50 protein-coding genes, 1 tRNA gene and 2 pseudogenes (2 of these 53 cut by a window edge) are annotated in these 57,026 nt (G+C 67.1%); 12 read left to right on the top strand and 41 right to left on the bottom strand.

Annotated features, from left to right (window positions below; translation table 11 throughout):
• The 3 genes from ACWPWT_RS06850 to ACWPWT_RS06840 all read right to left on the bottom strand — a co-directional run.
• Positions 1-548 carry the start of a TonB-dependent receptor gene (locus ACWPWT_RS06850; RefSeq protein ID WP_454279078.1) on the bottom strand. 2,254 nt of this gene lie to the left of the window's left edge, so only the first 548 of its 2,802 coding nucleotides appear in the window; its start codon is at positions 546-548; the stop codon falls past the left edge of the window.
• Positions 549-758: 210 nt separating this feature from the next.
• Entirely contained in the window at positions 759-1,598 is an 840-nt protein-coding gene (locus ACWPWT_RS06845; RefSeq protein WP_454279077.1) for a tyrosine-protein phosphatase, read from the bottom strand.
• Complete coding sequence (locus ACWPWT_RS06840; protein WP_454279076.1) at positions 1,598-2,416, bottom strand: hypothetical protein; 819 nt, start codon at positions 2,414-2,416, stop codon at positions 1,598-1,600. The genes ACWPWT_RS06845 and ACWPWT_RS06840 overlap by 1 nt, the downstream gene beginning before the upstream one ends.
• A gap of 66 nt (positions 2,417-2,482) precedes the next feature.
• Here ACWPWT_RS06840 and ACWPWT_RS06835 point away from each other — a divergent pair.
• Positions 2,483-3,240, top strand: a protein-coding gene (locus ACWPWT_RS06835) for an IS5 family transposase (RefSeq protein WP_454278138.1) whose coding sequence is annotated in 2 segments (ribosomal slippage) — positions 2,483-2,816 and positions 2,816-3,240 — 759 coding nt in all. Because the reading frame shifts where the segments join, the coding sequence is not laid out codon by codon here.
• Positions 3,241-3,256: 16 nt separating this feature from the next.
• On the opposite strand, the gene ACWPWT_RS06830 is transcribed toward ACWPWT_RS06835, so the two are convergent.
• From ACWPWT_RS06830 to ACWPWT_RS06820, 3 genes are all read right to left on the bottom strand, one after another.
• Positions 3,257-4,792 carry a TonB-dependent receptor gene (locus ACWPWT_RS06830; protein ID WP_454279075.1) on the bottom strand — a complete coding sequence of 512 codons (1,536 nt, stop codon included), beginning with the start codon at positions 4,790-4,792 and terminating at the stop codon, positions 3,257-3,259.
• Positions 4,793-4,943: 151 nt separating this feature from the next.
• Positions 4,944-12,113, bottom strand: a complete 7,170-nt coding sequence (locus ACWPWT_RS06825) for an autotransporter outer membrane beta-barrel domain-containing protein (protein WP_454279074.1) — start codon at positions 12,111-12,113, stop codon at positions 4,944-4,946.
• A 417-nt stretch (positions 12,114-12,530) separates the two neighbouring features.
• Complete coding sequence (locus tag ACWPWT_RS06820) at positions 12,531-13,871, bottom strand: ABC1 kinase family protein (protein WP_454279073.1); 1,341 nt, start codon at positions 13,869-13,871, stop codon at positions 12,531-12,533.
• A gap of 148 nt (positions 13,872-14,019) precedes the next feature.
• Between ACWPWT_RS06820 and ACWPWT_RS06815 the strand changes: the two genes are divergently transcribed.
• From ACWPWT_RS06815 to ACWPWT_RS06805, 3 genes are all read left to right on the top strand, one after another.
• Complete coding sequence (locus tag ACWPWT_RS06815; RefSeq protein WP_454279072.1) at positions 14,020-14,286, top strand: hypothetical protein; 267 nt, start codon at positions 14,020-14,022, stop codon at positions 14,284-14,286.
• A gap of 825 nt (positions 14,287-15,111) precedes the next feature.
• A protein-coding gene (locus tag ACWPWT_RS06810) for an IS5 family transposase (RefSeq protein WP_454278138.1) occupies positions 15,112-15,869 on the top strand; the annotation gives its coding sequence in 2 pieces (ribosomal slippage) (positions 15,112-15,445 and positions 15,445-15,869; 759 coding nt in all).
• 196 nt (positions 15,870-16,065) lie between these two features.
• Positions 16,066-16,599, top strand: coding sequence for a GGDEF domain-containing protein (locus ACWPWT_RS06805; RefSeq protein WP_454279071.1), 534 nt, complete (start codon positions 16,066-16,068; stop codon positions 16,597-16,599).
• Positions 16,600-16,636: 37 nt separating this feature from the next.
• On the opposite strand, the pseudogene ACWPWT_RS06800 reads toward ACWPWT_RS06805, so the two are convergent.
• A pseudogene (locus ACWPWT_RS06800) lies at positions 16,637-16,849 on the bottom strand (IS5/IS1182 family transposase); the annotation flags it as partial.
• Positions 16,850-16,859: 10 nt separating this feature from the next.
• On the opposite strand from ACWPWT_RS06800, the gene ACWPWT_RS06795 reads away from it, so the two are divergent.
• Positions 16,860-17,312 carry a MarR family winged helix-turn-helix transcriptional regulator gene (locus ACWPWT_RS06795; protein ID WP_261268742.1) on the top strand — a complete coding sequence of 151 codons (453 nt, stop codon included), beginning with the start codon at positions 16,860-16,862 and terminating at the stop codon, positions 17,310-17,312.
• On the opposite strand, the gene ACWPWT_RS06790 is transcribed toward ACWPWT_RS06795, so the two are convergent.
• The 7 genes from ACWPWT_RS06790 to ACWPWT_RS06760 form a co-directional block, all read right to left on the bottom strand.
• Entirely contained in the window at positions 17,309-19,408 is a 2,100-nt protein-coding gene (locus ACWPWT_RS06790; protein ID WP_261268741.1) for an acetate--CoA ligase family protein, read from the bottom strand. The two genes, ACWPWT_RS06795 and ACWPWT_RS06790, sit on opposite strands and share 4 nt — an antisense overlap.
• Before the next feature lie 119 nt (positions 19,409-19,527).
• Positions 19,528-20,364, bottom strand: coding sequence for a p-hydroxycinnamoyl CoA hydratase/lyase (locus ACWPWT_RS06785; RefSeq protein WP_261268740.1), 837 nt, complete (start codon positions 20,362-20,364; stop codon positions 19,528-19,530).
• Between the two features lie 31 nt (positions 20,365-20,395).
• Positions 20,396-20,917 (bottom strand): DUF3237 domain-containing protein, encoded by a 522-nt coding sequence (locus ACWPWT_RS06780; RefSeq protein ID WP_261268739.1) that lies wholly within the window; start codon positions 20,915-20,917, stop codon positions 20,396-20,398.
• Between the two features lie 12 nt (positions 20,918-20,929).
• Positions 20,930-22,354: an aldehyde dehydrogenase gene (locus ACWPWT_RS06775; RefSeq protein ID WP_454279070.1), complete on the bottom strand. Its 1,425-nt coding sequence runs from the start codon at positions 22,352-22,354 to the stop codon at positions 20,930-20,932.
• Positions 22,355-22,406: 52 nt separating this feature from the next.
• Complete coding sequence (locus ACWPWT_RS06770) at positions 22,407-23,729, bottom strand: MFS transporter (RefSeq protein WP_454279069.1); 1,323 nt, start codon at positions 23,727-23,729, stop codon at positions 22,407-22,409.
• A gap of 19 nt (positions 23,730-23,748) precedes the next feature.
• Positions 23,749-24,825, bottom strand: coding sequence for a Rieske 2Fe-2S domain-containing protein (locus ACWPWT_RS06765; protein ID WP_454279068.1), 1,077 nt, complete (start codon positions 24,823-24,825; stop codon positions 23,749-23,751).
• Between the two features lie 16 nt (positions 24,826-24,841).
• Positions 24,842-27,229, bottom strand: a complete 2,388-nt coding sequence (locus tag ACWPWT_RS06760) for a TonB-dependent receptor (RefSeq protein WP_454279067.1) — start codon at positions 27,227-27,229, stop codon at positions 24,842-24,844.
• 337 nt (positions 27,230-27,566) lie between these two features.
• Between ACWPWT_RS06760 and ACWPWT_RS06755 the strand changes: the two genes are divergently transcribed.
• The 4 genes from ACWPWT_RS06755 to ACWPWT_RS06740 all read left to right on the top strand — a co-directional run bounded on the left by ACWPWT_RS06755 (position 27,567) and on the right by ACWPWT_RS06740 (position 32,047).
• Positions 27,567-28,628, top strand: a complete 1,062-nt coding sequence (locus tag ACWPWT_RS06755) for an alpha/beta hydrolase (protein ID WP_454279066.1) — start codon at positions 27,567-27,569, stop codon at positions 28,626-28,628.
• Positions 28,629-28,649: 21 nt separating this feature from the next.
• Positions 28,650-29,648, top strand: a complete 999-nt coding sequence (locus ACWPWT_RS06750) for an alpha/beta hydrolase (RefSeq protein ID WP_454279065.1) — start codon at positions 28,650-28,652, stop codon at positions 29,646-29,648.
• Between the two features lie 87 nt (positions 29,649-29,735).
• Positions 29,736-30,275: a DUF3237 family protein gene (locus ACWPWT_RS06745; protein WP_454279064.1), complete on the top strand. Its 540-nt coding sequence runs from the start codon at positions 29,736-29,738 to the stop codon at positions 30,273-30,275.
• A gap of 35 nt (positions 30,276-30,310) precedes the next feature.
• A complete protein-coding gene (locus ACWPWT_RS06740) occupies positions 30,311-32,047 on the top strand; it encodes a tannase/feruloyl esterase family alpha/beta hydrolase (RefSeq protein ID WP_454279063.1) in 1,737 nt (578 codons plus the stop codon).
• A gap of 103 nt (positions 32,048-32,150) precedes the next feature.
• Here ACWPWT_RS06740 and pcaF read toward each other — a convergent pair whose 3' ends face one another.
• Genes pcaF through pobA form a run of 8 tightly spaced genes read right to left on the bottom strand, consistent with a single transcriptional unit; the run spans position 32,151 to position 39,596 of the window.
• Positions 32,151-33,353, bottom strand: a complete 1,203-nt coding sequence (gene pcaF / locus ACWPWT_RS06735) for a 3-oxoadipyl-CoA thiolase (RefSeq protein WP_454279062.1) — start codon at positions 33,351-33,353, stop codon at positions 32,151-32,153.
• Positions 33,353-34,534, bottom strand: coding sequence for a bifunctional 3-oxoadipate enol-lactonase/4-carboxymuconolactone decarboxylase PcaDC (pcaDC, locus tag ACWPWT_RS06730; RefSeq protein WP_454279061.1), 1,182 nt, complete (start codon positions 34,532-34,534; stop codon positions 33,353-33,355). Before pcaDC ends, pcaF begins: the two co-directional genes overlap by 1 nt.
• Before the next feature lies 1 nt (position 34,535).
• Positions 34,536-35,678, bottom strand: coding sequence for a lyase family protein (locus ACWPWT_RS06725; protein WP_454279060.1), 1,143 nt, complete (start codon positions 35,676-35,678; stop codon positions 34,536-34,538).
• The gene (gene pcaG, locus ACWPWT_RS06720; protein ID WP_454279059.1) at positions 35,675-36,370 is read right to left on the bottom strand and encodes a protocatechuate 3,4-dioxygenase subunit alpha; all 696 of its coding nucleotides are present in this window, start codon (positions 36,368-36,370) and stop codon (positions 35,675-35,677) included. The genes ACWPWT_RS06725 and pcaG overlap by 4 nt, the downstream gene beginning before the upstream one ends.
• Complete coding sequence (pcaH, locus tag ACWPWT_RS06715) at positions 36,360-37,067, bottom strand: protocatechuate 3,4-dioxygenase subunit beta (RefSeq protein WP_454279058.1); 708 nt, start codon at positions 37,065-37,067, stop codon at positions 36,360-36,362. The genes pcaG and pcaH overlap by 11 nt, the downstream gene beginning before the upstream one ends.
• Positions 37,064-37,702 (bottom strand): 3-oxoacid CoA-transferase subunit B, encoded by a 639-nt coding sequence (locus ACWPWT_RS06710; protein ID WP_454279057.1) that lies wholly within the window; start codon positions 37,700-37,702, stop codon positions 37,064-37,066. Before ACWPWT_RS06710 ends, pcaH begins: the two co-directional genes overlap by 4 nt.
• Positions 37,699-38,412, bottom strand: coding sequence for a CoA transferase subunit A (locus ACWPWT_RS06705; RefSeq protein ID WP_454279056.1), 714 nt, complete (start codon positions 38,410-38,412; stop codon positions 37,699-37,701). Before ACWPWT_RS06705 ends, ACWPWT_RS06710 begins: the two co-directional genes overlap by 4 nt.
• The gene (gene pobA, locus ACWPWT_RS06700) at positions 38,409-39,596 is read right to left on the bottom strand and encodes a 4-hydroxybenzoate 3-monooxygenase (protein WP_454279055.1); all 1,188 of its coding nucleotides are present in this window, start codon (positions 39,594-39,596) and stop codon (positions 38,409-38,411) included. Before pobA ends, ACWPWT_RS06705 begins: the two co-directional genes overlap by 4 nt.
• 131 nt (positions 39,597-39,727) lie before the next feature.
• On the opposite strand from pobA, the gene ACWPWT_RS06695 reads away from it, so the two are divergent.
• Positions 39,728-40,645 (top strand): helix-turn-helix domain-containing protein, encoded by a 918-nt coding sequence (locus ACWPWT_RS06695; protein ID WP_454279894.1) that lies wholly within the window; start codon positions 39,728-39,730, stop codon positions 40,643-40,645.
• Between the two features lie 64 nt (positions 40,646-40,709).
• On the opposite strand, the gene ACWPWT_RS06690 is transcribed toward ACWPWT_RS06695, so the two are convergent.
• The 3 genes from ACWPWT_RS06690 to ACWPWT_RS06680 all read right to left on the bottom strand — a co-directional run bounded on the left by ACWPWT_RS06690 (position 40,710) and on the right by ACWPWT_RS06680 (position 41,929).
• Positions 40,710-41,285 (bottom strand): shikimate dehydrogenase, encoded by a 576-nt coding sequence (locus tag ACWPWT_RS06690; protein WP_454279054.1) that lies wholly within the window; start codon positions 41,283-41,285, stop codon positions 40,710-40,712.
• On the bottom strand, positions 41,243-41,617 hold the full coding sequence (locus ACWPWT_RS06685) for a hypothetical protein (RefSeq protein ID WP_454279052.1): 375 nt from the start codon (positions 41,615-41,617) through the stop codon (positions 41,243-41,245). The genes ACWPWT_RS06690 and ACWPWT_RS06685 overlap by 43 nt, the downstream gene beginning before the upstream one ends.
• 222 nt (positions 41,618-41,839) lie before the next feature.
• Positions 41,840-41,929: transfer RNA gene (locus ACWPWT_RS06680), tRNA-Ser, on the bottom strand.
• Between the two features lie 164 nt (positions 41,930-42,093).
• On the opposite strand from ACWPWT_RS06680, the gene ACWPWT_RS06675 reads away from it, so the two are divergent.
• A complete protein-coding gene (locus ACWPWT_RS06675) occupies positions 42,094-42,846 on the top strand; it encodes a DUF1134 domain-containing protein (RefSeq protein WP_454279050.1) in 753 nt (250 codons plus the stop codon).
• 87 nt (positions 42,847-42,933) lie between these two features.
• On the opposite strand, the gene ACWPWT_RS06670 is transcribed toward ACWPWT_RS06675, so the two are convergent.
• Together ACWPWT_RS06670 and ACWPWT_RS06665 are read right to left on the bottom strand one after the other, a co-directional pair.
• Positions 42,934-43,335, bottom strand: coding sequence for a hypothetical protein (locus ACWPWT_RS06670; protein WP_454279048.1), 402 nt, complete (start codon positions 43,333-43,335; stop codon positions 42,934-42,936).
• On the bottom strand, positions 43,332-44,657 hold the full coding sequence (locus ACWPWT_RS06665; protein ID WP_454279046.1) for a dihydroorotase: 1,326 nt from the start codon (positions 44,655-44,657) through the stop codon (positions 43,332-43,334). Before ACWPWT_RS06665 ends, ACWPWT_RS06670 begins: the two co-directional genes overlap by 4 nt.
• Before the next feature lie 48 nt (positions 44,658-44,705).
• Here ACWPWT_RS06665 and ygfZ point away from each other — a divergent pair, with 48 nt between their 5' ends.
• A complete protein-coding gene (ygfZ, locus tag ACWPWT_RS06660; RefSeq protein WP_454279044.1) occupies positions 44,706-45,458 on the top strand; it encodes a CAF17-like 4Fe-4S cluster assembly/insertion protein YgfZ in 753 nt (250 codons plus the stop codon).
• A gap of 13 nt (positions 45,459-45,471) precedes the next feature.
• Here ygfZ and ACWPWT_RS06655 read toward each other — a convergent pair whose 3' ends face one another.
• From ACWPWT_RS06655 to ACWPWT_RS06590, 14 genes and pseudogenes are all read right to left on the bottom strand, one after another.
• On the bottom strand, positions 45,472-46,011 hold the full coding sequence (locus tag ACWPWT_RS06655) for a PilZ domain-containing protein (RefSeq protein ID WP_261268716.1): 540 nt from the start codon (positions 46,009-46,011) through the stop codon (positions 45,472-45,474).
• Positions 46,012-46,369: 358 nt separating this feature from the next.
• Positions 46,370-47,500: an OmpA family protein gene (locus tag ACWPWT_RS06650; protein WP_261268715.1), complete on the bottom strand. Its 1,131-nt coding sequence runs from the start codon at positions 47,498-47,500 to the stop codon at positions 46,370-46,372.
• A gap of 116 nt (positions 47,501-47,616) precedes the next feature.
• A complete protein-coding gene (locus ACWPWT_RS06645) occupies positions 47,617-48,120 on the bottom strand; it encodes a DUF2793 domain-containing protein (protein ID WP_454279043.1) in 504 nt (167 codons plus the stop codon).
• Between the two features lies 1 nt (position 48,121).
• Positions 48,122-50,251, bottom strand: a complete 2,130-nt coding sequence (locus tag ACWPWT_RS06640; protein ID WP_454279041.1) for a phage tail protein — start codon at positions 50,249-50,251, stop codon at positions 48,122-48,124.
• Positions 50,251-50,619 (bottom strand): peptidoglycan endopeptidase, encoded by a 369-nt coding sequence (locus ACWPWT_RS06635; RefSeq protein WP_454279040.1) that lies wholly within the window; start codon positions 50,617-50,619, stop codon positions 50,251-50,253. Before ACWPWT_RS06635 ends, ACWPWT_RS06640 begins: the two co-directional genes overlap by 1 nt.
• Complete coding sequence (locus ACWPWT_RS06630) at positions 50,616-51,422, bottom strand: DUF2163 domain-containing protein (protein WP_454279039.1); 807 nt, start codon at positions 51,420-51,422, stop codon at positions 50,616-50,618. Before ACWPWT_RS06630 ends, ACWPWT_RS06635 begins: the two co-directional genes overlap by 4 nt.
• A complete protein-coding gene (locus ACWPWT_RS06625) occupies positions 51,419-53,689 on the bottom strand; it encodes a DUF2460 domain-containing protein (RefSeq protein WP_454279037.1) in 2,271 nt (756 codons plus the stop codon). Before ACWPWT_RS06625 ends, ACWPWT_RS06630 begins: the two co-directional genes overlap by 4 nt.
• Positions 53,690-53,774: 85 nt before the next feature.
• Positions 53,775-54,314 carry a tail tape measure protein gene (locus ACWPWT_RS06620; protein WP_261268709.1) on the bottom strand — a complete coding sequence of 180 codons (540 nt, stop codon included), beginning with the start codon at positions 54,312-54,314 and terminating at the stop codon, positions 53,775-53,777.
• Entirely contained in the window at positions 54,307-54,471 is a 165-nt protein-coding gene (locus ACWPWT_RS06615; protein WP_454279893.1) for a phage tail assembly chaperone, read from the bottom strand. The genes ACWPWT_RS06620 and ACWPWT_RS06615 overlap by 8 nt, the downstream gene beginning before the upstream one ends.
• Before the next feature lie 36 nt (positions 54,472-54,507).
• Positions 54,508-54,816 (bottom strand): annotated as a pseudogene (locus ACWPWT_RS06610) (gene transfer agent family protein); the annotation flags it as partial.
• On the bottom strand, positions 54,813-55,220 hold the full coding sequence (locus ACWPWT_RS06605) for a phage major tail protein, TP901-1 family (protein ID WP_261268706.1): 408 nt from the start codon (positions 55,218-55,220) through the stop codon (positions 54,813-54,815). The gene ACWPWT_RS06605 and the pseudogene ACWPWT_RS06610, both read right to left, overlap by 4 nt.
• A gap of 12 nt (positions 55,221-55,232) precedes the next feature.
• Complete coding sequence (gene gp17, locus ACWPWT_RS06600; RefSeq protein ID WP_454279036.1) at positions 55,233-55,622, bottom strand: tail completion protein gp17; 390 nt, start codon at positions 55,620-55,622, stop codon at positions 55,233-55,235.
• A complete protein-coding gene (locus ACWPWT_RS06595) occupies positions 55,619-56,065 on the bottom strand; it encodes a hypothetical protein (RefSeq protein ID WP_454279035.1) in 447 nt (148 codons plus the stop codon). Before ACWPWT_RS06595 ends, gp17 begins: the two co-directional genes overlap by 4 nt.
• Positions 56,066-56,326: 261 nt before the next feature.
• On the bottom strand, positions 56,327-57,026 hold the 3' portion of the coding sequence (locus ACWPWT_RS06590) for a phage major capsid protein (protein WP_454279034.1). The gene runs 296 nt beyond the window's last position; the window shows 700 of its 996 coding nt (coding positions 297-996); its start codon lies beyond the right edge, outside the window; the stop codon is at positions 56,327-56,329.

Raw genomic sequence — 57,026 nt, 5'->3', positions numbered from 1 at the left:
CCGACGCCGGGTGCGCGTTGCAGCGCTTCGGCGATATTGGGATCGGGGAAGCGGCCGATCGCGTCCGACGAGATGATGGTGACGGTGTTGTCGGCGGTCCGCTGCTGATTCAGCGCGCGCGCGGTATTGTCGAGCAGCGAGGCCCCGATGACGACGATATCGCCAGGCTCACCGCTGGCCGCGGGCAGGGTCAGCGAGACGTCGCGACCGCGCTCGGCCGCGGCCACGACGCGGGTGACGGGCGGACGGCCGAGATAGTCGATCAGCAGCGTGACGTCGCCGGGCGCCTCGGGGGTGATGACGCTGAATTCACCCTGGAGATTGGTGGTCGCCTGCGCGCCCGTTCCCTCAACCACGACCCGCGCACCCGGCAGCGCGACACCGGTCGCGTCATAGATACGCCCGGACAGGATCGGCCCCGAAACGGGCACGCCCGCCGGTGCCGCGTCCACATCGGGGCTCATGGCGAGCGCCGGCATGGCGGCAAAGCCCAATGCGATGAGAGAGGCCCCCGCGAGACCGCGGATTCCGCAACGGACGACGTGCATGATGTTCCCCTTGGGCGCTTGGTCGTGCCGACACCCCCCGGCGCCGGTCGTTCCCGCCCCCGTGGCCGGGGTTTGTTACGCTACGATGTGATTGTGATGACGGGTCGATGACGCGGACGTCACAATCGATTTATGTAGAGGCTCTGGTTTTGGAGGATAGTCGTTCAGGCAAGAACGCTAATTCCTCCCCTGTGAGGGGAGGAATGACGGTCACCCCTTGGTCAGGTATAGCGCACGCAGCTTGGCGATCTGGCTTGGCCCCAGGCCCATTTCGTCCTTGAGAAACCCCATCGTCCCGCCCGGATGGCGGTCGGTCACCGCGAACACCGCGTCGATATAGCGGCGGTCGACCCCGGCGAAGGCGCGTGCGGCTTCGGGCGAGAGCCGGGCCCAGAAGCCGGTCGGGTGCGCAGGGCTAGGCGCCATATGCTGGTTGGACAGCAGATAGTCGTCTATGATCGTCGCCCTCGGCACGCCCAGCGCGGTCAGCAACAGCGCGGCCGCGACGCCGGTGCGGTCCTTGCCCGCCGTGCAGTGAAAGGCCAGCGGCACGTCGCCCGCCAGCAGTTCGGCGAACATACGGCGGTACTGGCCGTTGAACTGGTCGAGCAGCTTCGGATAGGTCGCGGTCATTGCCGTCACGACCTGCTCATGCGTCCAGGTGGCAGGATCGCCGGGCAGCTTCATGGCGCTGACGTCGAGCGTGTAATCGTCGCTCAGCACCTTCGGCTTCCGACCGGCGGGCCAGAGCGTCGGCTCGCCCGCCCGCTCGCGCGTGTCGCGAAAGTCGCAGACGGTGCGGATGCCCAGCTTTTGCAGATAGGCGTAATCCGCTCGCGTCAGATCATGCATCTGGCCCGAGCGATAGAGCAGCCCCCATTTCACCGTCCGGCCATCGGCGGTGCGATAGCCGCCCAGATCGCGGAAGTTGCGCCCGCCCTGTAGCGGCAGGACGCGGCTGTGCGCGGGGACCGGCACGGGGGTGGAGGCCAAAGCCCCCATCCCTGCCGGTACCGCCAGCAGCACGGCGATCGCGATGGCTGCACGCATTAGAACTTCACCGTGGCTTCAAGGCCATAGGTGCGCGGTTCGTTGAAGAAGCCCGACACGCCGGTCAGGGTGCTCAGCCCCTTGTAGAACATATGCTGCTCGTTCAGCAGGTTGCGTGCCCAGGCCGAGACGCTGAGCCGTGCACCCGTATCGTTCAGCGCGATGTCGGTCACGCCGACACGGCCGTTGACGACAAAGCCCGGGTCGCCCTTGGGCTGGCTCACCCCCGGCGCGGGGTCGTTGTAGCTGGCATAGAAGCCGCTGTCGTAATTGCCGTCGAGATGCGCGACCAGGCTATAGTCGCCCACCGGCCGCTCATAATCGATCGACCCGCTCGCGGCGTGCGCGGGCGTGTAGACCGGATAGATCTTGATCGGCGTGGTCACGATCACGCCGCTCGCCCCTTGCGGAAACGGATTCACCGTCGCCGGGATCGTCACGTCGTTATAGGAATAGCTGGCGCTGAGCGTCAGGCCCGCCATCGGCGCGACGGTCAGCTCCGCCTCGACACCCTTGGCACGGCCGGTGCCGGGTGCATTGGTCGTCTCGATGGTGGTGCGGTTGGTCTGGAGCAGATTGCCCTGCGCATCGACCTGGAGATAGTTCGCCTGGAAGTCGATCTGGATCGCCTTGTACGCGCCCGTATAGGCGGCGAGGTTCAGGCGTACGCGGCGGTCAAGAAACTCGCTCTTGGCGCCCATTTCGAACATCGACAGCGTTTCCGGGTTGAACGGGGCGTAACGCAGCGAGCGCGAATTGGCGCCGCCCGACTTATACCCCTCCGACCATTTGCCATAGACATGCACGGCGTCGGTCACGTCATAGGGTCAGGACCCATTGATGTGAGCGTCGCGATCTGATTCAGGCTCCGCAAGGAGACCGAGATGAGTGACCTGTTTTGGCTGACGGACGAGCAGATGGAGCGGCTGCGGCCCTTCTTTCCCAAGAGCCATGGCAAGCCGAGGGTGGACGACCGGCGGGTGCTGAGCGGCATCGTATTCGTCAATCGCAACGGGCTTCGCTGGCGAGATGCGCCTAGCGAGTATGGCCCCCACAAGACGCTGTACAATCGGTGGAAGCGTTGGGGCGAGGCCGGCGTGTTCACGCGAATGATGGAAGGTCTGGCTGCAGCTGGCGCCGAGCCGCAGACGGTCATGATCGACGCAACCTATCTGAAGGCGCACCGCACGGCATCAAGCCTGCGGGTAAAAAAGGGGATCTTGGCCGCCTGATCGGCCGCACCAAAGGCGGTATGAATACCAAGCTACATGCCGTCGCCGATGCAAACGGGCGCCCCTTAAGCTTTTTCATGACCGCGGGCCAGGTCAGCGACTACACCGGCGCGGCAGCGCTGCTGGATGACATGCCGAAGGCGCAGTGGCTGCTCGGCGACCGCGGCTACGACGCCGACTGGTTCAGGGACGCCCTCCAGGCCAAAGGCATCCAGCCCTGCATCCCGGGCCGGCGATCACGCAACGAGCCGGTCAAATACGACAAGCGCCGCTACCGGCGCCGCAGCCGCATCGAGATCATGTTCGGCCGCCTCAAAGACTGGCGTCGGGTCGCTACCCGCTACGATCGCTGCCCCACTGCCTTCTTTGCCGCCGTCACCCTCGCTGCCACCGTCATCTTCTGGCTGTGATCAACGAGTCCTGACCCTAGGCGAGCGTCACCAGCGGATCGACGCGCGACCAGGCCGCATCCAGCTTGCGCGGGGCGACCACGCCGTCGACATTGGGCGTCTTTCCGTTCACGATGAACAGCGCGCCATGCTTCATGTCGCGGGTGTAGCGCGCGCCGCCCGTGACGTGCAGGCGATCGTCCAGGATCGCCGGGGTCCAGGTCGCCTGGCCGAACACACCGATGCTGCGCGTCGTGATCCGGCTGGCGCGGTCGAAGGGGACGGTGGCGATGTTGTAGGTGGCGACAGTCGCGGCAGTGCCGTCGCCATTCCAGACCATGGTGTTGAACGCCTGGGCATTGTCGGTGGTATGCTCGCGATAGGCCATCGCACCTGCGACATATTTCAGGCGAGGGCTGTCGCCGATCAGCTGGATTTCCTGGCTGAACTGGTTCTGCGCGAAGCCCGCCAGGCTGTAGCGGCTGAATGCGCCGTTCGGCTTGTAGGTGGTGCTGTTCTGGCCGCCATTGTCATACTGGCTCTGGTCGAGTTCGCGATAGGCGGTGATCGACTTGAGCTGAAGGCCCGGCGCCAGGTCGAGGCCGAGCGTCAGGCGATGGCCATGCGTCTTGCCGATGCTCTCCTGCTGCGGCACGCCGATGCTGGCGGTGCGCACCCGGTCGGGCTGGAGCGGAAGGGCGGGCGCGCGGGCCAGCGTGCCGGCGGTGATCGACTGGAGATAGAGCGGGGTCGAGGCGTCATAGGAGGTATCGAAGGCATAGTCAGCGCTGACGCCACCTTCCGGCTTCCACAGCAGCTCGACATGCGCGCCGTGCCGGTCGAAGCCGTTGAAGTCCGCCTGGCCGGGCAGCGGATTGTCGACCAACCCGTTGCGCTTGGTGACGATGCCGTCCAGCTTCACACTGAAATTGTGCCATTCGGGCAGGTTGAGATGCGCCTCGGCCTTGCGGCTGCCGAAATTGCCGATGCCCGCCGTGGCGGTCAGGCCGAACTCGCCGGTCGGCTTTTTCGTCACGATGCTGACCGCCCCGCCCTCGGTATTGCGGCCGAACAAAGTGCCCTGCGGACCTTTGAGCACTTCGATGCTCTCGATGTCGTAGAGCGCGGTGCCCAGGCCCTGGGCGCGGCCCAGATACACGCCGTCGATATAGACGCCGACGCCCTGGTCGCGCGCGGGCTGGTTGCTGTCGGCCAGCACGCCGATGCCGCGGATGTTCATGATGAGCGCGGAATTGCGCGAATAGAAGGGCGCGACACGGAGCGAGGGGATCGCGCCGTCCTGCAGGTCGACCAGCGACTGGACATGGCGGTTCTGGAGATCCTCCGCCGACAGGACCGAGATGGCGATCGGGGTCTTTTGCAGGCTTTGCGGGCGCTTTTCGGCGGTGACGATGACCTCGTTCAACGCGCCATCGGCATTGGTCTTCTGGTCGTCGGGCGCAGCCGTCTTCGCCGGTTCGGGCTCGGCTGCAAGAGCAGGCGTGGCGATCAGAAGAGCAAGCGCACTGGACGCAAAGAACCGCCCCGCAAAACGCGGGTTGAACGAAGTCATGATCTGGATTCCCCCCAAAGGATTATGCGGCGAGCCCTTGGGGCCGGTTCATTGCGCTTTGATGACGTTTGGGCGGGATCGGGAATATAGGATGATGAATTCTTGTTCATCATAGGGGCCGAGGCGGATCACCGTCCCGGCCCTCTGATCCTCAGAAACTGAGGCGCAGGCCCGCCATGGCCGTGCCCTGTCGATCCCCGCTGCCGATCAGCGCGCTGCCCGAGGCATAGAGGTCCAGCCCGTTGGCGAAGCGATAGGAGACGCCCGCCGTCGCGGTCCCGACCAGCGGGGCGCGCGCGACACCCAGGGCGAGCAGGTCGGGCGCGACGCCGCCATAGCCGCCCGTCGCGCGCGTTCCCGTGCCCTGAAGCTGATAGCGAAGCCCCAGCGTGCCGAAGGGGCGCAGCGGCGCGTTCGACCGGCCGCTTCGCTCCAGCGATACGCCCGCATCGACGAAGCTGGCGGTCAGCGACTGGCGCGTCAGGGTCAGGGCAAAGGGGCTGCCCGTTTCGGTGAAGCCCAGACGCGTGGTGCGCACATAGGTCAGCCCGACACGCGGGGTCAGCGTCCAGCCGCCCTTCATCTCTTTGGCATAATGGGCCGAGACGTCGGCGGTCGTGCTGTGCAAGTCATAGCTGCCCAGTGCCGATGCCGTCCCCGGAACGACACGGGTGGCGCGGCCTTGCGCGCCGTCATAGATGAGCGAGCCGTCCACCCCGAACCCGTTGGGCCGCAGGAAACGGCCGTGCAGGCCCGCCACGACGCCGTCGGCATCGGTCGAGGCGCCCAGCGTCTCGATCGTCTGGCGCGTGTCGAGATAACCGCCGAACAACCCGACCATCCAGTCGCGATTGCCCAGCCCGATTCCGCCGAGCATCCCATAGCTGCGGGTCCGCGCCGCGTTGATCCCCTGCCCCGCATCGGCCGACAACTGGTGCGTCTGGCCGATCATCTGGCCGAAGGTGAAGGCCCCGGCCTCTTCCTGCGTCGTCGCGAAGCCCGGTCCGCGTGCCGCCTGGACCAGCCCCAGCGCATTGTCGACGCCGATCTGCATCGCCGAGGCATAGGCTTCGGGCGTCACCTGCGCGAAGGCCTGGCTGTTGGCGGTTCCCGTATCGGTCAGCAGCGCGGGGAAGGCGGCGAAGACCGGGCTGTTGGTCGACGCCCCCGCGATCACGCTGTTGGCATAGGCGATGCTGCGCGACACCTGCGGATTGAAGCGCGTATCGGCGACGAACTGGCCGAACAACTGGATACGGTTCGCGCGCTGGACGATGAAGCCCAGCAGGTCGGCGGGCTTCTGCACGGTCGTATAGCTGCCGCTGATCCCGCCGGTGGCGATGATCAGGTCATAGGTGCTGCCCGGTGCGATCGTGGCGGTCGAGGTGATCTGCAACGTCGAGGCGCTGCCGATCGTCATCATGCCGTTCACGATCAGCTGGTCCGAGATGGTCGGAGTCAGCTCGAAGACCGAGGTCGATCCGCTGGCCAGCGTCAAATTGCCGTTGACCGTCATCGTGCCCGGCGACGCGCCGGGGCTGAGCGTTCCCGCGACCACGACATTGCCGTTGACCGTCCCCGCCGAACCGAAGGTCGCGCCCTGGCGGACCAGGAACTGCGCGGCGCTCATCGTCGATCCGGCCAAACCGACCAGGCGGCCGCCCGCCATGTCGACATTGCCGAATGCGGCCTTGCCCGACACCGTGGCATAACCGCCGGTCGTCGTCAGCGCCTCGACATTGGCGACGTCGCTAAAGGCGACCGGGGCGCTGGCATTGCCGCCCGACAGCGCGATGGTGTCGGTGCCGGCGCCGCCATCCACGGCCCCGGCAAAGCCGCCGGCGATGGTGAAGCGCTGGTCCGCGCCGCTGAAGACGACCTGGCCCGTCACCAAATTGCCGCCCGCCACGACGGCCAGATCGGTCGCGGCCAACACCTGTCCATAAGCCTGGGTGCCGGTCAGTGACAGGGTGCCCATGCCCTCGGTCGTCAGCGTCTCGAACCCGGTGAGGGTGCCGCCGATCAGCGTCCGGTTGCCCGCGATTTCGAGCGTGGCGGTGTCGACGCCCGCCCAGCCCGCAACCACGCCCTGCCATTGCGAACCGAGCGAGAGGCGCAGGGCGTCATTGCCCGCCCCCAGATCGATCGCCCCGAGCAGCGCACCGCCATTGGCGATGGTCAGCGACAGATCGCCATCACCGAAGGACAAGGGCGCCCCCTCCGAACCGAGCGTGCCGGTAACGGTCAGCGCAGGGCGTGCCAGCGCGACACTCTCGAACCCGGTCGCCGTCCCGCCCAGCGTGACCGGAGCCGTGCTGCCGAAGCGAAGCGCGTCGTTGCCCGCCCCGCCATCATAGCGGCCCAGCGCCTGCGCCCTGTCGAGCACCAGAACGTCGTCGCCCCCGCCCAGCGCGATGCTGGCGATATCCTCGGCAATGTGCAGCTGCTCGGCCGCGTCGGAGCCGGTGACCGCGCCGACCCGATAGCCCGCCTGCGTCAGGTTAAGCCCCGCGCCCGCCAGAGCGATGCCATTGAACCCCTGGTCGAGCGTCAGCGACAGCGTGCCGCTGCCCGTCACGGCCAAGTGCTGGAAATTGCTGCGCTGGCCGATGCCGCTGCGGTCGCCCGACAGCAGCACGGTATAGGTGTTGGTGCCGGTGCCGCCATCGACCCCGCCCGTCACCTGAGACCCGGCCCCCTCGACGAAGCCGTCATTGCCCCCGCCCAGCTGTACCGAACCCTGGACCAGACCGGCATTGACGAACCGGTCGTTCCCGCCGCCCAGCCGCGCCGACCCGGTGATGGTGCCGTTGTTGGTGATCGTGTCGCTGCCGTCGCCACCGACGATGGCGACCATGCCGGTGGTGCTGCCCGTGATCGTCTGTCCCGCCGCGACGGTCAGCGCTCCGCCCGACACCCGGATGGCATCGACCCGCAAATTGCCCGTATAGGTGACATTGCCGTCGCCGGTCTGGGTGAGGCTTTCGAAATTGACGAACTGGTTGCCATTGACGGTGCCGCCCCCGGTCGCATCGACGATCAGGCTGTCGGTGCCGTCACCGGCATCGACCGTGCCGATCAGCGTGGCGCTGGCACGTTGCAGGAAGCTGTCGTCGCCCACCCCCAGCAGGACATTGCCCTCGATCCGTCCGTAATTCTCGATCCGATCTGCCCCGCCGCTCAGCGCGATCGAGCCGGTGATGGTGCCGGTGTTGACGATCCGGTCGTCATTGGTGCCGGTCGCCTGTATGGCTCCGGCCAGATAGGATGTGGCGTAATATTGACCGAACCCGTCCCTGGCGTCGAGCGTCGTGCCCGCGCTCCCGCTAATGGTACCGGCATTGTCCAGGTCGATCGCGACGTTTTCGGCGAAGATCGCGGAGGATTTCTCGCCGGTCGCTGCGATCGTGCCGCTTGCCGCGTTGGTGATCGTGGCGGTTTCGATCCCGCTGCCGAACACGCTCAGGCCCGTCGCCCAGAAGGTGTAGGGCACCAAGACCGGTTCCATGAGTGGGCCGTTGAGATAGGATTCATAGGTCACGCCACCGCCATTGGCGCTGATCGTGCCCGAATTGGCGATGCTGATCGTCCGGACGGGCGACGGGGACGGCAGGGAAGTTCCGGCGGATTGGAAGCCGATCTGCACGCCGGTGCCCGCCCCACCGCTGGCGACGACGGAGCCGCTGTTGGTCACGCTGAGGCTGCCGCCCGCCGCCTGGGGATCATATACGGTGAGCGATAGGGTCGTCGCCCCGCCGATCGAGGTGATCGTGCCGCTGTTCGTCAGCGCGATCTGGACCGGCTCCAGCGTCGTGGGTGCGGCGCCATTGGAGCCGAGGCTATTGCCGACCGAGGCGCTCAGTCCGCCGGCGATCGTGCCGCTGTTGATCGCGGTGATGGCGGTGCCGTCGGACATCAGCTCGACGGCGGGATCCAGGCCATTGTTCTGGATGCTGCCGGTGTTTTCGAAAGACGCCGCGTACAGATACACCGCCGTCCGCGACAGATCGGCCGTGCCGATGCTGGCATTGTTGACGAAGCGGGTCGCGGTGCCCTCGACCCGGCCGGTGACGCTGGCCTGGTTGGTGAAGGCGGCGAGCGGCAGGGACGGCTCGTTATAATAGGGGTATCGTGGGCGTTCGCCGAACGTCACCCCGCCATCGACCGTGACCATGTTGACGATCTGGCCGTCGCCGACCGCGTTCAGCGTCGAACGCGTGCCTGCGGCCGTCAGCGTCAGCACGGTATTCGCACCGATCGCCTGCACGTCCTCCTGCTCGAAGGTCGCCAGCGGCGCCTCGCCCAGCGTCACGGTCGCGGAACTGGTGAAGGCGCGACGATAGGTGTCGTTGCCGTCCCCGGCGTCGATCGTGCCGGTCACGCCGGTCTGCCCATCGGTGACGACCAGGACGTCGTTGCCGTTGCCGAAGCGCAGATTGCCGACCAGCGTCCCGCCCGCCACGATATAGGAGGAGGGACCGGAGGACCGGCCGTTATACGGATCATAGCCCAGGTCGACATTGCCGATGATCGTCCCGGCATTGCTGAGCTTGGTACTGCCGACACGGATGGCGGTGCCATTGCCACCCGTAATGGTGCCGCCGTTCAGATTGTTGATGGTCGCGACATAGCCATAGCCTTGCGTGATCGCCGGGCCGTTCGTGCTGGCGATCAGCCCGCTATTGTCGACCGTCGGCACCCGGCCGTCATAGCCATAGCCGAGCAGAACCGCGCTGCCCGCAACCTGGATCGTGCCGGTGTTCACCAGCGAGGCGAAATCGGCGACACCGTTCACCGCCACGCTGCCGCTCGCCTGGCCGATGCGTCCGCTATTGGTGATCAGGCCGCCGGATACACCCGCCAGCCTGCCATAAACGGTGCTCCGCTGATCCAGCACCGTGATCGTACCGGCGTTGGTGAAGGCGTCGCCGCCTGCCAGCAGCACCGCCGCGCCGGGGAAGCTGTTCGAATTGGTGGCGCTCAGGGTCAGATTGCCCCGGCTGATGATGGTCAGCGCATTGGCGGAGTTGTTGGGATAATCCTCTCCCGGCTGGGCGATACGCGTGGTCGCGGTGATCGCCGCCACGTTCGCGGTCGCGAGATCCGCCGTCAGGTCGACAATGCCCTGCCCCGCCAGCAGCAGTGTGCGACCCGAGCCCGTCCCCGTAAGGGTCAGCGTCGCATTGTCGATCAGGTCATAGCCGAAAGCGTTGAAATTGGCGTCCGACAACATCGTCGAGCTGGCATCGGTGCGCACCCGGTAGCGCAAATTGGCGCCATTGGACGACACCGTGCCGGTCACCCCCGCATAGCGACCGACGCTGCTGCCGGTCAGTTCGGTGACGAACATATCGGCTTGGCCAAGCGTCAGATTGCCGTTCAGCACACCGCCGGGCAGCGCCTGATAGACGTTCGAGTTGGAGGAGCCGATATAGGGCGCGTTGCCGAAGCTGACATCGCCGTTGATCGTACCCGCGTTCGAGATGCGGGCGTTGAAGATGGTGCTGTTCGTGGCGGACGGCGCGATGGCGCCGCGCAGCCCGCCGGTGATGACGCCGCCTGCCTGGTTGGTCAGGTCGCCATAGGAGCTGATCTCGACGCCGACGCCGGAGCCGATGATCGTCCCGCTGTTGCTGAGGCTGCTTGACAAGGAAAGGCCGGCCGTCGCCCCCTCGATGCGGCCGCTATTGGTCCAGTTGGTGCCCGACGATCCGCTCAGGATCGCGCCGATGCCGCTGGTCGAACGGATGGTGCCGGAGTTGGCAAAACCACCTCCCCATAGCTGGACGCCGGCCCCCCCGGCGGTGATCGTGCCCGAATTGACGAAGCTGCCCACCGACGGATTGAACAGTACGGCATTGCCCGCCGCGTCGATGGTCCCGCTATTCTCGAACCGCTTGGCGATGTTCAACTGCACCGCATAGGTCGGGAAGGTGCCGGTCGGCCCCGCGGTCGCCGTGATCGCGCCCGTATTGACGATGGTCGGCGTCGTGCGCGATCCGCTATTGTCGGTCAGGACGGTGCCCGCGCCGCTCAGCGTGGTGGCGTTGATGACGGTGCCGTTGCCGACGATCTGAACGGGCGCGGTGGCGGAGAAACCGTTGGCCAGCGTCGCGGTCCGATTGGCGTCGGGAGCCAGGATCATCTGCTGGAACCCGGCGAGCATCGTTGGGGTCGAGGCGACTATGGCATCGGTCGAAAAGCGGATGCGCATGGTATTGGTGCCAGAGCCCGCATTGATCGTGCCGCTGATTCCGGTGCGGATGTCGCCATCGGCATAGCCGACGACCAGCGTGTCGTTGCCCGAACCCAGCGTCAGATTGCCGGTGATCGTGCCCACGCTGTTGTCGATCACATTGCCGGAACCCATGGCCACGACATCGCCCGTGATCGTGCCGCGATTGCCCAGGGTCAGACCGGACATGGTCTGGATGGCCGTCGCTCCCCCGCTCGCGATCAGCCCGCCGGTCGCGTTGTTCAGGGTCATCGCGCTGCCTGTGATCGCCGCGCCCGACCCCGTATTGCGGATGGTGCCGGAGTTGGTCAGCGTCGACGTCAGATTGGCGAGCGTCGCATTGGTGCCGTTCGAGGTAATCGTGCCGCTATTGGACGTGCTCTGCGCGACCACCGCCGAGCGGTATCCCGTACCCCAATCGACGGCGCTGCGGGCACCGCCATCGATGGTGCCGGCATTGGTCAAGGTTCCGACCGGGCCGCTGACCGCCCCGATCGTCCCGCCTGCGCGGTTGGTGATCGAGGAGAAACCCGCATAGGCGGGCATGGTCGACAGCAGCGCATAGCCCGCCGATCCGGTCCCGGTGGCAGCGATGGTACCGCTATTGTCGATCGAGACGGTGCCTTGGCCATAGCTGGCGTCGGTCTGTCCGACGACGACGCCATTGGCGCCCGTGACGACGCCTTCGGCGCGGACCGTCATGGTCAGCTGGACGCTGGAATAGCCGGAATTCGTCGACTGGCGGGTCAGTTGCACACCGGCCTGGTCGCCGCCATCCACCCGGCCGCCCACGGTCAGCGTGGCATTGGCGTAGCTCGTCACCGATGCGGGGATTTCGAACGCGATGGCTGGAGCGCCGCTGTTCGACACCACCGCACCCGAAGCGACGTCGATCGCGCTGTTGGAGGTTATGACCCGAAGCCCGTCACTGTCGGTCCCGGTGCAACTGGTGGGCGTATCATTCTGCGTCGGATCGGGCACGCACTGGGCAAAGGCGGGCCCTGCCACCATCAACGCCACCAGAATGGCGCTCGACTCCAACGCGCGCGCCTTCACCTGCCGCACGCGCGGCAATGCCTTCATCATGTCTGAAACCCCCGTTTGACAGGTGTTATTAGGATTAAGATCATGTCATGTCCATGACGATCAGCATGAAAGCCGGCACGATCAAATAACGGTAAGGGTTATCCTTTCCCTGTAACTTGCATGTCATGATACCGGTGCCGTTCCGATGCGGGACGAGGAGCTCGAACATGATCCTTGACGATGGGCGTCAAGAAGAATCGCGCGTCAAAAACGGCTCGGTTCCTTTTTCGAAAGCACAGCGCCCCGTGCGGCAAAGTCAGCGCGTCGGCCGGATCGTCAGCATCCACCAGAGTGAATGGCTTAAGGGAGGCGCTGAATATGGCGAGCCAGACAGGCCCGTACCGGCCCGGTGGCCCATTGCCCTTGAGGCACGGGGATTAGGGATAACACCTTGAGCCGCAGGGCCCAGCCCGCTCCCTACCCGGCCCCGATCGCCGCCGCCGCCAATCCGCGCACATCGACCCGCGCCTTCAATCGCGCGCAGAGCAATGCGGTGCCGCTGATCTTGCGCTGGACGAACAGCGTCTCGACATGCGGCACGTGCCACGTATCGCGGTCGGCGATCATCGCGCGGGTTTCCTCACGCACCACCGGCACGAAGGCGCGGTCGCCGAAGTCGAACGGGCCAGGCCTTGCCATCGTATCGTCGATCGCCGCAATGATCCGGTCGACCGCCGGGCGATGTGCCGCGACCGCCGCCTCGCCCAGAAAGCCCGTCTCCACCGCAATCTCGCGAATCTGGTCGCGGTCATGCGCGAGGCCTGCCTCGATCAACCGGCGATAGGAGGCGACGGTCTCAGGCGGCACGTCACGCGCCGCGCCGAAGTCGAGCAGCACGAGGCGGCCGGTTTCCGCCTGCCAACGATAATTGGCGAAGTTCGGATCGGTCTGCATCATGCCGAAGTCGAACAGTTCGCGCAGGACCAATTGGATCAGCGCGGTCATCGCGGTGTCGCGGGTTTCCTGCGGGGCCTCGACCAGCGTATCGATCGATTGGCCGGGGATATAATCCATCGCCAGCACCAGCGGCGTGGTCAGCGACGGCTCCGGCTTTGGCACGACATAGCGCGGATCGCCCGCCAGCTGCTCGCCATAGACACGCATCCGCTCGGCCTCGCGCAGATAATCGGCCTCCTCGGCCAATTGCCGCTTGGCCTCTTCGAGCAGTGGCTTGAGGTCGATCGAGGGCGGAATGAGGTTCGACACACGCAGCAGCGTCGCGACATTGTCGACATCCGATCCGATGCTGTCGCGCACCCCCGGATACTGGACCTTGATAGCCAGCACCCGGCCATCGGGCAGGGTCGCGCGGTGGACCTGCCCGATCGAGGCGGCGGCCATGGGGGCCGCCTCGAAATGGCGGAAGCGGCGTCGCCAGTCGGCACCCCACTGTGCCTTCAGCACCTTGTCGAGCTGTGCGGGCGGCATCCGGTACGCCTGGTCGCGAAGCCGCGCGAGGATGGTCTGAAGTTCGGGCGGCAACAGGTCGCCCGCGTCCATCGAGATCATCTGCCCCAGCTTCATCGCCGCGCCGCGCAGGTGCGAGAGCCGGTCGGCGACCCGCGCAGCATTGCCGGGGGTGAGGATCAGGTCGCCGAGCTTTGGCCGCTCGCCGCTCGCCAGCCTGCGTGCACCCTCGGCCAGCATCCCGCCCGCCACCCCGCTTGCCAGGCGGCCAAAGGCCCCTGCCCGCGCGATGCGTCCGCTGGGGACGGCGCGGTGGGTGGCTTTGGTGCGATTGCTGTCGTCATCGGTCATGCGCGGGATAGCGGCGGGCGCCCGTCTTGGTTCCGTTGGTCCGACGCCGACCGTCGGACATGTCGTCCCGTCGTCGGGATCGCATATCCATATTGTCGGCCCTCATGGAAACCGACATCTGGCTCCTCTGCTATCGGTCGGGGATCCCATGCGCGTCATGCTGCCGATCGCCGCCACGGTGCCCCAGGGGGCGTTCCAGAGCTTGCTGTTTTGTCGCAAGGCCCCGATCGACTTCGTCTCGGACGGCGTGGCGGTCCATGTCGAGGCCCGGCCATGCGCTGCTCCGCTTGCTCGGGGGTTAGATATCCGAGGATCGAGTGCATCCGAACAGCGCCTGTCGCGCTTCCGGCCCGCACCCCGACTTCCTCAGTACAATCCCCCAAATGCGATCATTCGCTGCGACCGCGTCAAATGACCAAGTGCCCAAGACCGCCAATGACCCAATCCGGCGTGCCACGAATGGCAATTCATCAGATCGGCGCGCAGCCCAATCATGGGCACCAAAACTCGCACGGTGACAGCAAATGCTTCTGGCCTCCGATAGCACCAGAATGCCGCACGCAGCTTTGATTGTTGCATTTTTCTAGTGGGATGAACGCACTTCATCGCCATGCTCAGGTACATAATTAAGGAACAACACTTTTTTAATGCTTATTAGTTAGCGTAGCGGAGATTTTTTGATTTAGATGTCAAAGACTATTGGATAATTATTTTGTCTAGCCTTTCCGATACGTTGGCGATCGACAAAGAGATTCAAAAACTGAATCGCCTGAGGTTTTCGCCGGCCCTCGAGGCACAGTTTGATGCGGAGGGCGTTGACCATCGCAAACGAGTCGGACCCGTCTCATTGGCTGCCGGCATGGTCATGTTTAATGCATTTTTGTTGGCGGATTTTACGATACTACCTGATGTGTTCCATTGGCTTGTGATAGTAAGGCTTCTAATATTTACGCCTGCTTGCCTTCTTATCCTTTGGGCCGTTTCCCGTGCATCCAGTACATTTCAAATCGATGCGATGGCCGTGGCTGGCACATGTCTCGCAGTCGCACTACCAACCATAACGATTTTATTTAGCGCTTCTAAATATACTTTGCTTTCCCAGTTTGGAAGCATGGTAACCATTACCTACTACACACTCGTTCAAAGAGTGCGATTTCGCATGGCCTTAGCGGGCCTATTAGGGTCAGGACCCATTGATGTGAGCGTCGCGATCTGATTCAGGCTCCGCAAGGAGACCGAGATGAGTGACCTGTTTTGGCTGACGGACGAGCAGATGGAGCGGCTGCGGCCCTTCTTTCCCAAGAGCCATGGCAAGCCGAGGGTGGACGACCGGCGGGTGCTGAGCGGCATCGTATTCGTCAATCGCAACGGGCTTCGCTGGCGAGATGCGCCTAGCGAGTATGGCCCCCACAAGACGCTGTACAATCGGTGGAAGCGTTGGGGCGAGGCCGGCGTGTTCACGCGAATGATGGAAGGTCTGGCTGCAGCTGGCGCCGAGCCGCAGACGGTCATGATCGACGCAACCTATCTGAAGGCGCACCGCACGGCATCAAGCCTGCGGGTAAAAAAGGGGATCTTGGCCGCCTGATCGGCCGCACCAAAGGCGGTATGAATACCAAGCTACATGCCGTCGCCGATGCAAACGGGCGCCCCTTAAGCTTTTTCATGACCGCGGGCCAGGTCAGCGACTACACCGGCGCGGCAGCGCTGCTGGATGACATGCCGAAGGCGCAGTGGCTGCTCGGCGACCGCGGCTACGACGCCGACTGGTTCAGGGACGCCCTCCAGGCCAAAGGCATCCAGCCCTGCATCCCGGGCCGGCGATCACGCAACGAGCCGGTCAAATACGACAAGCGCCGCTACCGGCGCCGCAGCCGCATCGAGATCATGTTCGGCCGCCTCAAAGACTGGCGTCGGGTCGCTACCCGCTACGATCGCTGCCCCACTGCCTTCTTTGCCGCCGTCACCCTCGCTGCCACCGTCATCTTCTGGCTGTGATCAACGAGTCCTGACCCTAATTATAGTCGCGCTTCACTTATACTGTGTTAAATATCTTACGGCAATGGACTCGATCTCATACAGCTTTGTATGTCAGTTTTACCTAGCAGGATCGTCCTTACTTCTGATGGGATCTTACATCCAAGAGCGATTGGAACGACAAGGATTCCTTGAAAGGCTGAAGAGCACCATACTTTTGAAGCATATTGAATGGACCGCTCGAACTGACTTGTTAACTGGCCTTTCAAATCGCCATCACCTCGCTCAAGTACGAGACCAATTCGAATCAAAGCAATTTGAGAGACAAATTGCTGCATTGATGGTCGACATAGACCATTTCAAATTGTTCAATGACACGCAGGGTCATTTGGCTGGAGACCGTTGCATCAAGGCAGTCGGACGGGCAATAGTTTCGGCCCTGGACGCGATCAGAGCATGCGAGGGGCAACTTGACTTCGCCTTTCGCTTTGGCGGCGAAGAATTTTTGATTCTGTTGATGGGTTGGGACCATGAGCAGGCCATGACCCTGGGTGACGCAATACGTCGACACATTCGCGAAGCCTGTATTGGGCACCCTGCAGCCGGGGGGAGCGGGCGAGTGACAGCATCGATTGGCATAGCGGTCTCTGAAACAGGTAGGCACAGTGTGGACGAGTTGATCGGCTTGGCAGATGCGGCACTCTACAAATCCAAGCAGGACGGCCGGGACAGACTGAGCGTAGCAGCTTGAATCCGCATACCTCCGCCTTAGGGTCAGGCCTCGTTGATCACAGCCAGAAGATGACAGTGGCCGCGAGGGCGATGGCGGAGAAGAAGGCCGTGGAACAGCGGTCGTATCGGGTGACGACCCAGCGCCAATCTTGGAGGCGGCCGAACATGATCTCGATGCGGCTGCGACGCCGATAGCGGCGTTTGTCGTACCGAATCGGCTCGTTGCGGGACCTGACCCTGGATTTGACGCGGCGCGGGGAACATGGCTTTGCATCGGACATGATCGAACCCGTTTCCCAGACCCGAACACTCGGCCGGCTGGTCGGATATCGCCTGCGCCGCGCTTCCGCCGTCTTTGCCACCGATTTCGCCAACGCGCTGGACGGCACAGGCATCCGCCAGATCCCACTTGGCATTATGGCGGTCGTCTCGGACAATCCGGGGATCAACCAGGGGACGGTCGGCCGCCTGCTCGGCATCAAGCGCGCCAATATGGTGCCGCTGATCAACGAGCTGATCGAAAGCGGCCTGATCCTGCGCGAAACCGATCCCGCCGACCGCCGCGCCTTCACGCTGGCACTGTCGCCGGCGGGATCGGCCATGCTTGCCGACTGTATCCGTCGGATCGACGCCCATGAGGACCGGCTGCTCGCCGGTTTCACCAAGGTGGAAAGGGCGCTGCTGCTCGACCTGCTGGAGCGGATCGAGCAGTTGGGGGCGACGACCGACTAATCGTATAGCGTATCGGTCAGGATCAGCGCGTCGAGCGCGACCACCCCCTGCCCCCGCGAATGGACGATGACGGGGTTGAGGTCGATCTCACGGATCGCGGGCGTCCCGGTCATTACGCGCCCCAACGTCGCGACCAGATCGGCCAGCGCCTCGACGTCCAGCGCGGGACTGCCGCGATAGCCATCGAACAGCGCCCCCTGCTGCAGTGCCCGCCATTCGGCGACGATCGCCTCGCGGGTCAGGTCGACGGGAAGCAGGCGGACGTCGTGGAACAGTTCCGCGGTCACGCCCCCGAAGCCGATCAGGATCACCGGCCCCCAGTCGGGATCGTTACGCGCGCCGACGATCACTTCGATGCCGCGGCGGCCCATTGCCTCGACCTGTGCGCCGTCCAGCCGGATGCCCTGGTCATAGGCGGCGACATTGGCGTGGAGCCGCTGCCATGCCTCAGCCAGCGCCTCGGAATCGCCGATGTTGAGCAAGACGCCGCCGGCATCGCTCTTGTGGCTGAGCGCTGCGGCCTGCGCCTTGAGTGCGACGGGATAGCCGATACGATCAGCGATCGCCTGTGCCTCGGCGACGGTTGCGGCGAAGCCGCCCGCCGGGAACGGGATGCCGATCGGCGCCAGCGCCTGCTTGGCGCGATATTCGGGAATGACACCGCCTGGCAGGTCGAGCGCGATCGGCGCCACCTCGGCCCGCGTGCCGTCGCGCGCCGCCGCCCGCGTCAGATGCCGTAGCGCACGGAACGCCCGGTCCGCGGTCGGGAAATAGGGCACGCCGAGCGCACGCAGCCCCGCGATATACTCGGCGGGCACGTCCGCCCCATCGTCGATGCCCGCGAAGATCACCGGCTTCTGCGGCTTCAACGCCACGACCGCATCGATGATCGCCGGGAATTTGCGCGCGGCGGTCGCCCGATCGGTCTGGATGATCCCCAGGACCAGCGCGGCGTAGCGTTCGTCCTCCAGCAACGGAACCATCGTGCGGCGATACAGATCGGGGTCGACCAGCGCCTGCGCCGTCAGGTCCATCGGGTTGGACACCGGGATGAAATCAGGGATCGCCGCGCGCATGGCAGCCGCCGCCGCGCCGTCGATCGCGGGCAGGTCGAGCCCGATGCGTTCGGCGAGATCGAGCACCAGCGCCTTGAACGCGCCGCTTTCGGTCAGCACGGCGGTGCCACCCGCCCGCACCGGCTGCGCCCGCACCGCCATCTCGACGACGTCGCCTAGCGCCTCCAGACTGTCGACCAGCACCACGCCGGCGCGCTCGACCTTGGTGCGCATCACCTGCCAGTCGCCGGCCATCGCGCCGGTGTGGGTCGCAGCGCTCTCCCGCGCGGCGTTGGACGTGCCGGGGTGGAGCAGCACGATCCGCTTGCCCATGGCCGCCGCTCGCTCGGCCAGCACCAGGAAACGGGCGGGCTGGCGGAACTGCTCGACGATCATCGCGATGACGGGCGTTGCGGGATCGTCGATCAGATGCTCGACATAGTCCTCGACGCCCGACGCCGCCTCGTTGCCGGTCGAGACCGACAAGGTGATGCCCAGCCCCTTGGCGTCCAGCGTCGTCGCCAGCACCACCGCCATCGCCCCAGACTGGCTGACGATGCCGACCGCGGGCTTGCCGGTCAGGTCGATCACCGGCGTCTCGACGAAGGTCAACGGCACGCAGGCGGCGTGGTTCACCATCCCGAGGCAGTTCGGCCCCTCGACGATCATGCCATGCTCAGCGGCGATGCGCGCAACCTCCGCCTGCGCGGCCAGCCCCTCCTCGCCCCCTTCCGCGAACCCGGCGGAAAAGATGATCGCCGCACCCACGCCACGCGCTGCGAGCGCCTGCACCGCTTCCAGCACCGCGGGTCCGGGGATGGCGAGTACCGCCGCATCGACGCCCTCGGGCAAGTCGGCAATGGTCTTCAGGCACGGCCGCCCGTCGATCGTGTCGCGCTTGGGATTGATGAGGTGGATGGCCCCGGCATAGCCGTGGCGGTCCAGGTTGCGCACCACGGCATTGCCAAGCGCGCCGGGCGTCGGCGAAGCGCCGACGATCGCAACCGAACGGGGGGTGAGCAGGCGGGAAAGATCGGGCATCGAGTTCCTCCTACGCCCCTCCCCGCCAGGGGAGGGGTTGGGGTGCGGACGCGGGCGACAGTCTCCATGAGACTTCCCCACCCCCTTCCCCTCCCCCGAAGAGGAGGGGGTTTGTGGCGTCAGGCCTTCGCGCGGTCCTTGTCATAGGCGCCGAGCCCCGGCTTGTAGCTCTTCTCGTCGATGAACTGGCGGATGCCCTCCTTGCGACCGTCATTGTCGTAGGAATTGGCGGCTTCCTGCGCACGGACCAGATAGTCCTCGGCATCGTCGTAGCTCATCACGCCGACGCGCTTCATCGCGTCCTTCGTCGCCTTCAGCGCCACCGGGTTCTTGGCGAGCAGGACCTTGGCCACCTCGGTCACCCGATCCTTCAACCGATCGAGCGGCAGCGCTTCGTTGACCAGACCCCATTCAGCGGCGGTGCGACCGTCGATATTCTCGCCCATCATCGCGTGATACATCGCCTTGCGGAACGGCATCAGTTCCTGCGCCACCTTGGTCGCGCCACCGCCGGGCAGGATGCCCCAATTGATCTCGCTGAGGCCGAACTTCGCCTCTTCCGCCGCAAAGGCTAGGTCGCAGGCGAACAGCGGGCCATAGCCGCCGCCGAAGCACCAGCCGTTGACCATCGCGATCGTCGGCTTCTGATACCAGCGCAGCCGCCGCCACCAGCCATAGCTCTCGCGCTGCGCCTTGCGCGTGCCGGCAAGGCCCTGCGCCTCGGTCTCGCGAAAATACTCCTTCAGGTCCATGCCTGCGGTCCAGGCAACGCCCTCGCCCGACAGCACCAGCACGCCGACGTCGTCGCGGAACTCGAGCGCGTCGAGCACCTCCATCATGTCGCGATTGAGCGTGGGGCTCATCGCATTGCGCTTGTCCGGGCGATTGAACCGCACCCAGGCGATGCGATCCTCGACGTCATAGGCGACGACGCCATTGCTGCTTGTTTCGGTCATTGCTGCTGAACCTTTCTGTGCGTCGCCAATGTCATTCGACGGCGAAGATTTCGATGAGGACATGGTCGGGCATGCGGATGCCGCGGCCGACGAAGGTCTTTTCCCGCAACCATTGGTATTTGCCCGGCGGCGGATCGAAAACCGGAGCGGTACGGAAGTAATAAGCCTCGGGATCGACGCGCTCGCCCCGCGCGATGCGATCGGTCACCGCCTGGCTGGCGACCCGGATGCCGGGATTGTGGATACCGATGACGGTGCCGTCCGCAGCCTTCAGGAAATAGCGTGCCTCCACCCGCGTAAAACCGCCGGGATAGATGGTCTGCCAGTCTCCGCCGCCGGGCAGTACGGTGCCGCTGATCCGCGCACCGCTGACGGTGCCGCCCGTGATAGGGATAAACCGGCGCCGCCCGCCATCGATCTCGCCCTGCTCGACCGGAGCGGCGATCTCGACGCGCAGGGTAAAGACCGGCGTCAGCTGCGGGGCGACGGGCGCATCGGCGTCACCGGCTGCGACAGACGCGATGGCGGCAAGCATCAGGGGCAGGCTCGACATCGTGCCGCCCCCTCAGATCGGATAGTGACCGGGCTCGGTCTCGATCGTGATCCAGCGCAATTCGGTAAAGGCATCGATCCCCGCGCGTCCGCCGAACCGGCCATAGCCCGATGCCTTCACTCCGCCGAACGGCATTTGAGCCTCGTCATGCACCGTCGGACCGTTGACGTGGCAGATGCCCGATTTGATCTGCCTGGCGACGCGCAGGCCGCGCGCGGTATCGCGGGTGAAGACCGACGCCGACAGGCCATATTCGGTGTCGTTGGCGAGTTCGATCGCGTGCGTTTCGTCACGGGCGCGGATGACGCCGACGACCGGCCCGAAGCTTTCGTCGCGGAACAGCTTCATGTCGGGGGTCACCCGGTCGACGACATGCGCGGGCATCAGCACGCCGTTCGCCTCGCCGCCGATGGCCTGCACCGCTCCTGCGGCGACGGCGTCATCGATCAGCGACATCACATGATCGACCGTCTTGCGATCGACCACCGCACCGAGCGGCGTCTTGCCCTCGCGCGGGTCGCCGACGGGCATCGTGTCTACCTTGGCGACGAACTTCTCGACGAAGGCGTCGGCGACGCTGTCGACGACGATGATCCGCTCGGTCGACATGCAAATCTGGCCCTGGTTCATGAACGCCCCGAACGCAGCCGCCTTCACCGCCTCATCGAGATCGGCATCGTCCAGCACGATCAACGGCGCCTTGCCGCCCAGTTCCAGCAGAACCGGCTTCAGATGCTCGGCGGCGCGCCGGGCGATGATGCGGCCGACATGCGTCGATCCGGTGAAATTGATGCGGCGAACCGCAGGATGATCGATCAGCGCGCCGACGACTTCGCCGGCATCCTCGGGAGCATTGGTGACGATCGACACGGCGCCTTTGGGCAGCGCTTCGGCGAAGGCCTCGGCGATCAGGCTGTGGGTGCGCGGGCATTGCTCGCTCGCCTTCAGCACCATCGTGTTGCCGCACGCGAGCGGCACCGCGATCGCGCGGACGCCCAGGATGATCGGCGCATTCCATGGCGCGATGCCGAGCATCACGCCCACCGGCTCGCGCATGGCCATGGCGATACAGCCGGGCTTGTCGGAAGGGATGACCTCACCCGCGATCTGCGTCGTCAGCGCGGCGGCTTCGCGAACCATCGACACGGCGAGCATCAGGTTGAAGCGCGCCCAACCCTCGGTCGCGCCGATCTCGCCCATTATCGCATCGACGAACTGGTCGGCCTTGCCCGCCAGCGCATCGGCGGCCTGGGTCAGCGCGGCGCGGCGGGCGTTGGGGCCAAGGGAAGACCATGCAGGAAACGCGGCGGCAGCGGCTTCCACCGCGGCGGAGGCATCCGCCGGGCCGAAGGCCGGGGCGGTCGTCGCCACCGCGCCGGTGACGGGGTTGTTACGGGTGAACGTCCTGCCGGACAGTGGCGAACCTGTCATAGCCATGCTGCCTCTCCATTTGTTATGGTACATAGCTTAATCGGCAATGGCAGCGCGGTCAATCGCGCTTTCGATCCCCCAGCGCGATCAATGCCACGGCCGCGATCAGCGAGCCGAAGCTCATCAGCACCGCGACGAACTGCAACCCGTGCCCCGCGGCGAACAGTACCCCCGCCAACGCCGGGGCGAGCGCCGATCCGCCGCGCCCCACCCCGATGACGAAGCCCGTGGCCGAGGCGCGCACCCCCGTCGGGAAGCTGCGCGCGATCAGGGCGTAAAGGCCGACGACACCCGCATTGGTCGCAAAACCGGCCGCTGCTGCAACGAGGGACAAGGTCGCAAGATCGCTCTGGGTGCGGCCGAACACGATCACCAGCGCCGTCGACAACAGCATCGCCGAGATCGTCAGCCCGAGCAGCCGGACCTTGCCGGTCAGCAACCCCAGGATCAGCGATCCGGTCGCGCCGCCGATACTCGCCCACACCAGCACGCCCGCCGCCTGCGGGGCGGGGAAGCCCATCTCCGCAACGATCTTGGGGATCCATTTCAGGATGAAGTAGAAGGTCATGATATGCGTGAGATAGGCGAGCGTCAGCAACAGCGTGGTCCGCCTGAGGTCGGGCGCGAACAGGGCCATGACCGGCACCTTTGCCGTCCGGGGTTCGGCCGGGGGTAGCGCATCGACCGGGGGGTGGCCCATCCGCGCCAGCGTCGCATTGACCCGCGCCAGCGCATCGGGCGGGCGGCGATGCAGCAGGAACGCGACCGATTCCGGCGCACGCCACAGCACCAGCGGCACGAATAGCACGCTGCATACCGCCCCGAACAGGAAGACCGCGCGCCAGTCATACCAGCCGAGCAACAGCGCCGAGGCCGATCCGCCGACGATCGTGCCGATGGGATAGCCCGCCGCCATCAGAACCACGGCGAGCGAGCGATGCCGGGCATTGGCCGCCTCCGCCACCGCCGCATTGGTCGCGGCCAGCATACCGCCGATGCCGAGCCCGGTCAGAACCCGCCACAGCGACAGCACCATGACCCCGCCAGCACTCGCCGCACCCAGCATGCCCGCAGCCATGACGCCCAGACAGCCGAGGATCGTCGCGCGCCGCCCGATCCGGTCGGCGACCCCGCCGAGCAGCAGCGAGCCGATCGCCATGCCGACCAGTTCCATCGACAACACGATGCCGAGCGCCGCGCGATCGATGCCCCAGTCCGCGGCGATGCCGGGCGAGGCGAAGCTGATCGACAGGACGTCGAACCCGTCGAGCGCATTCAGCCCGACCATCGTCGCGACGATTCCCCATTGAAACCGCGACATGTCGGCACGGTCGATAATCGCTCGCGGGTCCTGCATCGGCGCTTCTGCCTTTCTGGTCATGTCATGCTGGTAACGAGGCTTATTCCGCCGCAGCCTGCTCCTGCGCGATCGCGCGATCGATCATCAGCCGCGACCGCACGCCGCCGGCATCGATGTTGAGCTTCAGCAATTTGCGATCGGGATATTGCGACAGATTGCGCTGCTGTCGTTCGAGCATCTCGAGATCCTCGGAGAAGATCTTGCGCTGCCCTTCGCGGATCGTGTCGGTCAGCGCGGCGTCGTCGACCGCGAACTGACGGGCCATGCCCCAGAAATACCAGTGCGAGGTCTCGGTTTCCGGCGTGATGAAGTCGACGACGATGCTCGACGCCTTCTTCGCCGGATCGGCGTGATAGCCGCCTTCCCCCGCCAGCGCGACGCCGACCTCGATCATGACGTGGCTCGGCAGTGTGAAGCGACAGACCTGCCAGCGGTCGACCAGTGCATCCTCGGGCAGGCCCGCGCCGCGCAGCCCCATGCGCCAGAAGGGCGGCGCGGCCACATTCTCCATATGACGACTCGTGACGACCTCGTCGCCGGTCGCCTCGGTTCTGACCGGCGCCTCGTCGATCTCCTTCTGCCCGATGCTGCTGGCATGGACATAGGTTTCGTGTGTCAGGTCCATCAGATTGTCGATCATCAACCGATAATCGCACGCGATATGGAACAGTCCGCCGCCATAGGCCCAGTCGGGACTCTCCGCCCACGGCAAAGGGTGCAGCTTGTCCGCGTTCGCCTGCGCCGGATCGCCCGGCCACACCCAGACGAAGCCGTAGCGCTCGATCACCGGAAAGTGGCGTGCCGAGGGGAATTTGCCGACCTGCTGCCCGGGCATCGAGTCGGAGCGCCCCCGACAGTCGAGCGCCAGCCCATGATAACCGCACACCAACGTCTCGCCGCGCACGAAGCCGAGCGACAACGGCGCGCCGCGATGTGGACAGAAATCCTCCAGCGCGGTGACGACGCCGCCGCCGGTACGGAAGAACACCATATGCAGCCCGGTGATCTGCCGGGCGAGCGGCTTGCTTCCCACCTCTTCGGCGCTGGCGGCGACATACCAGGCGTCGAGCGGCCAGGTGGCCCGCGGCGCGGCGGTCACGCTATCGATGGCGTTCATCCTTCTCTCCTGATGGTCAGCGTAGGGACATGCCGAGCCGGACGCCATAGGTGCGCGGCGGATCGTAATTGGCGGTGGTCGAGCTCCACACCGTCACCAGCGTGTTGGGGACGCGACTGTCCTCGACATTGTTGACGAAGGCGGTGATCGAATAGCGCGACTCGGCATCCTCGAACCGCAGGTTGAGGTCGGTCTTGGTATAGGCATCGCGCCGGCTCTGCGCGTAATTCTGGATGTCGCTATAGGTGTGCGACTGGGCGTAGAAATCGACGCTGGGGATCACCCGCCCCTTGCGGCCGAGGTCGAAGGTATGGGCGTAGCTGAAGCGACCGCTCCATTCGGGGGCGTTCGCCAGGCGATTGCCCGAAGCGTCCAGCGTCAGGTTGGACGGCAGCGGCTGGAAGCCGAAGAGTGGCGCAAAGCTATTATAATTGCCGCTGGCCGAATTGAGATTGTCCGGCGCCGACGGGAAGGACCTGATCCGCGCGTCGAGATACGAGACATAGCCGCTGATCCGGTCATTCGGCGTCGGACGCAGGCTCGCCTCCAGCTCGATGCCGCGCAGGCGCGCCGTTGCTGCGTTCGTCGTCACCGCCGACACCTGATTGGTCAGCGGGTTGAGCACGACGCTCGACACCTGCAGGTCCTTATAGTCCATGTGGAAGCCGGTGGCGCTGAGATACAGCTTGCCGTCCATCAGCGTGGTGCGGATGCCCGCTTCGTAATTGGTGACGGTTTCCGGTCGATATTGGCGGTATTGGGGTGCATTGCCGCTCGCCTCCAGCCCGCCGCCGCGGAAGCCGGTGCTCACCGTCGCATAGACCAGCGTGGTCGGGCTCACTTCATAGTTCGCCCCGACCTTCCAGCTGATGTTGTCGAATTTCGACTCGGGCCGTGCGGTGTCGTTCGAAAGGGCGTAGACGAAGGGGATGCCGGGACAGGTGGTCGACGTGATGTTCTGGCGGTTGATGGTATCGCCGGGGCAGACCAGTTCGACGTTGAGCGCGTTGACCTGTTCCCAGGTCGAACGGATGCCGCCGATCAGCTTCAGGCCGGGCAGCACTTCCAAGGTGCCCTGCCCGAATACCGCCTGCGACTTCGTCCCCTGCCCGCGATAGCTGGTGACGACGTCCACGCCGCTGATCGTCGAGATGCCGGTGCCGGTACCGGCGACCTTGGCACCGACCAGATTATAGGCGGTATTGAAGGGTGCGGGCGCGGTGTCGCCGGCGTGGAGCAGGCGCATCCCCGAGGGCTGGCGATCCTGATACAGGAAGCCGCCCAATACGAGGTTCAGGATGCCGCGATCGTAGTTGAGGTCGACTTCGTGCGACCAGCTTTCCATGCGGCGGTTGATCGATTCCTGGGTGAACACGCCGGTCGCCGCGTCGACCCCGTTGTTCTTCAGCAGGGTGTAACCGGCGAGGTAGGTCAGCGACAGGCCATCTGCCGCCTGCCATACCAGTCGCGAGCGCGCCGCATAATAATTGAGGTCGATGCGGTTGTCCTGGACCTGCGCCTGCCCGACGTTGAGCGCATCCGTCGCGATCACCTGACGCGGGCCGAAGGTACCGGCGACGAGATTGCCCTGCGGGTAATAGTTGATGCTGGTCAGGTAGCTGGCCGGAATCGTCCCCTGGTTCTGACCGTAGTTCAGCGACAGGCGCCATGTGATCGGCCCGACATCGAGCAGCGACGTGACGCGCAGGCCCGCCTGATCGGTCTTCCCATAGCCGTTTTGCGCGCCGTAGCGGGGGTCGACGCCATCATCGACCTGGCGATAGGCAGCGAAGCGCAGCTTCCATGCGTCGCTGACCGGCAGGTCGACGGCGGCGCGGGCGCGGACTTCGTTGAAGCGCCCGACCTGCAGGTCGGCGGTGACGCCGCGGGTGGAGCGCGGATCGGCGGTATTGATGTTGACGACGCCGGCGGTCGCATTGCGACCATAGACGGTGCCCTGCGGCCCGCGCAGCACCTCAACCGCGCCGATATCGAAGAGGCCCAGCGACAGGACCTGCGCCGAGGGTTCGTAGATGCCGTCGATCTGCGTCGCGACGGTCGAATAGCCGCTGAAGCTGTTGTTGCTGCCGATGCCGCGCACCGCGAAGCCGTTGGCGCTGAGTTGCAGGTTGGGCACGGTCGTAGCGAGCGACGACGCGGAATCGACGCCTTGGCGGGTCAGCGAATCCTGCGACACGACGCTGATCGCGATCGGCGCGCGCGACAGGCGTTCGGATGTCTTCTGGCCGGTGACGATGATGTCGCCCGTCGTACTGGCGTCGGTGGCGGCGGTCGCCGTCGCGGGTGACTGGGGGGCGGGGGCGGGTGTCGTGTCCTGGGCGGAGGCAGCACCGGTGAAGGCGATGAGCGCGGTTCCCGTCAGCAGCAACGTCAGTGTTCGCATGATAGTCCTCCCCGAGTCGGTTGTCGTTCCGATGCGAGTGAGAGGCACGCGTTCGACGCGGCATTGCGGCACTGCGGCCCCGCGCAGCACGCGGCCACCGCAGGCCGGCGACGATTCCGTCACGGCACCTCTCCTCTGTTGGTATGCTCCAACTGCAATGAGGCATAACTAAATTTACAAACGGTTGCAACGGGTGATGCGTGCGATCGCCCGCCGCGGCATTGATCGATTGGGCATGTCTCCGCAACTAATGCCATAGCTATTGAACATAGCCAGTTTCCGCTATTATGACAGGCACAGGTGCCGGTCACGAACCGCGTACCGATCGGAGAGGGTGATGATGACGCTGTTACGGCGAGAGGTGCTGCGGGGGGCGGCGATGGCGGGACTTGGTGCGATGCTGCCCCCCGCCGCACGCGCCGCGGCGGCGGCGACGATGCCCGGTGCGCTCGACGCGGTCGCGCCCGAACTCCGCCCGGCGGCAGAGAAGATTCAAGCGATGATCGCGGCGATGCCGCCGATCACCCAAGCCTATCGCACGATGCGCAGCGGCCCGATCCCGCCGCCCGCGACCGACATTCCCTATACCGAGGAACATATTCTCGGGGCGGCGGGACAGCCGCCCGTCACCGTCTACGTCATTAACGCCCGCGCCGGCACGCGCCGGCCGGCCATCCTGCACACGCACGGCGGCGGCTATATCGTCGGGTCCGCGCGCGGATCGATCGCGCCGTGCCAGGACATTGCGCGGCAGCTCGACTGCGTGGTGGTGACCGTCGACTATCGACTGGCGCCAGAGACGACCTTCACCGGGTCGGTGGCGGACAATCATGCCGCACTCCTGTGGCTGCACGCCCATGCCGCGGACCTCGGCGTCGACCCGGCCCGGATTGCGGTGTTGGGGGAGAGTGCGGGCGGCGGCCATGCCGCCCTGCTCGCGCTGATGGCGCGCGACCGGCGCAGCGTGCCGCTCTGCGCGCAGGTGCTGATCTATCCGATGCTTGACGACCGGACGGGCAGCACGCGGACGGTGCCCCCGTTCATTGGCCGGATCGGCTGGGACGCGCCCGCCAATGTCTTCGGCTGGACGTCGTTCCTCGGCCGCCCCGCCGGTGGTCGCGACGTCCCTGCCGCCGGGGTGCCGGCCAGGATCACCGATCTGTCCGGTCTGCCGCCGACCTTCATCGGGGTCGGCTCGGTCGATCTCTTCGTCGACGAGGATGTCGACTATGCCCGCCGCCTGATCGCCGCGGCGGTACCGACAGAACTGGTCGTGACGCCGGGCGCATTTCACGGGTTCGACGCGGTCGCCCCCGAAACGGGGCTGGCGAAGCGCTTCACCGCGGCCAAGATCGCCGCCTTGCGCCGCGCCTTTGGCGGCGATGGCGTCGTAGCATGACCTTTCGACAGGATTCCCGTAATGACCCTCCGTTCGTTTCGGCATGCCGCCGTGCCGCTATTGGCCCTCGCAATGCTGCCGTCCCTTGCGAACGCGCAGGCGTCTGCGGTGGTGGTGACTGAGCGCACTGCCCCGCCCCCGGCATGGACGGAGGCGCCGTTTCTGCCATTGTGGGACGGTGCACCGCCGGGTGGCGGGTTCCACCCCGCGCCGGTCCCGCCGAAGGATCCGGCCACGTTCCTGCGCAACATCGACAAACCGGGTCTGCGTCGCTTTACGCCCACCCACCCCAACGGGGCGTCGGTGCTGGTCATTCCCGGCGGGGCCTATACCTTTCTTTCAATCGGCAATGAGGGACTGGACATAGCGGGGCGGCTGACCGCGCTCGGCTATACCGTCTATGTGCTGGTCTACCGTCTTCCTGGGGAAGGCTGGACAAATCGCGCCGACGTACCGCTGCAGGATGCGCAGCGCGGGCTGCGTCTGGTTCGTGCCGCCGCGATCAGGGACGGGCTGGCCCCGCACAAGATCGCGGTGCTCGGCTTTTCGGCGGGCGGCCATCTGGCGGCGACGCTGGAAACCGATTTCGGTCAGACGGTCTATCCGCCGCGCGATTCGACGGACCGGATCGACGCGCGACCGGATGCCGCGGCGCTGATCTACCCGGTGATCGCTGCGGCGCCGCCCTTCACCCACGCTTTGTCTGCGGAAAAGCTGCTGGGCAAGAGCGCGGACGCGGCAGCGGTGGCCAGGCGATCCCCGGCGGAGCATGTGACGGCAACCACACCGCCGACCTTTCTGCTCCACGCGATGGACGATGATGCGGTCGTACCGGACAACAGCCTGATGATGATGGCGGCGCTTCGCCGCGCCGGTCGCCCCGTCGAGGCGCATTTCGTGGCCGAAGGCGGGCATGGTTTCGGCGTCGGCCCGGCGGCGCTTCCGGTCGGGGCATGGGTGCCCATGCTCGATCGCTGGCTGCAGCGCATCTTTGCGCAAAAGGATCGTCCGGCGGGTTGATGTTTCCTGCCTTGCCATCCCAAGCGGCTTAGCTATGTTTCATAGCAGACTCGCGACGATCGATTGCGGGATGGGAAGGGATGCGGGATGGCGGATGCGACGACCGGTTCTGGTGACGAGGGTTGGACGCGGCGCACGCTGCTGGGCGTATCGTCCGCGCTGGCGGGGGCGGCTGTGCTCCCTGGGGCGGCGGCGGCCGCACCGGCGCGGCTGACCAGCATCGGCCTGCAATTCGCCTATGAAGCGATCGTGACGCTGGGCAAGGCCGAGGAGGTCGGCGCAACGCCACTCGGCAAGCGTATCCGCATTCCGATCACCGGCGGCCGGTTCGACGGCCCCCGCCTGTCTGGCACCATCCTGCCGGAAGGCATGGACTGGCAATTGGTGCGTGCCAATGGCGTTACCATGTTGGAGGCGAGCTACCTGATGCGCGAACGCGACGGGACGCTGATCCATATCCGCAACACCGGTATTGTGCATGGCGGCTATATCCGGACGACCCCGGTATTCGAAGTGCCGCTGGGCAAGCATCAATGGCTGAACGAGGCGATCTTTCTCGGTACGGTCGGGGCGGCCGATCTGGCAGACGGCCCGGCGGTGCGTATCACCGTTTATCGAGTGGCATGACGATGGGAGCGAACAGGATGCGAGGGGCGATCACCATGGCCGCGATGCTCGCGGGCACCGCACTGACCGGCATGGCGCTGGCCGGACGGGTACAGCCCGAGACGCCGGCCGCCGCGGCCATGCCCGCGCCAAGAGCATGCGCCGCGCTGCTCGGCGCCACTGGGTGGAGCGATCCGACGCTGCACATCCAGACCGCAGAAGACCATGCGGCAGGCCTCGTCGTCGACGCGGGGTTTGGGGTGAAGACCGCACCGCTGCCAGCGCATTGCGAGATCTCCGGCGTCATGCACGAACGCACCGGGCAGGACGGGCAGCATTATGCCATCCATTTCCGCATGCGCCTTCCCGACGCCTGGAACCGGCGCTTCGTGTTCCAGGGTGGCGGCGGGACCAATGGCGAGGTCGGCAACGCGGTCGGCCCGGCAACCGGCGGCACGACCGCCCTGGCGGAAGGCTATGCCGTCATCAGCCAGGATTCAGGGCATTCGAACGCGACCAACGCCGACCCGGCGCGCGGCGGCGTCGTGTCGTTCGGCTTCGATGCGCAGGCACGGGCCGATTATGGTCATGCCTCGCTGAAGGCCAGCTACGACGCTGCGCGCACGATCCTGCGCCGCCACTATGGCGGCGATCCCGCGCGCAGCTATTTCGCGGGCTGTTCGAAGGGCGGGCAGGAAGGCATGGCCTTCGCCCAGCGCTATCCCGACGCGTTCGACGGAATCCTCGCTGCAGCGCCCGGCTTCGCGCTGCCAAAGGCGGCAATCGCCGAAGCCTGGGACACGCAGACCTATGCCGCCCTGGTCCGGACATCGGGCGAGAGCAGCATTCCCATTTCGCGGCTGGCGCAGGCCTTTTCGGACGGCGACCTGTCGCTGGCGCGCGCGGCGGTGCTGGCGGCGTGCGATGCCAAGGACGGCCTCGCCGACGGGCTGGTCGGCAACTTCGCGCAATGCCGCACGCCCGATGTGTTGCGCGCCCTGCGCGCCCGGCAGTGCAGCGGCGCCAAACAGGCGAGTTGCCTCGCCCCCGCCCAGATCGACGCATTGGCAAAGGCATTCGGCGGTCCGCATGACAGCCGCGGCAAGCCGCTCTACGCCAGTTACCCCTGGGATGCCGGCCTCGCCGACACCGGCTGGCGCATCTGGAAGCTGGGCCTAACGACATCGCCCGTCCCGGCAATCAACGCGAGCATGGGCGCGCCCGCGCTGGCGACGATCTTTTCGACCCCGCCCCGCGCCCTGGCACCAACGCCGCAGGCCGGCATGGACTATCAGCTCCGCTACGACTTCGATCGCGATCCGGCGGCGATCTTCGCCACGGCACCCGGCTTTCCGCGTTCGGCATGGGAGGACATCTCCGCGCGCTCGAGCGACCTCAGCCGCTTCCGTGCGCATGGCGGTCGGATGATCGTGCCCCATGGCGCGTCGGACCCGGTGTTCTCGATCAACGACACGATCGCCTGGTGGAGCGACGTCGACCGCCGCAATGGGGGTCGCGCCGCATCCTTCGTCCGCGTCTTCCCAGTGCCCGGCATGGCGCATTGCCAAGGCGGCCCCGCAACCGACCAGTTCGACGCCTTCGCCGCGCTGGTCCGCTGGGTCGAACAGGGTGCCGCCCCCGACCGGATCGAGGCGGCCGCCGGGCCGATGACGCCCTGGCCCGGCCGCACCCGACCGCTCTGCCCCTATCCGCTGGTCGCCCGCCCGATCCCGGGAGTTACCGACACGGAGAAAGCTGCGGCGTTCCGTTGCGTCACGGCGACGGCGGGATGACCAGGGTGGATCAGCCTGCCGTCATCCTGCCCCGGTCTGATCCGTCCTCGTGGCCAATTCGCCCCGGCGAAGGCCGGGGCCTCTAGCGGGCGGCGGATGCCGGTCAGATCCGTTCCAGCATCAGGGCTATCCCCTGCCCCACGCCGATGCACATGAACGCCATCGCATAGCGACCGCCGGTGCGGTGCAGTTCCTCGACGGCGGTCATCGCGACGCGCGCGCCCGACATGCCGAGCGGATGCCCCAGCGCGATCGCCCCGCCATTGCGGTTCACGCGCGGATCGTCCGCAGCGATGTCGAGGTCGCGCAGCGTGGCGATCGCCTGCGCGGCAAAGGCTTCGTTGAGCTCGATGACGTCCAACTGGTCGAGTCCGATGCCGGTGATGCGGGTCAGTTTGCGCGCCGCCTCGATCGGGCCGACGCCCATGATCCGAGGCGCGATGCCCGCCGATGCCAGCCCGAGCACCCGCGCGCGCGGGGTCAGTCCATGCCGTGCCGCCGCTCCTTCAGACGCGACCAGCATCGCCGCCGCGCCGTCGTTGAGGCCAGAGGCATTGCCCGCCGTCACCGTGCCGTCGGCGCGCACCACGGGTTTCAGCTTCGCCAGCGCCTCCAGGCTGGTGCCGCGCGGATGCTCGTCCTGCGCGAAGACGATCGGATCGCCCTTCCGCTGCGGGATCGTGACCGGCACGATCTCGACCGCCATGCGCCCACTGGCAATCGCCGCCGCCGCCTTTTCCTGGCTGGCGAGCGCGAAACGGTCCTGATCCTCGCGGGCGACATGCCATTGATCGGCGACGTTCTCCGCGGTCTGCGGCATCGTATCGACGCCGTAAGCCGCGCGCATCGCCGGGTTGACGAAGCGCCAGCCTAGCGTCGTGTCTTCGATCTGCTGGCTCCGGTCGAACGCGCTTCGCGCCTTGCCCATGACATAGGGTGCGCGGGTCATGCTCTCGACGCCGCCCGCGATCATCAGCTCGGCATCGCCGCTTCGGATCGCCTGCGCCGCACTACCGACCGCGTGCAGCCCCGATCCGCAGAGGCGGTTGACCGTGGCCCCCGGCACCGCCTCGGGCAGGCCCGCCAACAGCACCGCCATGCGCGCGACGTTTCGATTGTCCTCGCCCGCCTGGTTCGCGCAGCCGAGCAGGACGTCGTCCACCGCCTGCCAGTCGACGGACGGATTGCGCTCGACCAGCGCGCGCAGCGGGATCGCGGCAAGGTCGTCGGCACGAACGCCCGCCAGCGCGCCGTTCAGCTTGCCGATGGGCGTGCGAATCGCATCGCAGATAAAGGCGTCGGTCATCAGGCACTTTCTTCCAGCATATCGATGATCTTTTGGGCTTCGGCGAAACCGGTATTAGCGGCGGGCACCCCGGCATAGATGGCGGCCTGCATCAGCACCTCCTTCAACTCGTCATGCGTGAAGCCACCTTGCGAAAGCCCCGCACGGACGTGCAGCGCGAATTCCTCCCAACGGCCCAGGGCACAGGTGATCGCCAGCACGATCAGCCGCCGCGTGCGGTCGTCCAGCCCCGGTCGGCCCCATATCTCGCCCCAGGCGATGCGGGTGATCATCGCCTGGAAATCGGCCGTGAGCGGCGTGCGATTTGCCAGGCTGCGCTCGACCCAAGCGTCGCCCAGCACCCGACGGCGGTTCACCAGCCCAGCCTGGAACAGCGTCTCCGCCGCCGCGTCCACTGCCGGATCGCCCGACAGGAACCGGCGCAGCGCCGTCGCCAGTGCGGCAGGCGCCTCGATCGGGGGCAGATGCGCGCCATCGACGCCGACATGGTGCACGTCCGGGATGGCGGCAAGCAGATGCTCGCCATGCCCCGCATAAGGCGTGGACACGTCCAGCATAGCGGTCACCACCAGCGTCGGCACAGCGATCTCGCCGATCCGCTCGGCCAGCGCCATATCGCGGATCGCCGCGCCCGCCCCGGCATAGCCCGCATCCGACTGCCGAGCGATGCCGTCCCGCAGCGAGTCGGCGATCTCGGGATGCTGTGTCGCGAACCCCGGTGACAGGAAGCGCCCCACCGCCATGTCGGCGATCGCCGCCGTGCCCTGCTGCCGTACGGTATCGATCCGCGCCGTCCAGGCGGCCGGGTCCATCGTCGCCGAGGTGCAGATCAACGCCAGCGCCGCGACGCGCGACGGATGGTCGAGCGCGAGTTGCATCGCGACCATGCCGCCGAGCGACACGCCCGCCACCGCGGCGCGGTCGATGCCTGCGTCTGCCATGATTGCAGCAACATCGGCGGCCAGCATGCCGAGGCTATAGTCCCCCTCCGGCGCATCCGATCCCCCCGCCCCGCGCGTGTCGATCCGCAATAGCCGGAAGCCGGGCAGCAGCAGCGGCACGGTGCGGTCCCACAGGCCGATATCGGTCCCGATCGAGTTGAGCAGCACCAGCACCGGCCGGTCCGCCGCGCCCTGCAACCGCCAGTGCAGGCGGACGCCATCGCATAGGGTGAACGCCATCTCAGTCCTCTTCGATGCCGAGCAGCTCGGCGATGATCGCCGCGCTCTCGCCCATATCCTCACCCATTCCGGCGGCGTCGCGATTGCGCACGATAGCGCCGGTGTCGATCTCCAGCCCCTCGGCCACCTGCGCCATCGCGGCGGCACTGCCCGAGGCGAGCAGGAACAGCTCGGTCAGGACCGGCCCTTCCGCCTGCCAGCCGCCCAAACCCCGTTCCTGTTCCTGCGGAAGCCCCGCCAGGAGCGAAGCCACCAGCCCCGGCGCGCGCGTGGCGGCGGACAGAGCAACCTGGCATCCGGTGGGGTTGCGCTTGTGCGCCATCGCCGACGATCCACCGCGACCGGCGATGACCGGCTCCCGCGCTTCGCCAACCGCGTTCTGGGCGAGCAGCGACACGTCGCGCGCCAGCTTGCCGAGCGCGCCAATGAGGACGGCGACGCTTGTCCCGATCGCGGCGACGCCGGTTCGCCGGGCATGCCAGGGCGGTGCGGTCATCAGTCCCAGGTCGTCCGCGACGCGCCGGGCGATAGCTGCGCCACATCCGCCCAGCCCCGCCCGCGTACCCGCCGCGCCGCCCAACTGGATCACGCCATGTTGCGCCACCGCCTCGTCCAGCATTTCCAGCACATCGGCGATGCCGACCGCAGCCTGGGCCAGCCGCAGGCCGAAGGCGACCGGCATCGCATCCTGCAACAGGGTACGTCCTACCGCCGGGGTCGCACGGTGCGCCGTGGCATGGCCCGCCAGCGCGGCCCATGTTCGGCGACCATCGCCTGCGACCAGCCGGTGCGCCGCGCGAACCTGCATCATCAGCACACTGTCCGCCACGTCCTGACTCGTTGCCCCGCGATGCAGCGCCTGCGCCGCCTCGCCGGTCAGGGTGGCGCGCAAACGAGCGACGAGCGGGATGGCCAGCGTTCCCGCCAGCGCCGCCTCGTCCGCCAGCATTGCGGGATCGATCCGCGTCGCCGCAACCCCCTCGGCGATCGCTTGGGCGACCGCCTCTGGGATCAGGCCATGGGCCGCCTGTGCTCGGGCCAGCGCGACCTCGAAAGCACAGGCATGGGCGATGGTCGCACCGTCGTCGAACACCGCGATCATCTCGGGTGTGGCGACGGGGCGCAGGCGCAGCAGATCGCTCACAGGTCGAACATCGCCGTTTCGTGAGTACCCTGCAGCACGATGTCGCGCGACCAGACGCCCGCTGCATCGCGTCGCGCGATCAGGGTCGCGCGACGGTCGGCGGGCACGCACCCGAGCACCGGGTCGGTGTCGTTGCCCTCAGCTCCGTCGAAATAGATACGGGTCGCCAGCCGCTTGAGCAGCCCACGCGCAAAGATCGACACCGCCAGATGCGGTGCCTGAAGACTATTGCCCGGCCCCGGCACCCGCCCCGGCATGATCGTACGAAAGCGGTAGCGACCATCCTCATCGGTCGCGGCACGCCCGAACCCCACGAAATGCGGGTCGAGCGGCACATCGTCGCGCGCATCATCCATGCTGCGATAGCGGCCCGCCGCATTGGCCTGCCAGATTTCGATCATCGCGTCGGGCACCGCGGCGCCCTGGCCGTCGAGCACCCGGCCGGTCAATTCGATGACCTCCCCATCGGGGGTACCGCTGGGCGAGGACAGGTTCAGCACATAATGCGCCTCCGGCATCAGTTCGGGCCGCGCCCCCATATCGGACCGGCCGACCAGGTCCGCGCCGCCCTTCCACGGCAGGCCATAGTGGAAAAAGGGACCGATCGTCTGGCTGGGCGTCTGACCGAACAGTGCGGGGTCCTGATTGTCGGCGCGCGCCTCGGGGCGGCGGTCGGCGGGATCAATGGTCATGATCATCCTCCTCGAACGGGGTCTGGTCGCGCCCCTTCAGCACCACGTCGAAGCGATAGCCGAGCGCCCAGTTGGGCTCGGTCACATCCATATCCAGCCGCGCGACCAGCCGCTGGCGGTACGGCATGGGCACCGCATTGGCGATCGGATCGATCTCGATCAGCGGGTCGTCGGGAAAATAGAGTTGCGTCACCAGCCGCGTCGCGAAGGCGGGGCCGAGCAGCGACAGATGGATATGCGCGGGGCGCCAGGCATTGCGGTGATTGCCCCAGGGATAGGCCCCCGGCCGCACGGTGACGAAGCGATAACGTCCCTCCGCGTCGGTCACCACCCGGCCCGCGCCGGTGAAATTGGGGTCGTGCGGCGCGTCCCACTGGTCCTTGGCATGGATATAGCGTCCGGCGGCATTGGCCTGCCAGATTTCCATGACGGTGTCGGGCACGGCGCGGCCCTGTTCATCCAGCACGCGCCCGGCAACGATGATCCGCTGCCCCAGCGGCTCGGCCTCGTGCTGCTTCGTCAAGTCGGCCAGCGCCGATCCCATCAGCCGGTCCCAGCAGCCGCCCGGCCCGGTCGTCTCGGTCAATGTCGGCGGTATCGCGATCGGCGGATGCTGCGGCGCCCGGATCACCGTGGAGCGATAGTCGGGCACCAGCAGCGGCGGCGCGCCGGCATCGTCCTTTGCATAACCGATCACGCGACTTGCTCCGTAAAGGGCGCACCCGTCTTGGCGCGTACCTCGTCCAGCGTGACGCCGGACGCCAATTCGATCAGCCGCAATCCCGGCTTGTCGCAGGCCATCACGCACAGATCAGTGACGATCAGGTCGACACAGGCCTTGCCGGTCAGCGGCAGGGTGCAGTCGGGCAGGATCTTCGGACTGCCGCTCTTGCTGGCATGATCCATCACGACGACGATGCGCTTGACGCCCGCGACCAGGTCCATCGCGCCGCCCATGCCCTTCACCATCTTGCCCGGAATCGTCCAGTTGGCGATGTCGCCGCCCTCGGACACCTCCATCGCCCCCAGCACCGCCATGTCGATATGGCCGCCGCGGATCATCGCGAAGCTGTCCGCGCTGGAAAAGAAGCTGGAGGTGGGCAGTGTCGTGACCGTCTGCTTGCCCGCATTGATGAGGTCCGGGTCCGCCTCACCCTCATAGGGAAAGGGCCCGATGCCCAGCAGGCCATTCTCCGACTGAAGCGTCACGTCGATCCCGGCGGGCACATGGTTCGCGACCAGGGTTGGGATGCCGATGCCGAGATTGACGTAGAAGCCGTCCTGCAGTTCGCGGGCGGCGCGCGCCGCCATCTCGTCGCGGGTCCAGCTCATGCCGCATCCTCCCGTGCGCGGGTCGTCAGCTTCTCGATCCGCTTTTCATTGATGGTCGAACGGACGATCCGGTCGACGAAGATGCCGGGCGTGTGGATGCAATCGGGGTCGAGCGCGCCCGCTTCCACGATCTCCTCCACCTCGACCACAGTCACCTTGCCAGCGGTCGCCATGTTCGGGTTGAAGTTGCGCGCGGTCTTGCGGAACATGAGGTTGCCCGCCGGGTCCGCCTTCCACGCCTTGATGATCGACAGGTCGGCGCGCAGCCAGGTCTCGCGGACATACTCCTGCCCCTCGAACGTCTCGACCGGCTTGCCCTCGGCGACGACGGTGCCGACGCCGGTCTTGGTGTAGAAGGCCGGGATGCCAGCGCCGCCAGCGCGGATGCGTTCGGCAAGCGTACCTTGCGGGTTCAGCTCCAGCTCCAGTTCGCCCGACAGATATTGCTGCTCGAACAGCTTGTTCTCGCCGACATAGCTGGAGATCATCTTGGCGACCTGGCGGCTTTCCAGCAGCATCCACAGGCCAAATCCGTCCGCCCCCGCATTGTTGGAGATCACGGTCAGCCCCGTCACCCCGCTTTTGCGCACTTCCGGAATCAGGCTTTCGGGATTGCCCGACAGGCCGAAGCCGCCCGACATGATCGTCATGCCGTCGAACAGCAGCCCGTCGAGCGCCGCCGCCGGGCTGTCATAGATCTTGCTTTTCATGCCATCTCCAAAGGCAGGCCCACATAATTTTCGGCGAGCGTGCGCTGCGCGGCGGGCGAGCCGCGCAGATAGTCGAGCTCGGCCATCTGGATGCGCCGGTCGAAGCCATCCATGGTCGGGAACCGGTGGGTTACCGAGGTGAACCACCAGGAAAACCGCTCCGCCTTCCACACCCGCGACAGGGCGCGTGCGGAATAATGGTCGATCCCGGCATCGGAGCGCTCGCGATAATGCTCGGTCAGCGCCGCGCCCAGCATTGTCACGTCGGACACCGCCAGGTTCATGCCCTTGGCGCCCGTCGGCGGCACGATATGCGCCGCGTCTCCGGCCAGGAACAGCCGCCCCCAACGCATCGGCTCGGCGACGAAGGAGCGGAGCGGCGCGATCGCCTTTTCGAACGAAGGACCCCGCGTCACCTTCGCCGCCGTCTCCGGCCCCAGGCGCACACACAGTTCGTCCCAGAAGCGGTCGTCGGACCAGTCCGCCACATCCTCGTCCAGCGCGCACTGGATGTAATAGCGGCTGCGCGTCGGCGACCGCATGGAGGCAAGCGCGAAGCCGCGTTCGTGATTGGCGTAGATCAACTCGTGATCGGCGGGCGGCACATCGGCCAGCACGCCGAGCCAGCCGAAAGGATAGACACGTTCGAAGACCCGTAGGACCTTTGCCGGGATGGCCGCGCGACTGATGCCGTGATAGCCGTCGCAGCCGACCACGAAGTCGCAATCGAGCTGGTGGTCCGCGCCATCCTGCCGCCAGGTCACGCTTGGTCGATCACCGTCCAATCCGGATAGGGTGACGTGTTCCGCGTTCCACATGATCGTCACGCCCCGGTCCTCGGCGGCATCGAACAGGTCGCGCATGACCTCCTGCTGTCCATAGACGGTGACCGTCGACCCACCGGTCAGCGCGGCCATGTCGATCCGGAAGACCTCGCCATCAAGCGCGACATTGGTGCCGCCATGAACGAGCCCCTCCCGCTCCAGCCGTGCCGACAGTCCCAGGCGGCGCATCAGCGCGACCGTGCCCTGCTCCAATACGCCTGCGCGCACGCGACCCTCGACATAATCGCGGTCGCGCCGTTCGATGACGACTGCGTCGATCCCCTCTGCGTGGAGCAAATGCGCCAGGAACATGCCCGCAGGCCCTGCGCCGATGATCGCGACTTGTGTGCGATGCCTCATGCCATCCTCTCGTCCGCGCGGGCGATACCCCGCCGCCTTTTGCCGCATCATGCGCGGAGCGCCGGGCTCGGGCTATGGACCACACACGCAAAAAGTTGGACGATCCGTCTCCACCCTTCTATCCCCAGTCCATGGCGGTGCCGAGTTTCTACCTGTACGGCGAACCTCATCGGGCGGTGCCGGACGACTTCGTCCACACCGAATCGCTCGACGATCGCTCGCGACCCAGCGAATGGACGATCCTGCCGCACGCCCATGCCGACCTGGTCCAGGTGTTCGTGCTGGTGAGCGGCGGCGGTACGATGCAGGCCGAGGCGGACAGCTTGCGCGTCGCCGCGCCCGCGCTGCTGATCGTGCCCGCCGCGATCGTCCACGGCTTCGATTGGCATCCCGATTCGACCGGCTCGGTCCTGACGCTGTCGGTGCGCCATCTGACGCGGCTCGATTCGCTCTATCCGGGACTGGCGGCGATCTTCGCGCATGTCGCGGTGCTCCACCCCGACGCCGCCGCCATGACGACGGTCACCTCGGCGATGGCGGCGCTGATGCGCGAACTCGGCTGGGCCGCGCCAGGGCATGGTGCCGCGGTGGATGCCGCGCTGCTGTCCATCCTGGTCGAGGCGATGCGCGCACCCGGTGCCGCGACGGACGATCCGGCCGCAGCACCCGGTTATCATCACGCGCTCGTCGCCCGCTTCCGGGCACGGATCGACGAACGGTTCCGCCTGCGCGAACCGATGTCGAGCCATGCCGCGGCGCTCGGCACCAGCGAGAGCCGCCTGCGTACGGCCTGCGCCAAGGTCGCCGCGCTGTCGCCTGCTGCGATGTTGGACCAGCGCGCGATGCTGGAGGTCCGACGCGCCCTGCTCTACACGCATCTTTCGGTCGCGGAGATCGGCTATGCCGTCGGCTTCGCCGACCCCGCCTATTTCTCGCGCTTCTTTACCCGGCATGAGGGGTGCTCCCCGCGCGCGTTCCGCGATGCCCGAGGCACGCGGCCCCACCCGGTGGGACCAGCTTCGCCGAACGTTCGTCGCGGCGTGGCATGATCCGCACGCCGCGGCCTCGCCCATAGCGAAACCTGCATGTACCGCTCGACGCGCCCGCCATCGCTCAGCTTGTCGCCTCGAAACTGGTGGCCATCCGCGCGATGTCGGCGCTGCGCCCGGTGATGATCTCGAACGCCGCCGCGGCCTGGCGGATTACCATGCCGCTGCCGTCGAGCGTCGCGCAGCCAAGCGTCCGCGCGGTACGCAGGAGTTCGGTTTCGCGCGGGAAGTAGACGATGTCCGCGACCCACAATCGCGGGTCGAGATGCTGCGCGGCGATCGGCATGCCGGGCTTGGACTTCATACCGACGGGGCTCGCATTGACGATCCCGTCGATCCTGTGCGTGTCGTGGTCCCCCGCCCTGCGAACGATCACCTCGGCATCGAACCGCGAAGACAGGCTGGCCGCGAGCGCCTCCGCCCGCGCCGCATCGACATCGCTCAGCTCCAGCCGGCGGACGCCCGACGACAGCAGAGCCGTCGCCACCGCCGCACCCGCGCCGCCCGCGCCGAATTGCAGCACGCGGTCGAGACGTGCATCGGGCAGTCCGTCGCGCAGGCTGTCGCGAAAGCCGGTCATGTCCGTGTTGTGCCCGGTCATGCGCCCATCGCGCATCGCGATCGTGTTGACCGCGCCCACGGCCTGCGCGCTATCGGCCAGAGCGTCGAGATGGGGATCACCGCCTGCTTGAACGGATAGGTATCAGCCTTTTCCGGCGTGAGGTTCAGTTTGCCTGCGATCGTCTGGCAGGTGGCGGTCGTCGGAAAGGTGTACGAGCCGACCGCCGCAGCCGGCACACCCTGCGCCACGCACAGCGCCGCGACCTGCGCCCCGTTCGCGCCGGTCCGCGAGGTCGATCGCACGTCGCAGGGGTCGCCGATCAACGACGGCGGCGTACCGATGACGAGCTGCGTGCCCGATGCTGGGGTGAACAGCTCACCGCCTCGACGAATTTGGTACATGCCCCACAAGCGGTGGAACGCGGCATTGGGGGGGTGTCGGCACAGGACGTTCCCATGCCGCTTAACGAACTATGCTCGGTCATCGGCATTCACGGCAATGTGAATAGATTAGGCCGACCGCCATCCATGGCTAGCGTGAATTGAAACCACACGAGTTTGCTGGCCGAAATATGGAGCCGTTTGGCCAAACCACCCTAAAATCAATGTTATAGCGGACAACTTTGCGCATAATGGCGGAGACGGAGGGATTCGAACCCTCGGTACGGTTTCCCGTACGACGCTTTAGCAAAGCGTTGGTTTCAGCCACTCACCCACGTCTCCGGTTGCGGCGAGGTGCGGCTATAGCGGGGCCGGGGGAGGCAATCAACCGGGTCTGGCGGGGATTTTATCAGGAAAATCGACTAGGGCGTTTTCCGTCGTTCATTGCACTGCAAGGCGGGGGCTGGTTAACGTGGCCAATCGGTTCGCCGGGGGAGTTTGAAGTTATGCGTCTTGTCTGTCTGGGTCTGTCGCTACTGGGCGGCCTTTCGATGGTCGCCGCTGCGCCGCTGGCCGCGCAGGTTCGCACCATCGACCCTAATCAGGGCATCGACAGCGATCTGGGGACCCAACCCTCGCGCCCGGCACCGCGCAGCACGCCCGCACAGGAAGACGTACCGGTGCAGTCTTCGCCCCCCGCCCAGCAGCCCCCCGTCACCACCACCCCGCCCGCAACCACTCCGGATTCCAGGGCGACGCAGACGACGCAGGCCGCCGACACCTTCGAGCGCGACGACCTGCTGGCGGCGGGCGAAGGCGTATTCGGCAAGGGTGCCGAAGGGCTGGCGGGGATGATCGAGCGCATCCTGCGCGAACAGGGGCGCCCCAATGCCTATATCGCGGGGCGCGAGGCGTCCGGTGCTTTCGTGGTCGGACTTCGTTACGGCTCGGGGATCATGACGCACAAGGTCGAGGGGCAGATGCCGGTCTATTGGACCGGACCGTCGCTGGGTTTCGACATCGGCGGCGATGCCAACAAGGTGTTCGTGCTGGTCTATAATCTCTACGACACCGAAGAGCTGTTCCATCGCTTCCCCGCAGCCGAGGGGCGGCTCTATTTCGTCGGCGGTTTCGCGGCGACCTATTTGCGGCGCGGCAACGTCGTGCTGATCCCGGTGCGATTGGGTGTCGGCTGGCGGGCGGGCGTCAATGTGGGCTATATGAACTTCACCCATAAGGCGCGGTGGCTGCCGTTCTGATGGCTTTGCGCTTCGCCTTCGCGGCGGAGGATCTCCCTGGCCTTCGCCTCCGTTCCGTCTGGGCGAAGGCGAAGGCCTCGCCACACGCTATTCCCGCCCGAGCAACCGATAGGGCTCGCTGACCGCGATCACCGGCACGTCCCAGGGATGCGCCGCCAGCAGCCGATCGGCCAGCGCGTCTACATCCGCCTCCGCATCAAACATCGCGGTCAGGATGACGGTCGGCGACCAGCTTGCCTGCCCGACCGAACCCAGCGCCGGTACGGCGCCCTCGCCCGGCCGAAAGCCTTCATAGCCGAGCGACAGTTCCACCACCTCGCGATACCGCCCGAAATCGCCCAGCGGCGGGGTCCGCAGAATGGCGAGCAGTGCGGCGGCGGTCTCGTCCCGCTCGACCGCACCCGGCTCGCCCGCCATCAACGTTGCCAATGTGGCGGGTGCGACGGGGCAATAGACCCGTATGTCGCGAACCCACCGCATCGTGCTCATCCGAAATCGACCGCTTCGAAACGCAGCGGCTGGCCGGTCGGCGCGTCGGCGAGCTGGTCTTCCCACATGGCGATCTGCCCGCGAATGATGGTGCCGATCGGCTTGCCGGTCAGTTCCATGCCGGTAAAGGGCGACCAGCCGCACTTGGACTGAAGCCACTGATCCTCGATCGTCCAGCGCTTCTTCAGGTCGACGATGGTGAAGTCGGCGTCATAGCCCGACGCGATCCGCCCCTTGCCGACGATGCCGAAGATACGCTGCGCCCCCGCGCTGGTCAGTTCGATCACGCGCTGAAGCGAAAGACGGCCATTGGCGGCATGGTCGAGCAGCAGCGGCAACAGCGTCTGCACGCCGGGCATGCCGCTGGGGCTGCCGGGATAGGGCTTGGCCTTTTCCTCCAGCGTGTGCGGCGCATGGTCCGAGCCGATCACGTCGGGCACGCCCTGGTTGAGCCAGTACCACAGCCCGTCGCGATGCGCGCCCGAACGGATCGGCGGGTTCATCTGCGCCAGCGTGCCGAGGCGTGGATAGGCCTCCTCGCCCGCCAGGGTCAGATGCTGCGGCGTCACTTCGCAGGTCGCGATGTCCTTGTGCTGGGCGATATATTGCAGTTCGGCGGGCGTGGTGACGTGCAGGATATGGATGCGGCGCTTCGCCTCGCGGGCCAAGCGCAGGATGCGACGGGTGGCGAGCAACGCGCTCTCGTCGTCGCGCCAGACGGGGTGCGAAGAGGGATCGCCCTCGATCCGCTCATCGGCGCGCGCATTCATCCGGTCCTCGTCCTCGGCATGGATGGCGACGCGACGATGGCCCGAGGCGAGCACCTCGGCCAGCCGTGCGTCCTCGGACACCAGCAGGTCGCCGGTCGAGGCACCCATGAAGATCTTCACCCCTGCCGTGCCCGGCATCCGCTCCAGCTCGGCGAGATCGCGCGCATTATGGTTGGTCGCGCCGACATAGAAGGCGTGGTCGCAATACATGGTCCGGGCGCGGCTCAGCTTGTCGGTGATCGCGTCGGCCGAATCGGTGTTCGGCTTGGTATTGGGCATTTCGAAGACGGCGGTGACGCCGCCCATCACCGCCGCGCGGCTGCCCGAGGCCAGATCCTCCTTGTGCATCAGCCCGGGCTCGCGGAAATGGACCTGGGTGTCGATCACGCCGGGCAGGATGTCGAGCCCGGTGCAGTCGATCACGCGCCCCGCATCGCTCCCCCCGAACGCCCCGATCGCCACGATCTTGCCGTCCCGCACGCCGACATCGGCGCGGACCGGGCCGCCGGGGGTGTGAACGGTGCCGCCGGAGAGAAGCAGGTCGAAGGTCATGACAGAACGGGCCTTTCGCGAATGATCGCGCCTTCCTACCTTGACCGGATGAGCGATACCACCCCGACCGCCACCCCCGGTTCGACCTTGGCCGACCGCCGTCTTCTTCGTATCGCGGGGGAGGATGTACGCGGCTTTCTGCAGGGCTTGGTGACGCAGGACGTGGCCGGATTGACGCCCGACGCGCCGCGCTGGGCCGGGCTGCTGTCTCCGCAGGGCAAGGCATTGTTCGACTTCTTCCTGTGGGCCGATGGCGATGCCGTGCTGATCGATGCGGAGGCAGGACAGGCCGAAGCGCTGGCGCGGCGATTGAGCATGTACCGGTTGCGGCGGGCGATCACGATCGAGCCCGTCACCAACCTCGCGGTGCATTGGAGCCACGACGCCCCTGGGCGGCCCGACGATCCCCGGCTGGCGGCACTGGGCAAGCGCTGGCTGGCCCCGGCGGGGGATGCGGCGACGGGATGGCTGGCGCACCGCCTGTCGCTGGGCGTGGCCGAAGGGGTCGGCGAACTCGGCTCGGGCGAGACCTTGTGGCTGGAGTGCAATGCGCGCGAGCTGAACGGCGTCAGCTTTACCAAGGGCTGCTATGTCGGGCAGGAAAATACCGCGCGAATGCATCACCGGTCGAAGGTCAATCGACGGCTGGTGGTCGCGCCACTGGGCGAGGCGGAGGATCGGACACGGGTCCGCTATCCCGAACTGGGGTTGATGGTGGAGCATCGCCGGGTCGAGTCGCTGGGCGATGCCTTGCGCCCGGACTGGCTGGTCGCCGCGTTGGAGGAATCGGACCGGGACTGACCCGGTTCGGCGCTCATTGCGCGGTGTTGGCTTCGGTCGAAAGCGCTTGTTCGATCCGCGCGGTCGGCGCGGAGAGCATATGCCCCAACTGCACCGCGATCGTGGCGGCGGCGGCCAGGCCGAACAGGCATAGCGCGCCGAATTGCAGCGCGCTGGAGATGGAGCGACTGCGCTCCATGCGACGCGCGGCGTCGATTTCGCTGACCAGCCGATGGCGGGCGCTGCGACGATCCTCGCCAACCTCGATCGCGGCTGGTTTGCCCTCCAGACGCGGTTCGTTGACCAGCACATCGGCGCTGATGCGATCTTGGGTCCGAATGCCGGCGAAGCGATCCCGCTGCCAGATGACCCGGGCGATGACGACCTGACGCCCACGACGAATGTCGACATATTCGCCGGCTTGCAAAGGATCGTCGCTGGCGATCATCATCCCGCGCGACGAGATGTTATGAATACACGCGTCACCCCAGCCACGAGCGGACTTCATGCGACAGGGAATCAAAACCTGTCGGCGCGCCTCGCGGCTTTTGTAACTGGGGAGTCCCCGCGGCATGACGATCCTTTCGCGTCCGACGACTGTCCATATTGGTCAGACACGAAGAAAGTGTGAATCTGTTGCTGTCATAGGCGCAAATAATCTCCCGCGACAGGCGCAAGGGTCTTTCGGATCAGAGAGGCCTTTGGGATCGAAATCGGGGAAACGCCTATCCGGTCGCCTCCGCTAATCGATGACAGGCGGATGCCGAGGCCATTGATTAGGGACGAGCCGGAGGTTTGCCCCTCCGCCGGAAGGGCCGACCGGCCGGCTCACGCATGGCGCTGTCGGAACGGGGAGCCGCTCGCCCCATAAAAAAGGAGGCCGGCTTTCGCCGACCTCCCTCTTTTCGCAATCAGCCTTGGCTGAGCGTGGCTTATTGGCCAGCGCCCGGACCGTAGGTGATCTCGACGCGACGGTTCTGGACCTCGCGGACACCGTCCGCGGTCTGAACGCGCAGCTTGTCGCGCTGCTCGCCGAACGCTTCGGTGGTGATCGTGCCGTCCGGGATCGAACGCGACGTCATGTACGCCTTCACCGCGTCGGCACGACGCTGCGACAGACCCATGTTGTAACGCGGCGTACCCGAGGTGTCGGTGTAACCCGCAACCATCACGCGCGCATTGCCGCAGCTCTGGTACTGCGTGATCGCGTTGTCGAGGATCGACGCTGCTTCCGGAGTGACGTCCGACTTGTCCCATTCGAAGAACACGATGAACGGACCCGGCGAGCAAGGCACGGCCTCGGGGGCCGGCGGCGGGGGCGGCGGGGGAGGAGGAGGCGGGGGCGGCGGGGGCGGCGGCGGAGGCGGCGGAGCTGCCGGTTCGCCGAAGTTGTACGCCACGCCACCCAAGATCGAGTGCGAACGGAAACGACCGTCGTGCGTGTTGTTGGCAACGTCGACCAGCTTGACGTTCTCGGCGTTGAAGAAGCGATACTTCAGCGTCGCGTCGATGTGGTCGGTCAGCGGAGCACGGATGCCCGCCAGAGCCTGCCAAGCGAACACGGTGTCCGAGTCGTTCAGGAAGTCGGCACGGTTGTTGAGCGCGTAGTTCGCCTTGACGCGAGCAACGCCGACACCGCCGCCGACGAAGCCCTGGATGCCGTCGTCGGCACCAAAGTCGAGCAAGCCGTTCAGCATGAAGCTGAGCGCCGAAGTCGAGCCGCCGGCATAGCTGTAGCTGCCAGCCGGAACGGTGCCAGCACCGATGCCGGTGTTGGTCAGCGTCGTCGAGCTGTAGCCGTCAACCGTCGCGCGACGATAGCCGACTTCGGTTTCCAGACGGAAACCACCGAAGTCGTAACCCATCACGCCGTCGACGTCATAACCATAGTCATGGTCGACGCTGGCAACGCCAGTACGCGAAGCGCCGGTGACATCATAATCGATGTCTTCGACGATCATCCCGCCGCCTTCGATGCCGACGTACCACGACTTGTCGCGGGCGAGGGCAGGCGAAGCCAGAGCGGTGGAGGCAAGTGCCAGAACAATGGCAAGCTTCCGCATCATAGTCCCCTTTCTTGGTTGTCACTACGGACAGCGCAAACCCACTATCGGAGCGTTGGTTTCCACGCAAGCCAACAAAAGCCCGCCACTGTGGCATTAAAAGCACAGGATTTTTGTCAGCCAGAGGCGATCAAACCATGACTCCGCAAAGCGAAAATTACCGCATCCAGGGCAGAACGCGCTTCTAAATCAACAACTTGCCCTCCGTCCGGCATGGCGATGGACGATTGTTGCGTGCCCAAAACTTTTTTTCCAGCCACTATCACCTCGCGCGCCGGGACACGTCCGGTCCGCCATGCCGTGCCATCCCATTCGGACCGGCATTGTTCGGCCCTGTTCCACACCGACAGACCCGGACGCGGCGACAGGAATCGCCAGCCGCCCTCGGTCCATCCCGCCAGCATGGCGGGGCGATTTTGCCACGCCGCCACCGGCTGGTCGCCAACGACCCAGGCCTGTCCCGTCTCGACCGTATCGGGCGGAACATTAAGGCCCACGCTTTCGACACAGGGCTGCACCACCATGTCGAGCAGGGTCAGCGCCTCGTTATGGGTGATTTCCTTTTGCGCCTGGCCCGCCGCCAATAGCGGCAGCGTCCAGCGCGGCGTTTCTCCGCTCATCTCATCCCTCTCCCACGAATCCGACCAGCGGCGGCGACGCGCCCCAGGTCCCCAATTGCCGTATCGTCACCCGCTCGCCCACGCTGGCCGTGCCAGTCCAGCCGGGGGCGGTGACGATCGCCTCGCGCTCGCCGACGACGACGCGGTAACGCTCGGCTTCCTCGCCCAGCGGCGCGTCGACCCGGTCGAGCCAGCGCCAGCCGATCCGGCTGCGTCGCGTCCAGCCCAGGGTGACGCGGCCCTCCGCATCCCGTCGGCTTCGCAAACCGACCGGCGCGGGGGGCAGGATCGAACGACCGGCAACATCCGCCACGGCCTGCACCCCCTCGCTTCCATCGGCCACGCCATGCGCCAGGAAGCGGACGCGGGAACCGAGCGCCGTCATCGGCAGGTCGAGGGTCCGCACCGCCTCCGACGCGATCAGGGCGAAGGGTGTTCCGGGCACGGCCTGCCCGATCCGATCCTCCGTTCCACGCAGCCCGCGGCGCAGCTCGCTCAGCCGCCAGCGCCGGTCGCCCAAGGGCTCGGCACGCGCGAACTGGAGCAGCTCGCCGCCGACCCAGGCCAGGTTGCGTCCCGCCTCGATCGCCGCCGCATCGGCGTCGGCCAAGTCTTCGGCCACGGTCACCACCAAGGCCCCGCGCCGGTCGATCAGCGTCCCGCCCCCGCTACCGGACGTCACCGCCGTCACGCTCCCGATCACACCGGGCAGCGCGTCGGTGCCGATCGCGGTCCAGCTAGCCCCGTCGTCCAGGCTATAGGCGAGGTTCGCCCCCCGCCATCCCGGCCCGCCCGCCGCGACGATGGTCAAACGCGGAGCCGACAGCAGGTCATCGGTCAGCGGCGGCGTCTCGAAGACGAGCAGCCGGGTCGCCCCGACGCTCAGGTCCGCCGGACGCGCGATCCGCCCCGGTGACGCCGACAGGACCGGCCCGGCATGGCCGACCGGCACGCAGGTCAGGCGTACCGCCATCGCTTCCCACGCCGCCTCGACCACGCGCCACCGCCCCGCCTCGCCCGCGATGGCGACGATCCCGCCGGGGGCGACGGCCAGGCCCTCCGGACCCAACATGACGATACGTCGCACCCGCTCGGCCTGTCGGCGCGCCAGTCGATCTTCCGCCAGCGTTCTGGCGGTGCCGGCGCCGAGCGCGGCGGCCAGGTCCAGCCGCTCGTCCCGCACCCCGCCGGACCGGCGCGCGCGCTGCATCCCGATCTGATAATCGCGCGCCGGATCGTAATAGGCGACGGTCACGCTGGCGGGGATCACCGCCTCCGCCGCCACGTCGCGCTGGCCGCGCCGCCCCGGCCCCTGCGCACCCATCGCCTCGTCCCGGATGACGGTCGCGGTCGCGGCGGCGTCCGGGACGGCGAGCCTTACACCCGCCCCCTCCGCCACCCACTGGCCGCCGCTCATATCGGCGAGCATGTCCAGCACGGCGCGCACGCTGCCCCCGCTGGCCGCAAATCCCGCCACCATCGGCCCGGCGTCGCCCGCACGCACTAGCGGCGAAAGACCTTGCGCGATCATGCCGCAGGATATGGCCGCCGCATCCGCCTCCACCTCGAAGGTGAGTTGGGGAATCCGGTTGCCGAACTCGGCCAGCGCCAGCCCCTCGAACACCGCATAGGCAATCCCGCGAAAGGCCGAGCCGCGGGCACCTTCGATCGAGGCGATCAGCGGATCGACCGGCTGGGTCTCGGTACCCGTGTAGAGGCGAAAGCCGGTCGCGATTTTGAAATCGCCCGCTTCCCCGCGCAACAGGCGTCCATCGGCCCAGATGCGTCCGACGCGCCGGATCGTGCGCCCCGACAGAGCGACCGCGAAATTGGCGGAGTAGCTGTAGCTTTCCGTACCAGGCCGGCCCTTGCCCCCGCCGGAAACGCCGCGTGTTTCGACCAGATCGGTCGCCCAGATCACGGGTCCCGCCACGCGCATCGTGCCGAAGATCGCGGGCATCTGCGTACCATAGCTGGAAGTCTGCACCGACAATTCGGTCAGGCGCGGCCCTTGCCGCCGGGGCGATCCCAGCACGGCATGATCCACCCGGTTGCCGATCAGCGCGCCGATCGCCCCGCCCACGGGCCCCAGCAGCGCTCGGCCCACCGTGCCCAAGACCAAGGTCGCCATTATCCCTCCCCCTTCCAATATCCCAGGACCGGCCAGGGCGGCACGCCCGGCCGCCAGGCGACACGCGCCAGACCCGCATCGGCATGGACGATGCCATCGCTCACCCGGATCGCCAGATGCAGCTGCCCAGGCCCCGCGCGCAGCAGCATCACCGCGCCCGGCGCATCGTCCCCGCGCGCGAATTGCGCGTCGAGCAGCCCGACCACCCGAGCTTCATCCCCGCTCCGCCAGCCATAGCCGGTGGGCGCCACCCGCCCCGTCGCCGCGGCGACCAGACCGACACAGTCGAGGCCATGTGCAGGCTCGCGCCCGTGCAACCGGAACCGCGTGCCGACCAGCGCGCGCGCCGCCGCTTCCACCCGGCTCATGTACCGGGATAGCGGGTGAGCAGGTCGATGCCCGGCAGGAACGGCTCGCCGCGAAAGTTCACGACATTGTCGAAACGCGCCAGGCATGTCTCCAGCCGCTTGTCGCAGCCCTCGACCAGTTCGATCAGCGGATGGCCCGCCACCGCGAAGGCGGGCGGGGCGGAGAGCCGGAGCGTGGCGCCATCCGACCGGACGATCGGACTTTCCAGCCCGCCATTCTCCCCACCGAACCAGATCAGCCGCCCCTGGCCATAGGCGTTGGCGACCGGCTCGGTGCGATCCAGCGTCAGCATCACCGCGCCGTCCCACGCCGTCACCCGCGCGAAACGCCGCCGCCCCGCCATCGCCACCCGACACCGCCGATCGCCCAGCGTCGCGCGGCAATCGGGCGAGGTCTCCTCCGCCACCGGCCGGTCGAGCAGCGCACCCACCCCGCGCAGTTCGGCGGTGAAGCCGCCCTCACCCAGTTGGACCGACCCGATCCTGCCCTGCCCGAGCGGCACGGCGACCTCCTCGCCGGTCCAGTCGACCGCGATCGCCGCCACGCTCGCCCCGTCCCAGCGTCCCGCCAGCAGATCGCGCTCGTCGATCGCCACACTGGTCAGGGCGCCCGAAGCATCCATCAGATCCGGGTCCAACCCGTCGCCGCGCAGGATCGCACTCGGCGTCAGGCCGGGCGCGGCGCGGTAGCGAAGCCCCTCGATCCACAGATCGCGGTCATGGCCGGTCAGCCCGATCGTCACCCCGTCGCGCCGCTCGATCCGCCAGCACAGGACGCGCCCGGTCAGCGTATCGCCGCTCATGCCTCGCGCACCTCGACCAGTGGGACCGAAGGGGCCGCGCCTGCCCGGAACCCGGCCAGCGTCGCGCTCAGCCGATCCTCGGCGAAGCGGACGGGCACGTCGAAGGTGAAGTCGGCGCTGATCGCGTCCCCGATGGCGGGAGCGGTATCGAACAACAGCCAGCCGCCCGGTTCCATCACGAAGCCCGTCACGGCCCTGCCCGCCACCGTCACCGAGACGCTGCCGGCGACCGGCCGGGTGATGCGGCGCGACTGATCGCCATAATGACGGACCAGCGCGAAACGGCGCGTCGTACCGTCGCCGGTCCCGATGCTCTCGTCCATCCCGACGCTGTCGAAGGGATCGCGCAGGCGAAAGCCGCGTGCAGGGCCCATCCGCGCCCGGAAAAACGCCAGCAGTGCCGCGATGTCGTCCGCCGATCGGATGCCGGGGCCGACGTCATAGGTTGTCCGCGCCTCCGCCCAGCTCGCATTGCGTGCCTCGCGCCCGCCCGCGCTGGTCAGGATCGCGGTGGAGAAGCCAGGCGTCACCTCCGCCTCGCGCCCCAGCGCCAGGGGAAAAAGCACATCGTCGAAAGCCTGCATGTCATCCTCCCCCTCCCAACAGACGAAGCCGTCGCGCATCACCTGCGGCATCGCCCAGAGATATGTCGCGGCCACGCCCCGCTCTCGTGCCACATGCGCGGCGTCGGCGATCCATCCCCATTGCGCCCGCTGGTCGGCGCGCAGCACGAAGCCCGACAGATAATGTTGTCGCTCCGGCGGATAGCCGAGCCGCGCCTGGGCCAGCGCGACGCCCTTGCGGGTGGAGGCGGTGTCGCCCGCCGTCACCCAGTCATAATCCTCCAGTTGCAGCACATCGAAGGCCGGGCTCGCCCAGCCGACCGGCATGTTGGCGCGTTTGGCCTCGGGGGCCTGCGGATCGAGCACGGTCGGCAGATAGGTAAGCAGATGCGTGACGCATCCGGGGGCCGCCGCCTTCGCCGCCGCACAGAGCGCCGCGGTCGACGCCGCCAGACACGCTCCCGCCCGGTCGAGCGTGTCACGCTGCGCCTGCGTCTCCGCACCGCCGATGCTCGGCATCGCCACCGGCGCGAATGTCGCCACCGCCGCCGCGTCATAAAGGCAAGGCGCGCCGTCCGAGGGACGAACCCACCACCAGGGCTCGCCGACCTGGAATTTGGGATCGAGCCCCGCCGCTTGGCCGATCGCCAGAAACGCGCTCGCGACCGCCTGTAGATAGGCCATCGCGCCGCCATGCGCCGGGCTGAGCAGGGTCGAGGGCGGCGACCAGCCGGTCAGGGCGGGCGCTCCGTCCGCCGAGCGCTGTTTCCAATCGCCCCAGCAATGCGCGTCGAACAATTCGTAGGACAGCGACCAGATCAGCTCGTAACCCAGCTCCCTGGCCTCATCCGCGAAGCCACGATGCCAAGCCGCGCACGCCGCATTGAGCGCTCCGCCGACAAGGCTGGCATAAAGTCCCTCGCCATGGCGCTCGAGCCGGAAATAATGGCTCATCCCGACATAATGGACGATGCTGCCGCGATAGCCGAGGTGCAGCATGTTGCGCAGCAAACGCTGCGGGGTCAGGTGGTAGCTGTCGTCATAGCCGCTCGCGGTCCGAAAGCCATGTTCGCGCAATACCGCCGCGCCGATGCCGATCACCGCACCGGGACCGTCGCACGCCATGTCGGTCAGTTCGACCCAGCCCTGTTGTGGCTGCTGCAGCAACCGCGCGCTCGCGTCATAGCCCGGCGCGACCAGCGAGACGAACATCCGGTCGACATCCCCCGCCCAGACGGGATCGCGATCCTCGGGCGATCGAAATCCGCCATCGAGGTCGGCAAAGTCGAGGATGATCTCGGCATCGTCCGCCGTGCCGGCCGCGTAATTCCACAGCCGGACATACCAGGCGCGAGCCTGCCCCTGCGCGTCGCGACCCTCGATGGTCAATGTGGGCCCGTGAACGGCATCGAGCGGCTTGATCCCGCCCGAACGCCAGCGGAACCGCAACTGGCATTCCCGGTAGTCGCGCACCGTGTCATAGCGCAGCAGCGGGTGATCGTGCCGATCCGCCGACTCCCAGATCAGCCCCGCCAGATCGTCGGCGCGGTAGAAGACCGTATCGACACGAAGCGAGTCCGCCCCGCCCGCCACCACCGAGGCCATCATCGGGCGCGGGAAATCGACCGTCCAATATCGGGGATCGAAGCGGGAAAGCATATCGCTCCGCTGGTCCCGCCGCTCCTCCTGCAGACACCATTGCATCGTCCGTCTCCCAAATCCGGCCTGCGCCACTATCGGGCTTCTCCCTCCGCCGGGCCGACGCCGGCGATGGAGGGAGGGGGCAGCCTCAGTCCTCGGCCAGCGCCGCCCGTACGGCCCGCGCAACCTGTCGGCCGGAGCGTTGCAGCGCTCCGCTCGCCTCGCCTGCGCCGGCATGGATCGTGATCGCCACCCGAACGTCGCGCGGTGCGCCACCGGCGCGCAGCGTCTCAATCCGCCCACTGCTGGTCGGTACGAAGACCTCCGGCCCCCGCTCGCCGATCAGATAGGGACGATCGGGCGACACCGGCCCGCCGGTCGCCCGGCCGGGCAGCCCCGAGACCAGCCCCCCCAGCAGGTCGAGCAGACCCGCGCCGCCGCCCATCGACGCTACGCCCTGCCGCAGGGCGGCCCGCGCGATCGCATCCAGCGCCGACAGGGCCGTCGCCTTCAATTCCTCGAAACCGAACTTGCCGGTCCGTGCCGCACGAAGCAGCGCGCCCTCGACGCTTCGCGCGCCCAACTCGGCGGCATCGCCCAGCCCGCGCGACAATTCGCCGCGCATCGCCGCCATGTCGGCAGCGAAGCCGCGCATGTCGATGCGCGGTGCGATGTCCTGCTCATCCATCCGGATACATCTCCTGCAAGCGGGCGAGCGTGGCGGTCGAAGGCGGCGCGTCCCCTGCCCGCCCCGCGCCCGTCATCGCCGCCGCGACGCCGTGGAGCTCGGCCGGGGGGGCCCGCCAGAAGCGGGCGGGCGGCCAGCCCAGCACCGCCCCGGCCATTCCCGCCAGCCGCCCCGCCTCCTCGGCGAACGTCACCCCCCCCAGTATCTGGCGCAGCAATTGCCGCAGCACGGGCGCCAGCGCCGCCAGCCCCAGATCGACCAGCGCCTCGCCCAGCGTCTCGCGATTCAGCCCCTCGGGCACCTCGCGCAGGCAATGCCAGATCAGCGCCGCCGCCTCGCCCAGGGAAAGTTTACCCTCGCCCGCACGCTCGACCAGTTCGAACAGCGGGCCCAGTTCGCCCTCCGCCGCGACCAGCGCCTGGAAACTCGGTCGCACGACCAGTTCCGCACCGCCGATCCGCAACGGAGCCTCGCCCCGCATGGGATTCGCGCCCCCGCTCATGCCGCCACCACCGGGCCGGAGCTTTCCAGCGCGAGCGTGTAGGTCCGCTCACCGCCAAAGTCGCCGCTGTAATCGAGCCGCGACACCAGGAACCGCCCGGTCATCGAACCGCCGCTTTCGAAGCTCAGCCGATAGGTCTCGATCGTCCCCGCCAGGGCATGGCCGCGCATCCGCGATTCCGCCGCCGATCCGGTGAACACGCCCGCCCCCGCGACACTGACATGCCGGACACCCGCGCCGGACAGCAGTTCGCGCCAGCCGCCCGAATCCTTGCTGGTCACCACCACCGTCTCGCCATTGATCGACAGCTGCGTCGTGCGCAGCCCCGCCATCGTCGCAAAGGCGGGCGGCTCCGCCCCGTCGCCGATCTTGAGCAGAAAGGCGCTTCCCTTTTCGATTGCCATCTCCGTTCCCCCTTATTGATCCACCCGCCACAACCGGGCGCGCCACTCGACGCTCGCGGTCCAGCGCACGCCGTTCTTCGCCGTTCGCGTCGCCATCACGCTCAGCCCCGCGACCCGCCATCCGCCCGCCAGCGTCTCGGGCAATGCGATCCCCTCGACCGTCTGCATCGCAGCGCGCAGCCGCAGGGGACGCTCGCCCTCGTCGGAGAGGGTCAGGGTGACGCGCAGTTCGCGCCCCTCGATCCCGGCCGCGCCCCAATCGCCATCGCTCGGCTCGCCCAGCACCGCCTGCGGCACGCTCGCCCGCACCGGCGCGGCGTCGAACAGGCTGACCGCCAGCGGCCGCAAGGCGGCGCGCAAGACGTCGATCAGCCCGGCCCGCAACGCCTCGCGCGCGGTCATGCCCGACCCCTCGGGCTATCGAGCCGCATCCGCCGCCAGGGGCGCCACAGCGCCGCGACGGCGGCGGGCGGCACGGCTGCGGCATCGCGATTGTCGAACAGATGCGCGCCCATGATCGCCACGCCATGCGCGATCTCCGGGGGCAGGTTGGCCCAGCCATCGGCAAGCCCGGCGCGATACCGCACCGTCACCGGCCCGCTCGACCGGACCCAGCCGCGCCCGTCGCGGTCGATCTCGCCCAGGCCGTCGCCGACCGACAGGATCGCCGCGATCGGAGTGGCGCCCAGCGCCTGCCAGTCCGCCGCCCCCGGCAGTCGTTCCTCGCCCAGGCGCTGGATCAGCATCTGTCCGCAGAAGGATTCGGCCAGCCCCAGCGCGACGCCCGCGACGCGCTCGACCAGGGGGGCCTCATTGCCCTCCTCCAGTCGCAACAGGGCGCGCACCGCGCCGCCGCCGCCATGACGGTCGCGGCGGGCATGGGCTCCATCGTCCCGCTCATCATGAATTCTCCTTCACCGATACAAGTTGCGACATGTCCGACACGCCCGGGCCGGTCCCCCCCCCCCTCCTCCCCCCCCCCCCCCCGCCGCCCGCCCCCCCCTGGGGCCCCGGCCATGCCGCCCCGGCCCCCCCCCCGGCCGTGTCCGGCATCCTCCCTGAACTACGGGGCAGCCTCCTGCCGGCTGCCCCGATTTTTCGGAGGCTTAGTTCGCCGAGAATTTCATCAGCTTGATCGCCTCCGAGTCGCTGACGCAGCCGCCGACCCGCCGCGTGGCGTAGAAGGTGACGAACGGCTTGTTGCTGTAGGGATCACGCAGGATCGCGGTCTCGGCGCGTTCGGTGATGAGATAGCCCGCCTGGAAATTGCCGAACGCGATGGCGCAGGCGTCGGCCGTGACGTCGGGCATATCCTCCGCCTCGACCACCGGATAGCCGAGCAACGTCGCGGGCTGCCCCGCCGCCAGCCCCGGTGCCCAGAGGAACTGGCCATCGGTCGTCTTCAGCTTGCGGATGCGCGCCGAAGTGGCGGCGTTCATCACGAAACACGCCCCCTGGCGGTATGGCGCGCGCAAGCTCTGGACCAGCTCGATCAGCCGTTCGTCGGGGGCGGGCCCGAACGAGGCCGATGCGCCGGTCGCCAGATATTGCAACGTGCCGAAGGGGCGCGCGCCGTCCCTGGCGGCCGAGCTCAGGTTGGTCAGAAAGCCCTTGGGCCGGTTGACGCCCGATCCGGTGACGAACGCCTGCCCCTCGGCCCGCGCGAATTCGGTCGCGATCTCCCCCGCGAGCCAGCCCTCCACATCGAAGGCCGCATCGTCTAGCATCGCCTGGCTGGCCGAGGGGTTGGCGTAAAGCTCGCCCATCGGCGGCGCGAGTTCGACGAAGCTGGGCGTCGCCGTCTCG

It is taken from the genome of Sphingomonas sp. Marseille-Q8236 (assembly GCF_965112005.1).
This window is presented reverse-complemented; position numbering and strand designations above follow the sequence as displayed.

Excerpts from the sequence above, each read along its gene's own strand:
- ACWPWT_RS06620 (WP_261268709.1), bottom strand. The coding sequence starts at position 54,314 with ATGGATGAGCAGGACATCGCACCGCGCATCGACATGCGCGGCTTCGCT.
- pcaDC (WP_454279061.1), bottom strand. The coding sequence starts at position 34,534 with ATGGCGTTCACCCTATGCGATGGCGTCCGCCTGCACTGGCGGTTGCAG.
- ACWPWT_RS06820 (WP_454279073.1), bottom strand. The coding sequence starts at position 13,871 with ATGACCGATGACGACAGCAATCGCACCAAAGCCACCCACCGCGCCGTC.
- ACWPWT_RS06785 (WP_261268740.1), bottom strand. The coding sequence starts at position 20,364 with ATGACCGAAACAAGCAGCAATGGCGTCGTCGCCTATGACGTCGAGGAT.
- ACWPWT_RS06825 (WP_454279074.1), bottom strand. The coding sequence starts at position 12,113 with ATGATGAAGGCATTGCCGCGCGTGCGGCAGGTGAAGGCGCGCGCGTTG.
- ACWPWT_RS06630 (WP_454279039.1), bottom strand. The coding sequence starts at position 51,422 with ATGAGCGGCGATACGCTGACCGGGCGCGTCCTGTGCTGGCGGATCGAG.
- ACWPWT_RS06615 (WP_454279893.1), bottom strand. The coding sequence starts at position 54,471 with ATGGCCGGGGCGGTGCTGGGCTGGCCGCCCGCCCGCTTCTGGCGGGCC.
- ACWPWT_RS06665 (WP_454279046.1), bottom strand. The coding sequence starts at position 44,657 with ATGACCTTCGACCTGCTTCTCTCCGGCGGCACCGTTCACACCCCCGGC.
- ACWPWT_RS06760 (WP_454279067.1), bottom strand. The coding sequence starts at position 27,229 with ATGCGAACACTGACGTTGCTGCTGACGGGAACCGCGCTCATCGCCTTC.
- ACWPWT_RS06750 (WP_454279065.1), top strand. The coding sequence starts at position 28,650 with ATGACCCTCCGTTCGTTTCGGCATGCCGCCGTGCCGCTATTGGCCCTC.
- ACWPWT_RS06755 (WP_454279066.1), top strand. The coding sequence starts at position 27,567 with ATGATGACGCTGTTACGGCGAGAGGTGCTGCGGGGGGCGGCGATGGCG.
- ACWPWT_RS06795 (WP_261268742.1), top strand. The coding sequence starts at position 16,860 with ATGATCGAACCCGTTTCCCAGACCCGAACACTCGGCCGGCTGGTCGGA.
- ACWPWT_RS06695 (WP_454279894.1), top strand. The coding sequence starts at position 39,728 with ATGGCGGTGCCGAGTTTCTACCTGTACGGCGAACCTCATCGGGCGGTG.
- ACWPWT_RS06765 (WP_454279068.1), bottom strand. The coding sequence starts at position 24,825 with ATGAACGCCATCGATAGCGTGACCGCCGCGCCGCGGGCCACCTGGCCG.
- ACWPWT_RS06770 (WP_454279069.1), bottom strand. The coding sequence starts at position 23,729 with ATGACCAGAAAGGCAGAAGCGCCGATGCAGGACCCGCGAGCGATTATC.
- ACWPWT_RS06625 (WP_454279037.1), bottom strand. The coding sequence starts at position 53,689 with ATGCAATGGTGTCTGCAGGAGGAGCGGCGGGACCAGCGGAGCGATATG.
- pcaF (WP_454279062.1), bottom strand. The coding sequence starts at position 33,353 with ATGACCGACGCCTTTATCTGCGATGCGATTCGCACGCCCATCGGCAAG.
- ACWPWT_RS06640 (WP_454279041.1), bottom strand. The coding sequence starts at position 50,251 with ATGGCGACCTTGGTCTTGGGCACGGTGGGCCGAGCGCTGCTGGGGCCC.
- ACWPWT_RS06710 (WP_454279057.1), bottom strand. The coding sequence starts at position 37,702 with ATGAGCTGGACCCGCGACGAGATGGCGGCGCGCGCCGCCCGCGAACTG.
- ACWPWT_RS06790 (WP_261268741.1), bottom strand. The coding sequence starts at position 19,408 with ATGCCCGATCTTTCCCGCCTGCTCACCCCCCGTTCGGTTGCGATCGTC.
- ACWPWT_RS06670 (WP_454279048.1), bottom strand. The coding sequence starts at position 43,335 with ATGAGCACGATGCGGTGGGTTCGCGACATACGGGTCTATTGCCCCGTC.
- ACWPWT_RS06705 (WP_454279056.1), bottom strand. The coding sequence starts at position 38,412 with ATGAAAAGCAAGATCTATGACAGCCCGGCGGCGGCGCTCGACGGGCTG.
- ACWPWT_RS06645 (WP_454279043.1), bottom strand. The coding sequence starts at position 48,120 with ATGAGCGGAGAAACGCCGCGCTGGACGCTGCCGCTATTGGCGGCGGGC.
- ACWPWT_RS06775 (WP_454279070.1), bottom strand. The coding sequence starts at position 22,354 with ATGGCTATGACAGGTTCGCCACTGTCCGGCAGGACGTTCACCCGTAAC.
- pobA (WP_454279055.1), bottom strand. The coding sequence starts at position 39,596 with ATGAGGCATCGCACACAAGTCGCGATCATCGGCGCAGGGCCTGCGGGC.
- ygfZ (WP_454279044.1), top strand. The coding sequence starts at position 44,706 with ATGAGCGATACCACCCCGACCGCCACCCCCGGTTCGACCTTGGCCGAC.
- ACWPWT_RS06830 (WP_454279075.1), bottom strand. The coding sequence starts at position 4,792 with ATGACTTCGTTCAACCCGCGTTTTGCGGGGCGGTTCTTTGCGTCCAGT.
- ACWPWT_RS06605 (WP_261268706.1), bottom strand. The coding sequence starts at position 55,220 with ATGGCAATCGAAAAGGGAAGCGCCTTTCTGCTCAAGATCGGCGACGGG.
- ACWPWT_RS06780 (WP_261268739.1), bottom strand. The coding sequence starts at position 20,917 with ATGTCGAGCCTGCCCCTGATGCTTGCCGCCATCGCGTCTGTCGCAGCC.
- ACWPWT_RS06815 (WP_454279072.1), top strand. The coding sequence starts at position 14,020 with ATGCGCGTCATGCTGCCGATCGCCGCCACGGTGCCCCAGGGGGCGTTC.
- ACWPWT_RS06845 (WP_454279077.1), bottom strand. The coding sequence starts at position 1,598 with ATGCGTGCAGCCATCGCGATCGCCGTGCTGCTGGCGGTACCGGCAGGG.
- ACWPWT_RS06740 (WP_454279063.1), top strand. The coding sequence starts at position 30,311 with ATGGCCGCGATGCTCGCGGGCACCGCACTGACCGGCATGGCGCTGGCC.
- ACWPWT_RS06635 (WP_454279040.1), bottom strand. The coding sequence starts at position 50,619 with ATGAGCCGGGTGGAAGCGGCGGCGCGCGCGCTGGTCGGCACGCGGTTC.
- ACWPWT_RS06650 (WP_261268715.1), bottom strand. The coding sequence starts at position 47,500 with ATGCGGAAGCTTGCCATTGTTCTGGCACTTGCCTCCACCGCTCTGGCT.
- pcaG (WP_454279059.1), bottom strand. The coding sequence starts at position 36,370 with ATGACCATTGATCCCGCCGACCGCCGCCCCGAGGCGCGCGCCGACAAT.
- ACWPWT_RS06745 (WP_454279064.1), top strand. The coding sequence starts at position 29,736 with ATGGCGGATGCGACGACCGGTTCTGGTGACGAGGGTTGGACGCGGCGC.
- ACWPWT_RS06655 (WP_261268716.1), bottom strand. The coding sequence starts at position 46,011 with ATGCCGCGGGGACTCCCCAGTTACAAAAGCCGCGAGGCGCGCCGACAG.
- ACWPWT_RS06675 (WP_454279050.1), top strand. The coding sequence starts at position 42,094 with ATGCGTCTTGTCTGTCTGGGTCTGTCGCTACTGGGCGGCCTTTCGATG.
- gp17 (WP_454279036.1), bottom strand. The coding sequence starts at position 55,622 with ATGACCGCGCGCGAGGCGTTGCGGGCCGGGCTGATCGACGTCTTGCGC.